The sequence below is a fragment of the Metabacillus rhizolycopersici genome (assembly GCF_020075705.1).
Window position 1 is genome coordinate 57,025 of sequence record NZ_JAIQUM010000004.1, and the last position, 57,671, is coordinate 114,695.

The 57,671-nt window shown below is 35.9% G+C and carries 53 protein-coding genes, 1 pseudogene and 3 riboswitches (2 of these 57 only partly in view); of the genes and pseudogenes, 42 read left to right on the forward strand and 12 right to left on the reverse strand.

The annotated features are described in order from the left end of the window. From K9V48_RS02980 to K9V48_RS03000, 5 genes and pseudogenes are all read left to right on the forward strand, one after another. Positions 1-113: the 3' portion of a DUF2975 domain-containing protein gene (locus K9V48_RS02980; RefSeq protein WP_224136789.1), read on the forward strand. Its footprint begins 379 nt before the window's first position; the window shows 113 of its 492 coding nt (coding positions 380-492); its start codon lies off the left edge, out of view; the stop codon is at positions 111-113. A 10-nt stretch (positions 114-123) separates the two neighbouring features. Beyond that, a pseudogene (locus K9V48_RS02985) lies at positions 124-264 on the forward strand (helix-turn-helix domain-containing protein); the annotation flags it as partial. A 282-nt stretch (positions 265-546) separates the two neighbouring features. After that, a complete protein-coding gene (gene deoD, locus K9V48_RS02990; RefSeq protein ID WP_224136790.1) occupies positions 547-1,254 on the forward strand; it encodes a purine-nucleoside phosphorylase in 708 nt (235 codons plus the stop codon). Positions 1,255-1,771: 517 nt separating this feature from the next. Further along, positions 1,772-2,608, forward strand: a complete 837-nt coding sequence (locus K9V48_RS02995; RefSeq protein ID WP_285871653.1) for a M15 family metallopeptidase — start codon at positions 1,772-1,774, stop codon at positions 2,606-2,608. Positions 2,609-2,622: 14 nt separating this feature from the next. After that, complete coding sequence (locus K9V48_RS03000; RefSeq protein WP_224136792.1) at positions 2,623-3,123, forward strand: mismatch-specific DNA-glycosylase; 501 nt, start codon at positions 2,623-2,625, stop codon at positions 3,121-3,123. A gap of 80 nt (positions 3,124-3,203) precedes the next feature. Here K9V48_RS03000 and K9V48_RS03005 read toward each other — a convergent pair whose 3' ends face one another. The 3 genes from K9V48_RS03005 to K9V48_RS03015 form a co-directional block, all read right to left on the reverse strand. Continuing rightward, positions 3,204-3,455, reverse strand: coding sequence for a hypothetical protein (locus K9V48_RS03005; protein WP_224136794.1), 252 nt, complete (start codon positions 3,453-3,455; stop codon positions 3,204-3,206). 88 nt (positions 3,456-3,543) lie between these two features. Next, entirely contained in the window at positions 3,544-4,260 is a 717-nt protein-coding gene (locus K9V48_RS03010) for a class I SAM-dependent methyltransferase (protein WP_224136796.1), read from the reverse strand. A 60-nt stretch (positions 4,261-4,320) separates the two neighbouring features. Beyond that, positions 4,321-4,593 (reverse strand): hypothetical protein, encoded by a 273-nt coding sequence (locus K9V48_RS03015; protein WP_224136798.1) that lies wholly within the window; start codon positions 4,591-4,593, stop codon positions 4,321-4,323. Between the two features lie 364 nt (positions 4,594-4,957). Between K9V48_RS03015 and K9V48_RS03020 the strand changes: the two genes are divergently transcribed. Together K9V48_RS03020 and K9V48_RS03025 are read left to right on the forward strand one after the other, a co-directional pair. Continuing rightward, positions 4,958-6,346: a S41 family peptidase gene (locus K9V48_RS03020; protein WP_224136800.1), complete on the forward strand. Its 1,389-nt coding sequence runs from the start codon at positions 4,958-4,960 to the stop codon at positions 6,344-6,346. 329 nt (positions 6,347-6,675) lie between these two features. Next, positions 6,676-6,915: a hypothetical protein gene (locus tag K9V48_RS03025; protein WP_224136801.1), complete on the forward strand. Its 240-nt coding sequence runs from the start codon at positions 6,676-6,678 to the stop codon at positions 6,913-6,915. Between the two features lie 240 nt (positions 6,916-7,155). Here K9V48_RS03025 and K9V48_RS03030 read toward each other — a convergent pair whose 3' ends face one another. Then, complete coding sequence (locus K9V48_RS03030) at positions 7,156-7,617, reverse strand: Hsp20/alpha crystallin family protein (protein ID WP_224136802.1); 462 nt, start codon at positions 7,615-7,617, stop codon at positions 7,156-7,158. A gap of 317 nt (positions 7,618-7,934) precedes the next feature. On the opposite strand from K9V48_RS03030, the gene yoyC reads away from it, so the two are divergent. From yoyC to bshB2, 3 genes are all read left to right on the forward strand, one after another. After that, positions 7,935-8,204, forward strand: a complete 270-nt coding sequence (gene yoyC / locus K9V48_RS03035) for a protein YoyC (RefSeq protein ID WP_224136803.1) — start codon at positions 7,935-7,937, stop codon at positions 8,202-8,204. A 129-nt stretch (positions 8,205-8,333) separates the two neighbouring features. Continuing rightward, positions 8,334-8,684 (forward strand): YojF family protein, encoded by a 351-nt coding sequence (locus K9V48_RS03040; protein WP_224136804.1) that lies wholly within the window; start codon positions 8,334-8,336, stop codon positions 8,682-8,684. A 46-nt stretch (positions 8,685-8,730) separates the two neighbouring features. Beyond that, positions 8,731-9,396 carry a bacillithiol biosynthesis deacetylase BshB2 gene (bshB2, locus tag K9V48_RS03045; RefSeq protein WP_224136806.1) on the forward strand — a complete coding sequence of 222 codons (666 nt, stop codon included), beginning with the start codon at positions 8,731-8,733 and terminating at the stop codon, positions 9,394-9,396. 160 nt (positions 9,397-9,556) lie between these two features. Here bshB2 and K9V48_RS03050 read toward each other — a convergent pair whose 3' ends face one another. Beyond that, on the reverse strand, positions 9,557-10,918 hold the full coding sequence (locus K9V48_RS03050) for an MATE family efflux transporter (protein ID WP_224136808.1): 1,362 nt from the start codon (positions 10,916-10,918) through the stop codon (positions 9,557-9,559). Between the two features lie 354 nt (positions 10,919-11,272). Here K9V48_RS03050 and cdaS point away from each other — a divergent pair, with 354 nt between their 5' ends. The 7 genes from cdaS (at position 11,273) to K9V48_RS03085 (ending at position 22,795) form a co-directional block, all read left to right on the forward strand. Then, the gene (cdaS, locus tag K9V48_RS03055; RefSeq protein WP_224136810.1) at positions 11,273-11,881 is read left to right on the forward strand and encodes a sporulation-specific diadenylate cyclase CdaS; all 609 of its coding nucleotides are present in this window, start codon (positions 11,273-11,275) and stop codon (positions 11,879-11,881) included. 369 nt (positions 11,882-12,250) lie between these two features. Beyond that, entirely contained in the window at positions 12,251-13,312 is a 1,062-nt protein-coding gene (locus K9V48_RS03060) for a C40 family peptidase (RefSeq protein ID WP_224136812.1), read from the forward strand. 206 nt (positions 13,313-13,518) lie between these two features. Continuing rightward, positions 13,519-14,406 carry an AAA family ATPase gene (locus tag K9V48_RS03065; protein ID WP_224136814.1) on the forward strand — a complete coding sequence of 296 codons (888 nt, stop codon included), beginning with the start codon at positions 13,519-13,521 and terminating at the stop codon, positions 14,404-14,406. A 10-nt stretch (positions 14,407-14,416) separates the two neighbouring features. Next, complete coding sequence (locus K9V48_RS03070) at positions 14,417-16,336, forward strand: vWA domain-containing protein (protein ID WP_224136816.1); 1,920 nt, start codon at positions 14,417-14,419, stop codon at positions 16,334-16,336. A gap of 378 nt (positions 16,337-16,714) precedes the next feature. After that, a complete protein-coding gene (gene sucA, locus K9V48_RS03075; protein WP_224136818.1) occupies positions 16,715-19,576 on the forward strand; it encodes a 2-oxoglutarate dehydrogenase E1 component in 2,862 nt (953 codons plus the stop codon). Between the two features lie 108 nt (positions 19,577-19,684). After that, on the forward strand, positions 19,685-20,956 hold the full coding sequence (odhB, locus tag K9V48_RS03080) for a 2-oxoglutarate dehydrogenase complex dihydrolipoyllysine-residue succinyltransferase (protein ID WP_224136820.1): 1,272 nt from the start codon (positions 19,685-19,687) through the stop codon (positions 20,954-20,956). A gap of 492 nt (positions 20,957-21,448) precedes the next feature. Further along, a complete protein-coding gene (locus tag K9V48_RS03085; RefSeq protein ID WP_224136822.1) occupies positions 21,449-22,795 on the forward strand; it encodes a sodium-dependent transporter in 1,347 nt (448 codons plus the stop codon). A gap of 132 nt (positions 22,796-22,927) precedes the next feature. Here the strand turns inward: K9V48_RS03085 and K9V48_RS03090 are convergent, their stop codons facing one another. Beyond that, positions 22,928-23,830, reverse strand: coding sequence for a superoxide dismutase (locus K9V48_RS03090; protein ID WP_224136824.1), 903 nt, complete (start codon positions 23,828-23,830; stop codon positions 22,928-22,930). Positions 23,831-24,197: 367 nt separating this feature from the next. Further along, positions 24,198-24,530 carry a winged helix-turn-helix transcriptional regulator gene (locus K9V48_RS03095; RefSeq protein ID WP_224136826.1) on the reverse strand — a complete coding sequence of 111 codons (333 nt, stop codon included), beginning with the start codon at positions 24,528-24,530 and terminating at the stop codon, positions 24,198-24,200. A 235-nt stretch (positions 24,531-24,765) separates the two neighbouring features. Here K9V48_RS03095 and K9V48_RS03100 point away from each other — a divergent pair, with 235 nt between their 5' ends. From K9V48_RS03100 to K9V48_RS03120, 5 genes are all read left to right on the forward strand, one after another. Continuing rightward, complete coding sequence (locus tag K9V48_RS03100) at positions 24,766-25,614, forward strand: VOC family protein (RefSeq protein ID WP_224136828.1); 849 nt, start codon at positions 24,766-24,768, stop codon at positions 25,612-25,614. 121 nt (positions 25,615-25,735) lie between these two features. Beyond that, on the forward strand, positions 25,736-26,812 hold the full coding sequence (locus K9V48_RS03105) for an LLM class flavin-dependent oxidoreductase (protein ID WP_438803860.1): 1,077 nt from the start codon (positions 25,736-25,738) through the stop codon (positions 26,810-26,812). 295 nt (positions 26,813-27,107) lie between these two features. Continuing rightward, positions 27,108-27,314 carry a DUF6501 family protein gene (locus K9V48_RS03110; RefSeq protein ID WP_111614393.1) on the forward strand — a complete coding sequence of 69 codons (207 nt, stop codon included), beginning with the start codon at positions 27,108-27,110 and terminating at the stop codon, positions 27,312-27,314. Between the two features lie 201 nt (positions 27,315-27,515). Beyond that, a complete protein-coding gene (locus tag K9V48_RS03115) occupies positions 27,516-28,025 on the forward strand; it encodes a GNAT family N-acetyltransferase (protein WP_224136832.1) in 510 nt (169 codons plus the stop codon). A gap of 184 nt (positions 28,026-28,209) precedes the next feature. Next, positions 28,210-29,394, forward strand: coding sequence for a DHH family phosphoesterase (locus K9V48_RS03120; RefSeq protein WP_224136834.1), 1,185 nt, complete (start codon positions 28,210-28,212; stop codon positions 29,392-29,394). Between the two features lie 157 nt (positions 29,395-29,551). Here K9V48_RS03120 and K9V48_RS03125 read toward each other — a convergent pair whose 3' ends face one another. The 3 genes from K9V48_RS03125 to K9V48_RS03135 all read right to left on the reverse strand — a co-directional run bounded on the left by K9V48_RS03125 (position 29,552) and on the right by K9V48_RS03135 (position 31,303). Beyond that, the gene (locus tag K9V48_RS03125; RefSeq protein ID WP_224136836.1) at positions 29,552-29,998 is read right to left on the reverse strand and encodes a cupredoxin domain-containing protein; all 447 of its coding nucleotides are present in this window, start codon (positions 29,996-29,998) and stop codon (positions 29,552-29,554) included. A 609-nt stretch (positions 29,999-30,607) separates the two neighbouring features. Further along, the gene (locus K9V48_RS03130; RefSeq protein ID WP_224136838.1) at positions 30,608-30,814 is read right to left on the reverse strand and encodes a cold-shock protein; all 207 of its coding nucleotides are present in this window, start codon (positions 30,812-30,814) and stop codon (positions 30,608-30,610) included. A 306-nt stretch (positions 30,815-31,120) separates the two neighbouring features. After that, positions 31,121-31,303: an H-type small acid-soluble spore protein gene (locus tag K9V48_RS03135; protein WP_224136839.1), complete on the reverse strand. Its 183-nt coding sequence runs from the start codon at positions 31,301-31,303 to the stop codon at positions 31,121-31,123. A gap of 423 nt (positions 31,304-31,726) precedes the next feature. On the opposite strand from K9V48_RS03135, the gene K9V48_RS03140 reads away from it, so the two are divergent. The 8 genes from K9V48_RS03140 (at position 31,727) to K9V48_RS03175 (ending at position 40,579) form a co-directional block, all read left to right on the forward strand. Beyond that, positions 31,727-32,293, forward strand: coding sequence for a tetratricopeptide repeat protein (locus tag K9V48_RS03140; protein ID WP_224136840.1), 567 nt, complete (start codon positions 31,727-31,729; stop codon positions 32,291-32,293). Positions 32,294-32,295: 2 nt separating this feature from the next. Continuing rightward, positions 32,296-34,467, forward strand: coding sequence for a tetratricopeptide repeat protein (locus tag K9V48_RS29370; RefSeq protein ID WP_224136841.1), 2,172 nt, complete (start codon positions 32,296-32,298; stop codon positions 34,465-34,467). Further along, entirely contained in the window at positions 34,464-35,798 is a 1,335-nt protein-coding gene (locus K9V48_RS03150) for a phenylacetate--CoA ligase family protein (protein ID WP_224136842.1), read from the forward strand. The genes K9V48_RS29370 and K9V48_RS03150 overlap by 4 nt, the downstream gene beginning before the upstream one ends. A gap of 11 nt (positions 35,799-35,809) precedes the next feature. Beyond that, on the forward strand, positions 35,810-36,565 hold the full coding sequence (locus K9V48_RS03155; RefSeq protein ID WP_224136843.1) for an amidohydrolase family protein: 756 nt from the start codon (positions 35,810-35,812) through the stop codon (positions 36,563-36,565). Between the two features lie 13 nt (positions 36,566-36,578). Next, positions 36,579-37,832 (forward strand): phenylacetate--CoA ligase family protein, encoded by a 1,254-nt coding sequence (locus K9V48_RS03160; RefSeq protein ID WP_224136844.1) that lies wholly within the window; start codon positions 36,579-36,581, stop codon positions 37,830-37,832. Positions 37,833-37,852: 20 nt separating this feature from the next. After that, on the forward strand, positions 37,853-38,959 hold the full coding sequence (locus K9V48_RS03165) for a 3-dehydroquinate synthase II domain-containing protein (protein WP_224136845.1): 1,107 nt from the start codon (positions 37,853-37,855) through the stop codon (positions 38,957-38,959). Between the two features lie 18 nt (positions 38,960-38,977). Beyond that, positions 38,978-39,739 (forward strand): 2-amino-3,7-dideoxy-D-threo-hept-6-ulosonate synthase, encoded by a 762-nt coding sequence (locus tag K9V48_RS03170; RefSeq protein ID WP_224136846.1) that lies wholly within the window; start codon positions 38,978-38,980, stop codon positions 39,737-39,739. Positions 39,740-39,955: 216 nt separating this feature from the next. Further along, the gene (locus K9V48_RS03175; RefSeq protein WP_224136847.1) at positions 39,956-40,579 is read left to right on the forward strand and encodes a CAP domain-containing protein; all 624 of its coding nucleotides are present in this window, start codon (positions 39,956-39,958) and stop codon (positions 40,577-40,579) included. A 419-nt stretch (positions 40,580-40,998) separates the two neighbouring features. Here the strand turns inward: K9V48_RS03175 and K9V48_RS03180 are convergent, their stop codons facing one another. Together K9V48_RS03180 and K9V48_RS03185 are read right to left on the reverse strand one after the other, a co-directional pair. Next, the gene (locus K9V48_RS03180; RefSeq protein ID WP_224136849.1) at positions 40,999-42,246 is read right to left on the reverse strand and encodes an MFS transporter; all 1,248 of its coding nucleotides are present in this window, start codon (positions 42,244-42,246) and stop codon (positions 40,999-41,001) included. Between the two features lie 67 nt (positions 42,247-42,313). Then, positions 42,314-43,495, reverse strand: a complete 1,182-nt coding sequence (locus K9V48_RS03185; RefSeq protein ID WP_224136851.1) for a M20 metallopeptidase family protein — start codon at positions 43,493-43,495, stop codon at positions 42,314-42,316. Between the two features lie 163 nt (positions 43,496-43,658). Here K9V48_RS03185 and K9V48_RS03190 point away from each other — a divergent pair, with 163 nt between their 5' ends. From K9V48_RS03190 to lpdA, 12 genes are all read left to right on the forward strand, one after another. Then, positions 43,659-45,482, forward strand: a complete 1,824-nt coding sequence (locus tag K9V48_RS03190) for a helix-turn-helix domain-containing protein (RefSeq protein ID WP_224136853.1) — start codon at positions 43,659-43,661, stop codon at positions 45,480-45,482. A 257-nt stretch (positions 45,483-45,739) separates the two neighbouring features. Beyond that, a riboswitch (glycine riboswitch) is annotated at positions 45,740-45,840 on the forward strand. Positions 45,841-45,843: 3 nt separating this feature from the next. Continuing rightward, a riboswitch (glycine riboswitch) is annotated at positions 45,844-45,900 on the forward strand. Between the two features lie 340 nt (positions 45,901-46,240). Beyond that, positions 46,241-47,626, forward strand: a complete 1,386-nt coding sequence (locus K9V48_RS03195) for an amino acid permease (RefSeq protein ID WP_224136854.1) — start codon at positions 46,241-46,243, stop codon at positions 47,624-47,626. Between the two features lie 238 nt (positions 47,627-47,864). Then, positions 47,865-47,971, forward strand: a riboswitch (glycine riboswitch). Between the two features lie 299 nt (positions 47,972-48,270). Further along, on the forward strand, positions 48,271-49,521 hold the full coding sequence (gene glyA / locus K9V48_RS03200; RefSeq protein ID WP_224136856.1) for a serine hydroxymethyltransferase: 1,251 nt from the start codon (positions 48,271-48,273) through the stop codon (positions 49,519-49,521). Positions 49,522-49,536: 15 nt separating this feature from the next. Further along, positions 49,537-50,055, forward strand: a complete 519-nt coding sequence (locus K9V48_RS03205; RefSeq protein ID WP_224136858.1) for a serine dehydratase beta chain — start codon at positions 49,537-49,539, stop codon at positions 50,053-50,055. Next, positions 50,055-50,936, forward strand: a complete 882-nt coding sequence (sdaAA, locus tag K9V48_RS03210; RefSeq protein WP_224136861.1) for an L-serine ammonia-lyase, iron-sulfur-dependent, subunit alpha — start codon at positions 50,055-50,057, stop codon at positions 50,934-50,936. Before K9V48_RS03205 ends, sdaAA begins: the two co-directional genes overlap by 1 nt. Positions 50,937-50,950: 14 nt before the next feature. Then, positions 50,951-52,069, forward strand: coding sequence for a glycine cleavage system aminomethyltransferase GcvT (gene gcvT, locus K9V48_RS03215; protein WP_224136863.1), 1,119 nt, complete (start codon positions 50,951-50,953; stop codon positions 52,067-52,069). A gap of 62 nt (positions 52,070-52,131) precedes the next feature. Next, a complete protein-coding gene (gene gcvH, locus K9V48_RS03220; protein ID WP_224136865.1) occupies positions 52,132-52,527 on the forward strand; it encodes a glycine cleavage system protein GcvH in 396 nt (131 codons plus the stop codon). Position 52,528: 1 nt separating this feature from the next. Continuing rightward, positions 52,529-53,881, forward strand: a complete 1,353-nt coding sequence (gcvPA, locus tag K9V48_RS03225) for an aminomethyl-transferring glycine dehydrogenase subunit GcvPA (RefSeq protein WP_224136867.1) — start codon at positions 52,529-52,531, stop codon at positions 53,879-53,881. Beyond that, a complete protein-coding gene (gene gcvPB / locus K9V48_RS03230) occupies positions 53,874-55,358 on the forward strand; it encodes an aminomethyl-transferring glycine dehydrogenase subunit GcvPB (protein ID WP_224136868.1) in 1,485 nt (494 codons plus the stop codon). The genes gcvPA and gcvPB overlap by 8 nt, the downstream gene beginning before the upstream one ends. Positions 55,359-55,530: 172 nt before the next feature. Further along, positions 55,531-56,409, forward strand: coding sequence for a lipoyl synthase (lipA, locus tag K9V48_RS03235; protein WP_224136870.1), 879 nt, complete (start codon positions 55,531-55,533; stop codon positions 56,407-56,409). 38 nt (positions 56,410-56,447) lie between these two features. Then, positions 56,448-56,753: an iron-sulfur cluster biosynthesis family protein gene (locus K9V48_RS03240; RefSeq protein WP_224136878.1), complete on the forward strand. Its 306-nt coding sequence runs from the start codon at positions 56,448-56,450 to the stop codon at positions 56,751-56,753. 248 nt (positions 56,754-57,001) lie between these two features. Continuing rightward, a protein-coding gene (gene lpdA / locus K9V48_RS03245) for a dihydrolipoyl dehydrogenase (protein WP_224136880.1) crosses the window boundary here: on the forward strand, positions 57,002-57,671 show its start. It continues 731 nt past the right edge of the window; 670 of the gene's 1,401 nt are visible here — the first part of the coding sequence; it begins with the start codon at positions 57,002-57,004; the stop codon falls past the right edge of the window.

Sequence of the window (57,671 nt, forward strand, 5' to 3'; positions counted from 1 at the left end):
TGGCACTAATAAGCACTTTTGCTTCAAGTGTAATTGCAACCTTTGCGGCTGTTCTTCAAAGGCTTTTACAAGAAGCTATTGATATAAAGTCAGAAAATGATTTAACGGTCTGAGGTGAAAAATATGGCAATTATAATCAATGTTGATGTAATACTGGCTAAAAGGAAAATGAGCGTTGCAGAACTTTAAGAGAGGGTTGGAATAAAGATGGCTAATCCTTCTATATTGAAAAATGGAAAGGCAAAAGAGATTCGATTATCAACTTTTTTATCAAGGTTATTAGTATCAATTCGATTAAACTTTATTTCAAAGCAACAATAGCCACTTCTTGAGAATTCTGAATAATTCGTACAATAACGACGACCTTTTAATTGATTAATATAGTATGGTATAGTAAATTGATTTACCGCAAATTAACGTGTTGTTATAAACTACCTTTTTAAGTTTTATGAAATATCGTAGTGAAGGTGGAGAATAACTTCTCGTAATTGCAAAAGGTAGGATAAGACTTACTTTATTAAATCTATTTGGGTAGGAGGAAAAATAATGAGTGTACATATTGGTGCAAAAGAACATGAAATAGCTGAAACGGTCCTATTGCCAGGAGATCCATTACGTGCGAAATATATTGCCGAAACGTTTTTGGAGGATGTATTTTGTTATAATGAGGTAAGAGGTATGCTCGGGTTTACTGGAACCTATAAAGGTGAACGTATATCAGTTCAAGGTACAGGAATGGGGGTTCCTTCCATTTCAATTTACATAAATGAGCTAATGAATAGCTACGGTGTTCAACAACTTATCCGTGTTGGAACATGCGGTGCAATCCAAAAGGATGTAAAGGTTCGTGATGTTATTTTGGCAATGAGTGCATCGACTGATTCCCAAATGAACCGTTTAACATTTGGTGGTGTTGATTATGCACCAACAGCTAATTTTGAGCTTCTTAAAAAGGCTTATGATACAGGTGTTGAAAAAGGCTTAAACCTAAGAGTAGGTAGTGTCTTTACCGCAGACATGTTTTATAACGATAATTCTGAATTAGAAAAATGGGCGAAATATGGTATTCTTGGAATCGAAATGGAATCAGCAGCCCTTTATACATTAGCAGCAAAATATGGTCGCAAAGCACTTTCTGTCTTAACTGTGAGTGATCATATTATTACAGGAGAAGAGACAACATCAGAAGAACGACAAACTACATTCAATGATATGATCGTTGTTGCACTTGATGCGGCTATTAAGAAAGACTAACGTGTGTGTATTACACACGTTTTTTTGTTGCCAGGAATTTATAAAGTTCTTGTACTGTGGATAAGCGCACGACATCCAGCGCAAGCGTCCGGTCTACAACCACTTTTGAATTGAAGGCAAAGTACGCCTTCTATTCAAAAGCCTCTTATTTGCCCGAGTCTAATCAAGGAGCTTGGGCTTTTGTTCTGCATTAATTAAGAAATAAAACAGGGGTACATACGTAAAAATTACGGGCAATTATTCCACAATCTTTACTTTTTATCGATTTTCTCAAGTTTAGAAGTTGGGACTATTATTGCTAGTAAATGCCGGGTTTATAAGAATTTAATAATTGTCATCAAAATATAACTTGTTATTGTGCAGATTTTGTCGATATAATTTGATTGAACAGTGTTTAAATTAAGTTTTAGTCAATAGGAAAAAAGGTAAAGATGAGGGTAGGAGCTTTTAATCATTTAAATTCATTGGCTTTTAATGATAGAATAGCTATTGTATTGATTTTAGATAGGGTGGTAAAATGTCTATTTTTGTAAAAAAATGTCTAATTTTGTGTTTAGTATTAACTTTATCAGCTTGTAGTTTTTCACTTTCTAAAGGAATACCCTTTTTAAGTCAACAAGAGGGACAGGATATAAAACTAGCAGAACAAAAAAACATCATCGGAAATCACACAATTGTCCCGAAAGAAAATCAACAGATTGATGAAGACTTTTTATTAGAATCTCAGTACTTTAATGTTGTAAAACAAGTTGATGGAAACCAGGTCATCGAAAATCCGACGAATATACTCGCAATGGTTAATAAAGATTTTGCATTGCCAGGTAACTATGAACCTTCTGACTTAGTTAAACCAAAGGTAGAGTTTTCCTTCGGTGATGATGATGTCCCCAAACGGTATTTAAGGAAGGAAGCAGCTCTAGCATTAGAGGAATTATTTGCTCTAGCTGAAGCTGATGGAATCGAACTACTCGCTGTATCTGGTTATCGCTCGTATACTAGGCAACAAGGAATATACGATGTTGAAAAGAAACAAAAGGGCGAGGAACTGGCACGTCAAGCGGTTGCTTTACCAGGGCAAAGTGAACATCAAACAGGTTTAGCAATGGATATAACGAGCAGAAGTGCAAACCTTGAAATAACTGAAGCGTTTGGTGAAACTGTAGAAGGAAACTGGGTTAGAGAGAATGCACATAAAGCAGGCTTTATCATTCGATATCCAAAAGGTAAGGAATCGATTACGGGATATCAATATGAACCATGGCATTTGCGCTATGTTGGGAAAGTACAAGCCACTATTATCTTTAAAAACAAACTAACCTTAGAAGAATATTTTAATAAAGTGGAAAAAATCTAGCTGGTGATTAATGAATGGTAGAAAACATGGACATTATTAGTAAGGATTTGAACATCTTATTTATCGGCTTCAATCCTAGCTTAGTTTCTGGTGAAGTAGGTCATCATTACGCAAATAAGAATAACCGATTTTGGAAAATTCTCCATGAGGCAGGTATTACAGATAGACTGTATAAACCAGAAGAGGATGTTTTCTTATTAAACAGAGGGTTCGGTTTTACAAATATCGTTTCAAGAGCTACGAGGGCTGCCGCTGAAATAACTTCTGAGGAATATAAAATAGGTAGAGAACAGTTATGGCATAAGATCTCAACCTACCAACCAAAGATTGCATTTTTTGTTGGTAAAGGTGTATATCTTCAATACAGCCAAAGGAAAAAGGCTTTTTGGGGAGTACAAGAACAATCAATAGTCAATGGAGTTGTTGACTTCGTTGCTCCATCTTCGAGTGGCCTAGTTAGAATGAAAATGGATGAAATCATTTCTATCTATAAAAAGGTGACTAAAATTCTTTAATAGGTTCATTATTATAGTTGTCATAGATAAAGGGAAGGCTAAGTGGCCTTCCCTTTATCTATAAATAAAAGCATATCCTGTTACCAGAACAATAGACCGCCTAGTGCAACACCGGTAATAAATCCTAAAGCGATCCCATATGGTGCTCCAAAACCGTATCCGTATCCGTAATAACCAAATCCATAGCCACCTCTGCCAATCGTTGGTTCGATATAAACTTTGTGAGGTGTGACTCTGTGAATTCTACCAACATGTACTCGACCATTTCTATCATTAATTCTGACAACTTTTCCATTATAGCGGCAACATAAATGATAATAATGTTGTGACATCATTTCCCCTCCCTATCGTTCATTCACCATAGTTTATGTTGAGCGAAAGGAGGGGGATTGTACGCATAACTATAGCCTTACTCATTATTTACTGTTTAAGAGTTTTACGAGCGAAGAAAACACGATAGGATAGTTTGTTATGATACTTCATCGTTATTCCTTCATGATTGGAAAGAAGGATAAAGGCACTTTCGGGTATCGATTCAATTGGGGAAAATTCAGTTGTAGGTTCATTTATATTTTCGATTAATAAGTCTTCTTGTGCTAAGGTTTTATAAATTGTCAATCCTCTTTGAGCAAATTGTTCCTGCCATTCATTTATGGAAAAGATGTGATCACATCCATAAAATGTTGTAAGTTCTGTTAATTCTTCTTGGGAAAGCTGTTCATTTCGGACCATTTCAATTGCAATTATCCTGCCATTAGACTTTAACATTCGAGATATTTCTGGTAAAGTTTGTTGCAACGATGTGAAATTTAAAACAGATTCGCATAAAATAACGTCAAATGTCTCGTTTGGAACCGTGGTATTTGAAAGATTCTCATTCATGTAAGGTATATCAATATTCAAATCAAGATTTCTCTTTTTTGCATGTTTAATCATAAGCGGATCACTATCTAATCCTGTCACGTTGTATCCTAATTGATATAAAAAACTCGTTGTTTGCCCGGTACCACAGCCTGCATCAAGAATATTTAATTCTAATGGGAATTTTTCATTTTCAAAAACTGCTTTTGTTAATAAAATACCTCCAGGATGTGCACCACCAATTCCTAATAAAGCTAACATGTTTAAATAGTCCATTTGTAAACCTCCCGTTGAGCTCCCTACCTTTAAACTATGTGAGAGTAAAAGGGCTGGTGATTAAACACAACTAAAGAGATGATGTTTTTCATATAATTTTTTCAATTTCGGGTTAATCATTTGTCGAATTTCAGCCTTGTAAATCGTTTGTAGGGAACATTTTACATGTAAAGTTTTGATAAAATAATCTAGCCGGTCATTTATATAGTCTACTACTTGATTCTTATAAAAAAACGCATTGCTATTAATTTTATAATCTACATCTTTCATTAATGTTAATGAAAAATGTATCATTTCAAAATCAGTTTTTCCGATGTATTCCACTAGTTGCATTGTAAAAACCTCCTTAATTTACATTGTTGTAATAAACTTTACAATTAATTAATAAAAAAGTCTCGTGATTTTTGTCGAAATAGTTAAAAAATTTATTTATTGAATTTTATCGTAAAAAAGTAGCCATTTTAATATGAAGAACTGTTGAGTTATAAGGAATATAGGAGGGATATATGCCTTGAAATGGTAGGTACATTGGATTGATTGGTATTAATTAAAAAATATTCTGTAAACTTTTTTCTTATTTCAGGCAGATTCATTTCTTTTTTTATAGATGAATGAGAGAAACTTTTCTCATAAATGTTGACGTAATTATTTGCCTTCGACATAATGAAAACATACATAAAGGTGGTGCAATGAAAAAGTGAAAAATAATAGATTTATCGTTTGGATTATTGTGACAGCAATTGTTAGTGCAGGGGTTACATACAGTGTTGTACAACCATTAAAAGAAAGTAGTGTCGGTAATGGAGATCCTTTTCAAAAGCTAAGATCTACATATGATATCATACAAGAGGGTTATTATAAGGAGATTGAAACGGACAAGTTGGTAGAAGGTGCAATTAAAGGCATGGTCGAATCTCTTGAAGATCCATATTCGGTTTATATGGATGTTGAACAAGCGAAAAGTTTTAATGAAAATATTTCATCTTCGTTTGAAGGAATTGGTGCGGAAGTTCAAGAAAGTAATGGTAGCATTATGATTGTTTCTCCAATAAAAGGATCACCTGCTGAAGAAGTCGGATTAAAACCGAAAGACATCATCTTAAAAGTTAATAATGAATCAGTTGAAGGACTTTCAGTCAACGAAGCGGTCTTGAAAATTAGAGGAGAAAAAGGGACGAAAGTGAATCTTGTTGTTCAACGTGCAGGTGCTGGGGAGCTTTCATTTACGATAACGCGAGACACAATCCCTTTAGAAACCGTATATTATGAGGTAATTGATGATAATATTGGTAAAATTCAAATAACTAAATTCTCCGAGTCTACAAGTGAAGAATTAGCGAATGCTCTAACTGATTTGCAGAATAAAAATGTTAAAGGAATAATTCTAGATTTGCGCCAAAATCCAGGGGGATTAATGGATCAAGCAATAGCGATGTCTGAATTATTTGTACCTAACGGAAAGAATATTATGCAAGTAGAGTATAAAGATGGATCGAAAGAGGTTTTTAAATCAAAAAATAAAGCAGCAATAAATTTACCATTAACTGTTATTGTTGATGGTGGAACGGCTAGTGCAGGAGAAATAATGGCAGCAGCTTTACAGCAATCAACAGGAATTTCTTTAGTTGGTGAAAAAACGTTTGGAAAAGGAACCGTTCAAACAGCAAATTTATTTAAAGATTCATCATCTGTAAAATATACGACAGCAAAATGGCTAACTCCTGATGGAAGTTGGATCCATGAAAAGGGAATTGAACCAGATATAAAAGCTAAACTACCTGACTATGCAAGCTTACCTTTTATTAATCCTGAAAATGTGCTGCAAAAAGGAGCTTCAACATCGGAAGTAGATGCTGCTCAAAAAATGTTAAAAGCGTTAGATTATGAAGAAATAATCGTAAATGGTTATTTTGATGAGACTACTGAAAATGTTGTTGAAGAATTTCAAAAAGAGCATAACCTCGATGTAAATGGTAAAATAACTGGTGAAACAACGATGAAACTCATGGAACTTATTTCAAATAAAATAAAAGAAAATGACACCCAACTCGAAAAAGCAATTTCTGTGTTAAAAGAAAAATTCTAATCAATGTGTAAAAGCAGTATCTTTTATTCCTTGCAAGGGGTGAAAGATACTGCTTTTTTGAATATTCTTATACTTCCCCTTATAGGATCTTTGCAGGAAGTTATCCTCATCTTTCAACTTTGTAGCTTATGAATCTTGAGGTAAGGTGTTACTGCCCGAAAAGTATGGGATAAAAATGATATGAAGAATAATTTTCGTTTTGTTGGATGCGAAAGCTCGAATTCATGTAAGAAATAAACTAATTACCTAAAACTTAGTCACTAGCCCACTCCAAAACATACTTATATGAATACTTTTTAGTGTAGGTAAGTATGAGAGGAGGAAAAATAATGAGACCTTATATGATGAGAAATAATATCCCTGGACCATACCCCGGTCAAAGATTCCTTTTTGGTGCACCATTTTTGGGAGGATTAGTTGGTGGTTTAGTTGGCACTGCAATATTTAGACCAAGACCACCGTTTTATCCATATGGTGGATATCCGCCTTATGGAGTTGGTGGTGGCTATGGTGGTGGATATGGCTTCCCTAATGGAGGTTATGGTTGCGGTGGTGGCTTTCCTTATTAACAGCAAAAACTACCTTATTTAGGTAGTTTTTTTACGTAACGTAATTTATAAAATTCTTGTACTATGGATATGCGCACGACATCCAGCTCAAGCGCCTAGCCCCTCTTGGGTCTAAGCCACTTTTGAATTGAAGGTAAAAAACACCTTCTATTCAAAAGCGTCTTATTTGCCCGAGGCTGATCAAGGCGCTTGCGCTTTTGTTCATTACGTTGCGCAATGGGCATATGGTTTCCATGTGTGTTAAAATGAAATGTCGACTTCTGATATATTATGCTCCTGCAATCTAATAAATTGAATTTCTAGAAATCCTTCATCATACCTAGCCTTCGTACCCTTTCTTTTGACAGGAGAGGGGAGCATATATTTATTTTGTTCTGATGCATTAGGATAGTTGTTTACAATTAATTGATTATTCGTGTGTTGTATACTTATGTTCCCAACTATATCATTTGAAATAGGTAATTTTACATAAATAAAGTCGTTCGTTTCAAATATTTCGGGTTTAGGGGGATGTGTTGATTTTTCATTATTAGCTTGTTGTGATAGTTCACCTTGAAACGGAAAGCTCTGTGAAAAATCACCACCAAATACATTTTTCATGACTGTTTGAATATAGTTTTCAACTTCTTTTGGATTCATTTTATTGAAATGCTGAGTAAAGCCGGATTGATCAAATGGAAATTGTTTATTCCAAGGAAACATCATTTCACATCCTTAACTGTGCGTATTTTGTTAATAATATAATATGCGAGGCATACGTAATCGGTTAGCGATGCTTTAATCTTGTAGGACATGGACCTACAAGTTTATAATGGTCTTTATACACGAAGTAGAGAGGTAAATGTAAATAGATGAATTCAGCAAACAAAAGCGCAAGCGCCTTGATCAGCCCCGACAGGCATAAGACGCTGGAGCTGGATGTTGTGCGCTTATCCAAAGTATAAGAATTTTATAATTTTCTAAAAACGAACAAAAAAGAATTCAATCGGACTATAAACAAAAGTTGAGGGATATTAGAAATGGACGCAAAAGAATTATTAGATGCATATCGGCAATTATGGTCTAATCGTGCATTATTAGTTGAAAAGGATGAGTATGAGACGGTAAGGGCTTCCGTTGAAAAAGAACTAAAAGACGAAATGACACACCCACGGCTTAGAAAAAGTAGCTACGAAAAATTTCACATGGCAGTAAAAAGAATTATTTCTTCAGCTTTAAATGATGACCAGAAGGTGAAATTAATCGATTTACATAGTAATGTACTTGAATCGCTTGAGAAACAAAGTTAACAAATCCATCAATGATAGATTTGTTCATATGCTCTGATCCTAGTTTAATTAACAGGCATAACTGGTCGTTTACCGAGCAATTTGCTAGTTAATTATTATTGGACGATAACGGATTAAGGAGGAATAAGGATGAAGCCAATAACAAAACAAGACATACAAGTTCATTTAAACCAGTTTTTAAACAAAACAGTTTATATCCATCTAGAAACGACAACAGGTGCTTATTCTGCTCATAATAATGAATCAAATATGACAGTAGTTGCGTTTATCCGAAATACGAAGGTCGTTTATAATCAAGCAAAAATTACTGGAATCGGCCCATATCGCGTTGGATTAAAACTAGATGAAGGTTGGATTTATGCAGAAGGTCTGACAGATTGGGATTTTAATGAAGAAAATCAGCTATTAATGGCGGGCCATAATTCAGAGGGGAAATTAGCGATAGCATTACAAATTAGTGAACAACCTTTTCATTATTGATCAGCATTTATTCTGAAAAGCAAATTTGGTAAGGAGGAGAAAGAAAATGAGAGAACACGTGCTAATAATCTTACCACACCCAGATGATGAAGCGTTTGGAGCTGCAGGATTCATTGCCAAAAACAGAAAAGCTGGTGTCCCAGTAACGTATGCATGTGGTACGTTAGGTGAAATGGGAAGAAATATGGGGAATCCCCTTTTTGCTAATCGTGAAACTTTGCCACTTATCCGAAAAAGGGAGCTAGAAGCTGCTTGCAAGGCGATGGATATCCAAGATTTAAGGATGCTGGGCCTTCGAGATAAAACTCTTGAATTTGAGGATGACGAACAATTAGCCAATCTTATGGAGAAGTTGATTGATGAAGTGAACCCGACACTAATTTTGACCTTTTATCCTGGACATGCTGTACACCCTGATCATGACGCATGTGGTGAAGCCGTTATTCGTGCCTTGAAACGACGTCCTATCGAAAAACGCCCAGTTACCTATTGTATGGCGTTTACAAATAACCGCTTCGATATAATCGGAAAACCTGATGTATGTATAAACATTACAGATGTCGCTGATATCAAATTACAAGCCCTTAAAGCTCACCGTTCACAAACTGAGGGGATGCTAAAGGATATGGAACAAAAGTTATTAAATAAAGATCCAAAAGCTTTGTTTTGGTTTGAGAAAGAAGAGTTCTACACTTATAAGTGGGATGATTAATAAGAAGAAATGAGTTGTTTCGAGTTAAGATGCTTTCTAAAAGTCGCACAAGGTTTTACCCATTTTATTTAGAAACTAAAACTAAGTTACATGTAAGGCATCTAATACTAATGTGAATATCAAAAAAGCTAATTCCAATGTGAATTAGCTTTTTTGATATTTATGTTACTTTTAACGCAAATGTATTTCGTTGCTGTATAATACGAAGTCTTACTAAAAGCCCAATCGCTCCAGCTGCTAGTCCTGAAATTAACCCAATCCAATAACCAAAAGCTCCTAAAGAAGTATAGGTCGCTAAAAGGTATCCAAAAGGGAGTCCAACGATCCAATACGAAACAAGTGCCATCAAAAATGTAACATTTACATCCTTATAACCTCGTAAAGCCCCTTGTATCGGAGCGGCAATTGCATCAGAAAGCTGAAAGAAAATAGCATAGATTAAAAAGTCTTGTGTAAGTTTTAATACTGCAGCATCAGTCGTATATAGGTTAGCTATTTCTGGACGGAAGAAATAGATCATTGTAGCGGATAGAAAAGAAAGAAAAAGTGCCATTCCAATCCCTAAATAACTATATTGCTTTGCATCTTTTAATCGATTAGCTCCAACTTCATGACCTATAATAATTGTAAGTGCCATTGAAATACTTAGCGGAAGCATGTAAAGAAAGGAGGCAAAGTTCATTGCTGCTTGGTGAGAAGCAATCGTAATTGTATTGTATTGGCTCATGAATAAGGTAACTGCTGCGAATATACTCGTTTCAAAAAATATAGCAAAACCTATCGGAACACCTATTTTTAAAATTTCCTTCCATGCCGAAAAAGAAATACGATAAAATACATTGAAAATTTGATACTCCAGAAAAGGTGTTTTCTTCATAATGATCACAACGGCTATCGCTGTTATACACCAATACGTAATAGCAGTGGCAACACCTGAACCAATACCTCCAAGCTTAGGAAAACCAAAATTCCCGAAAATGAAAAGATAATTTAGTAAAAAATTAATTGGTAAGGAAGTTAGTGTAATAAACATAGTTACTCTAGTAAAACCTAAAGCGTCAATAAAGCACCTTAAAACGGAATAAATAAATAACGGCAAAATGCCAAAAGATAAGGCTACTAAATAACCTTTCGCAATATGTAGGACTTCACGCTCTAAGTTCATCGTGGATAAAATCGGATCTAAAACAAAAAAACCGATAATGAAGATCAAAATTGAAAGAATCACACTTAAATAAAGAGCTTGAACAACCATTTTTGGTACATCTTTAATCTTCTTTGCTCCTGCTAAATGAGCAATAATCGGTGTCACACCTAGTAGGATTCCACTTAATCCAGTATTAATAGGAACCCAAATGCTAGATCCAATTGCAACACCTGCTAAATCATTTGGATGGACTCTACCAGACATGGTTGTATCAAAAAAAGTCATCGAATACAATCCAAGTTGTGTAATTAAGATAGGGATTAGGATACTAGATAATTTGAGCATCTTTTCCCGTATCGTAATGGTTTCTTTCATCTATATAACCTCGTTTCTCATGTTGACTAGAGAATTATATCATGAAAAAAATGAAATTATACTTCTTTCGGTTACTTACCTGATTTACGTGACTCACCTTTAAATAACTGATAATAAATAAAACTTAAAGAAAGGACCCCAAGGATACTAAATGTATATTGAAGTAATTTTAATGTAAACATTGTAAAACCTCCCTTAGTAGTATGATGGATAAATTGAGATTGATACGTAAAAACAGAAAAAATGACTAGTCATAGACTAGTATGAGGACCGTTAAGTTGTAAAAAAACTTAAAATTTTAAACATATTATTTTGAAAAATATTAAAACTAATGGAAAGGGTGGTGCAAATCCAGTGGAAAATTCCAATGAATTTACGAATGTAAAGAATCATATCTCGTTTCATCTTGAGCGGATCATCACAGAAACTGAGAGGGTGAGGTCATCTATTGGAGAAAAGGATTATTGTCTATTGTGTGAACTTGCACAAATAAAAGAACGATTTAGTGAAATTCAATCTTCGGCCTCTTTATTTTACTTAAAGGCATATATTGAGGATTTTACAAAGAACTACACAGAAATCTCTAAGGCTATTCAAAATATGTCAGATCGTCGCCACGGCTCACTAATCGTTGTAGAGCGAAGTCAGCCTGTTGATCAATTTATTCAGGCTGGAGTTCAAATAAATGCAGATTTATCAAGCAGATTAATTGAGAGTGTTTTTTACCCGGGAAACCCTCTTCATGATGGTGCGCTTTTAATAAAAAGTGATTTTATCCTATCGGCTGCAAATATTTTGCCATTAACAGCTAGAATGTTTGGTAAGGAAAAGGTTGGTACAAGACATCGTGCAGCAATCGGTCTTTCTGATGTATCAGATGCTCTTATTTTAGTGGTTTCTGAGGAAACTGGAAAAATGTCTTTTGCTTTAAATGGAACACTTTACCCAATTAGTTCGACTTGAACAAGACTTCATTTTACACTAAAAATGCAACCAACGCGATTTTGTAAGACAGAGACCATGTCATAGCGAAAGTAAGTACAAGCTAAATCATCATCAGTTGGGATAGATATTGTATGTATGAAAAGAGGCAGAATCCTTTATTCTGCCTCTTTTTATGTCGAGTTTCCATAATTTAATAGGACAAATGTACTTTGTTTGAAAGAAAGGATTGTCTACTGGTGTAGGTTTATGTATGATAATAATGAGAAAGTTTTGCCTTTTTAAATCAATTTTTATCTCTTTATGCTGTTTTACGAGGGATTTTGTAGTTTTTAAACTATTAAACTATTAAACTAATTATTTATAGAAATCTAGGAGGTATTTTTAGTAATGAGAAAAAAACTGTTTGGATTAACCGCAACAGCTGTTGTAGGGTCATCTTTGTTTGCATCAATGGCTGCTGCCGAGAGCGTTAAGGTAAAAAGTGGAGATACCCTATGGGAATTGTCTCAACAATATAACATATCAGTGAATGCGATTAAGGGTACGAATGGATTAACGTCTGACTTCTTAAGGATTGGACAAGTTCTGGAGATACCCGGTGCGCCACAAACGACGACTTCTGTATCATCTTCAAAACCTGTTACATCAACGATAGCATCATCAAAAGAAACAACCTATAAAGTAAAATCAGGGGATTCATTATGGGTCATAGCAAGAAGATATGATACAACTGTAAATGAATTAAAAAAGTTAAATAAATTAACAAGCGACCTTATCCGAGTGGGGCAAAATCTGAATGTAGGAAAGGTAGTTGTTCAACCAACGGGAAACAGTAATTCGAATGAATCGAATAAGCAACCTGCGAATACTGATACTGCTAATACTACATACAAAGTAAAATCTGGTGATTCATTATGGAGAATTGCCAATCAAAATAACATAACAGTTGCAGAAATAAAAGTTGCCAATAACCTTAAATCTGACGTATTAAGAATAGGACAAGTTTTAAAGCTTTCTGGGGAAGCAAGTAAAACACCTTCATCTAATAATAATAATAATAATAATACGATTGCTTCTGGTAATCAAAGTTCCTCTAGCAAAATTGATACGATGATTAGTGAAGCAAAATCTCTTATGGGTACGCCTTATCGTTGGGCTGGAAATACACCGTCTGGGTTCGATTGTAGTGGATTCATTTATTATGTATTAAATAAAGTTACATCTGTTTCTCGTTTAAGTACTGCTGGATATTGGGATATGATGACATCTGTAAGCAATCCTTCAGTAGGTGACTTTGTCTACTTTACAACCTATAAAGCAGGTCCATCACATATGGGAATTTATTTAGGAAATAACGAATTTATTCATGCAAGTAGTTCAGGGGTTACAATCTCAAGTCTTGACAATTCGTATTGGAAGGCACGTTACTTAGGTGCAAAACGATTATAAGCTAAGAATTATAAAAAGGGACCTAATTGCAGGTTCTTTTTATTTTGCCAAAGTAATTTTGCTCGTAGAGATGTGTGCAGTAGATCTGTTAGTGAGGGATGCTCCACGTAATCGTTACTTTTGAATCTAAAGAATAATTCAAGTATACTCAACTTGTTAAGAGTAATTTTCAACAATAGAAATGCGAGATGAAGGAAGGACTATTTATGAATCAATTACAAAATGCTAATTTGCCTGATGAGATAAAAATACTAATCCAAAAACGATCGTCTGAATCACTTAATGAAGAAGAAGCATTACTAATAGGGAAGGGTGGATTCACACCATCTGAAGAATCAATATTACTTGATGCAATCATCGCATTAACATTAGGGAAAAATGTACTACTAAAAGGTCCAACTGGTTCGGGGAAGACAAAACTAGCTGAAACATTATCAAATTTGTTTCACCAACCTATGCACAGTATTAACTGTTCAATAGATATGGATGCAGAAGCATTATTAGGCTTTAAAACAATTGAAAACCAAAACGGATTAACTTCAATCGAATTTGTTTCCGGACCTGTGGTAAAAGCAATGAAAAGAGGCCATTTACTATATATAGATGAAATTAACATGGCAAAGCCTGAAACATTACCAATTTTAAATGGAGTTTTAGATTATCGAAGAATGATCACCAATCCTTTTACAGGAGAAGTCATCAAAGCAAATGAAGGTTTTGGTGTCATTGCAGCTATTAATGAAGGATATGTTGGCACAGTCCCATTAAACGAAGCTTTAAAAAATCGTTTTATTGTTATAGATGTACCATATATACAAGGAGAAGAATTAAAACAAGTATTGCAGGATCAATCCAAATTAACAGATCAGAAATTATTAACTATTTTTACTAAACTATCTGCTGATCTTCTAGCACTAGTACATAACGGTCAAGTATCAGAGGAAGCTGCATCGATTCGTGCGTTAATTGATACTTGTGATTTAGCGAGATTTTTACCACCAAGGCGTGCAATTGAAAGAGGAATTGTTGATAAGCTAGAGGATGAAAGAGAAAAAGCTGCCATTCGAAATCTAGCAGAAACTTTATTCGAGTGAGGTTTTAACAGTGAGATTTATTAAGTTTAACGATCAACAAGTGGATTCCTTTTTATTTATGGAGTTGTCAGATCTCGCAAAAGCACTTACGAAACAAAAGGATATTGAAGTTGACTATAGCGTACAATCTTATTTAGATCCTACTTCTGGAAAAATATATGTTAGTCATTTTTGGGATCATCGGGAAAAAAATGAAACAGTATTGGCATTAAAAAGTGATATTTATTTAAGAAGTATCGGAAACTTTTATTATACGAATTTTCAAGAAGTGGGAGTCTTTATCGCGAAGGCGAGGAATTTAAAACTCCAAAGCTTTGCTAAACAATTATTTATGTTGTTAGAAGATTTACGATTAGAGGAAATTTGCAAAAAAGAACGGTCAGGTACAAAAAAGGCTTTTGAAATGAGAAGGATTTTATATCGAAAGCATTTTCAAAGTCAATTAATAATTCATCAAGAACGAAGTATATTCACAGACGCTTTTTTTAATTCACTTTATTTAAAGTTGACGGCACAAAACCCACTAGAGGAGTATCCAGTAATATCTGAAAGTTTGGAAAGGGCTTACCCCTTTATTGAATCAAAAATCTTTCAAGTATATGAAGTTCATACAACAAAAGAAGTGATTCAAATTGTTTTAGACATTATAGATGTCCTAGAAGAAATGCTCGATAAAGATATGTTAAATACCTATTTCTTTTTAGCTGATTTGCCTTATGAAACCATTCAACATCATTCACTTTTTGATGAGCTAAAACGTAAATCGAAATTGAAAAATAAAGACGCACTAGAAGATGCTAAAAAAGGTGACGAGGATGTCCATGAAAATAAATTACCTACATGGCACAGTGAGACGAGCAAACCGACAAAAAGTTTTTTGCAATTCGAATTAGAGCAAGGAACAAACACGACAATCAACGGAGATGGAATTGTCCGTGAAGGTGACGATACGGATCAAGCACTTGGGATGATTCAAGGAACATCACGGAAAACTAAAAAGAATGATTACTCAAAACTAGAGGCACTTGAAAATAAAAGTGAAGATCGTGCAATGACGGGTGACCTTGCATATGGGAGAGAAAATAAATTTGCGGTTCCAGTATTTGTTACAGCGAAACAACCTATGGCTAATGAAGTGGAACAATATTTTAAAAATCGCAATGATATTCTCCTATTTCAGAAGAAACTTAGGCTTATGATTCAGAAAACATTGGAACACAAAAAAACATTACCTAGAGCAGATCTTCATATAGGAAGGTTAAATAAAAAACTTTTGCGACTTTTAACAGATGACAATCCGAAGCTTTTTTATAAAAAACAGGAAAAATCACCGCAAATAGATGCAGTATTTACATTATTAGTCGATTGTTCTGCATCCATGTTCGATAAAATGGATCAAACGAAGTTAGGAATTACTCTTTTCCATGAAACGTTAAAATCAGTTAGAGTACCACACCAAATCGTAGGATTTTGGGAGGATACGAATGAGGCTTCAAAAACTCGACAACCTAACCATTTTCATACCGTTATCTCTTTTGAAGAATCATTAAAACATCCGTCCGGTCCTGAAATCATGCAGTTATCCCCAGAGGAAGATAATCGTGACGGATATGCGATTAGACATATGACAAAGCAATTAACAACAAGAAATGAAAAGCAAAAATTCCTTTTAGTATTTTCAGATGGAGAGCCTGCAGCTATGGGCTATGAGAGAAATGGAATAATTGATACATATGAAGCAGTTTTAGAAGCGAGAAAATTGGGAATAGATGTACTGAATGTTTTTTTATCAAATGGTGCAATTGAAGAATCGACAAAAAAAACGATTCAAAATATATATGGGAAATACAGTATTTTTGTTGATAAAATTGAAGAGCTTCCAGAACAATTATTCCCACTATTGAAAAGGTTGCTTTTAAAGACGATTTAATAAGGTCTCTAGAATCTTTTGGAGATTCTAGAGGTTTATTCCTTTCAATATAAGCAATTAATTAATAGTAAGTGGTTAAAGTTGGAAAAACTTCAAAATAATAAATATTGTACTAATTTTCTATTATTTCTTGTATGTCTATAAGTTTTAAAGTTCTAAATGTTCAAAAAAAACATCTGGAATATGTTAGAATTTTTTGAGAATTTTAAGTAAACTTGCTTGGAATGTAGAGCCATCAATGTTAAAATAAGAATTGGAAGCGTTTTATATTATAAATATTATTCTTTTAACAACAGAAAGTATTGTAGGATAATATTTTTCTTCCGTTTGTAGTAAAAAAGTGATTGAACATTTACAAATAGTTGGGGGTAATGATAGATGTTAGAAGGTACACAAAAACTCAAATTCCCTTGGGAAGACTTTCATGGTCCAAACCTCGGCTATGTGATGGAGCAATATGATCGATATAAATTAGATCCTAGCTCTATTGACATAGAATTAAAAGAAATTTTTGATACCTGGGGTTCTCCTTCTATAGAGACTAAACAAACGAAATCATCTACTGAAAATGAAACCATTAGTGTCGAAAAAATGACGAAAATTGCAGATGCAGTCAATCTTGTGACGAATATCCGCAGACGTGGACATTTAAATGCTTCGATCTATCCGTTTGAGGATTTTAAGGAAAACAATGAGTTTCTTGTACTTGAAGAATTCGATTTAACCGAGGAAGATTTAAAGGCCATACCTGCTCATCTTCTCTGCAAGGATGCTCCAGCACATGTCACAAACGGGCTAGAAGCATATCAATATCTAAAAGAAGTGTATAAGAAATCAATTGCGTTTGAATTTAGTCATGTTCATAATTATGAAGAAAAAACGTGGCTCTTGAAAATGGTTGAATCAGGTACTATTTTCAAAGACTTGTCTAAAGTAAAACGGACCTCAATATTAAAAAGATTAACAGAGGTGGAAGGCTTTGAACAATTTCTTCATCGGACATTTGTAGGACAAAAGCGTTTTTCAATTGAAGGGTTGGATATGCTTGTTCCTGTTCTTGATGAATTGATTTCTAGTGCTGTTCAAGTTGGGACAGATACAATAAATATTGGTATGGCGCATCGCGGACGCTTAAATGTTTTGGCACATGTGCTTGGAAAACCGTATGAAATTATTTTTTCTGAATTCCAACATGCATCAAATGAAGATTTAATCACATTAGAAGGATCTATTGGCTTTAACTATGGTTGGAGTGGAGATGTTAAATATCATTTAGGTGCCAATAAACAAATTAAAGAAGAGAATTCAATTCGTGCGAAAGTAACTTTAGCTAACAATCCAAGTCACTTGGAATTTATTGATCCAATTGTAGAAGGGTATACACGTGCAGCTCAAGAAGAGAGAAGCAAAAAGGGGTATCCAAAGCAAGATTCTAATGCAGCCATGTCAATCTTAATTCATGGTGATGCCGCATTCCCAGGTGAGGGAATTGTTGCAGAAACACTTAATCTAAATAAATTGACAGGTTTTCAAACAGGTGGAACGATACATATTATTGCAAATAATATGATTGGATTTACAACAGAAAGCCGTGATTCTCGATCGACAAAATATGCAAGTGACATAGCGAAAGGTTATGAAATCCCAATTGTTCATGTAAATGCAGATGATCCTGAAGCATGTATCGCTGCGGTTTATTTGGCAATGGAATACAGAAAAAAATTCAATAGCGATTTCCTAATCGATTTAATTGGATACCGACGTTTTGGGCACAACGAAATGGATGAACCGGCAATGACTCAACCAAAGCTTTATGAAAAGGTTCGGAAACATCCAACTGTTCGTGAATTATATAGTTACAAACTAGAAAATGAAGGCGTTTTAACTTCTGAAGATATTGAAAAAATTAATGAAGAAGTTCAAATCACACTTAAAAATGCATATGCAAAAGTGCCTGATAACAAAGTTGAACAAGTTCATGAAATTCGATTGCCGAAATTTGTTAACAGTGGGTTGCCTGAATTAAAAACGGCTGTTGACAGATCGGAACTGCTAAAACTGAATGAAGAGCTTATTAATTGGCCAGAAAATTTCAATGTATTTTCAAAGCTACAAAGAATATTAGAAAAAAGAGCAAAAGCACTTTCTGAAGATGGAAAAGTAGAATGGGCATTAGGAGAAGCTCTAGCATTTGCGTCAATATTAGAAGATGGAACTCCTATCCGCTTAACTGGACAGGATTCACAACGTGGAACATTCTCACAGCGACATATCGTGTTACATGATGTAGAAACTGGAGATTTTTACTCACCATTACATCGTTTATCCAATGCCAATGCTTCATTTGCAGTTCATAACAGTCCGTTATCTGAAGGTTCTGTTTTAGGATTTGAATATGGTTATAACGTGTTTGCGCCCGAAACATTAGTGTTATGGGAAGCGCAATATGGTGATTTTGCGAACGCAGCCCAAGTATTTTTTGACCAATTCATTGCTGCAGGTAGAGCGAAATGGGGACAAAAATCAGGTTTGATCATGCTGTTACCTCACGGTTTTGAAGGTCAAGGGCCTGAGCATTCCAGTGGACGACTTGAACGCTTCTTACAGTTAGCGGCAGAAGATAGTTGGCAAATTGCAAATTTAACGAGTGCAGCTCAATATTTCCATATTTTGCGTCGTCAAGCAGATTTATTGAAACGTGAAGAGGTTAGACCGCTAGTTATTATGACACCAAAGAGTTTATTACGAAATCCGCATACAGTTTCAACGATTACAGATTTAAGTGAAGGGGAATTTAAGCCTATCATCGAACAACCAGGTCTAGGTAATGTTCCTGAGAAAGTAAAGAGACTTGTACTTTGTAGCGGGAAAGTTTCGATTGATTTAGCTGATAAATTAAAATCACTTGAAGGTAATACAGATTGGGTACACATCTTGAGAGTAGAAGAGCTATATCCTTTCCCGAAAAAAATGATTTTAGCAATTCTTAACCGTTTAACATCACTTGAAGAAATCGTGTGGGTTCAAGAGGAGCCTCAAAACATGGGTGCTTGGTTATTCATCGATCCAAGATTAAGAGAGTTAGCTCCAGAGGGCGTAAATGTCCGTTATATCGGTAGACGAAGAAGACAAAGTCCTGCGGCAGGAGACCCAAATATTCATAAAAAAGACCAAGATAGAATCGTAACTGAAGCATTAACTGAAAATGTACTAGATCAATCATTTGTTAAATTAAAATGATGAAGCATAGCTTACTATTTTCCTAAGAACACAGTCATTTACTAAACTAAATTAAGAAACAGCAATTTTGATGAAAAAATATTTAGCGAGTGCATAGGGGGAACCAACATGGCTGAGATTAAAGTACCAGAACTAGCAGAATCCATTACGGAAGGAACAATTGCACAATGGCTTAAGCAACCTGGTGATGCGGTGAAAAAGGGAGAATATCTTTTAGAAGTAGAAACGGATAAGGTTAATGTAGAATTAACTGCTGAATTTTCTGGGGTTCTAAAAGAACTACTGAAAGGATCCGGTGATACTGTAGAAGTTGGAGAAACAATCGGCCTAATCGATGAGAATGGTGAAGCAACGCTTTCTGAGCCAGAACAAGCAAAAAATGAACAAGTAGAACAAAGAGTGGGAGAGGCAATTATCCAACAAATTGATGTAATTGAAAAAGAGGATGATAAAAAACAACGAACTATCGCCTCGCCAGCAGCGAGAAAGCTTGCTCGTGAACGTGGTATTGATTTACAACAAGTAAAAGTGATTGATCCTTTAGGACGCGTCCGTAAACAAGATGTTGAGGCACATTCAAATCAAGGGCCTGTGGAGAATGCTGTTCAAAACGAACAAGCTAAATCAGTAGCTCAAGCGCCTGCAAAACAAGCGGTAGTACAACAAGAACAACCAGGTAAGCCAGTTGAACGTATAAAAATGTCAAGACGTAGACAGACAATTGCTAATCGTCTTGTAGAGGTTCAACAAACGGCGGCCATGTTAACGACATTTAATGAAGTTGATATGACTGCGATTATGGATGTTCGTAAACGACGTAAAGACAAATTCTTGGAGCAACATGATGTGCGATTAGGATTTATGTCTTTCTTTACAAAAGCAGTTGTTTCTGCCTTGAAACAGTATCCATTATTAAATGCAGAGATTCAAGGTAATGAGATTGTAATGAAAAAATTCTATGATATCGGAATTGCTGTATCGGCACCGGAAGGACTGGTCGTACCAGTTGTTAGGGATGCGGATCGTCTAAATTTTGCCGGGATTGAAAGTGAGATTCTAAATTTAGGTACGAAAGCTCGTGATAATAAATTAGGATTAGCGGATTTACAAGGTGGGACATTTACGATTACAAATGGTGGTGTCTTTGGGTCATTGTTATCTACACCAATCCTAAATGGACCACAAGTCGGTATTCTGGGGATGCATAAAATACAACTAAGACCAGTGGCGATTGATGCAGAGAGAATGGAAAATCGTCCTATGATGTACATTGCATTATCCTATGATCACCGCATTGTAGATGGTAAAGAAGCAGTTAGCTTCTTAGCTACCGTAAAAGAGTTACTAGAAGATCCAGAAGCATTATTATTAGAAGGTTAAAAAAAGGAAGCAGAATGATGATATATCATTCTGCTTCCTTTTTTTGTATTCTTCGTGAATGAATTGTATTAATGGCTTTATCCTTAACCGGATTATCATTCCTATTTTTCATATCGATCAATAATACTATTATGTCAACTAAAATAAAGTGAAAAAATTTTAAATCTTTATATAAAATTATTGTAGTAAAATGTTAAAATGAGAACATTATGCATTGTTAGTCTAGTATTGAAGATAAAATTGATTTAGTACTATCATGATTTATCCCATTCTAATCGGACAGTAAAATCCTTAACTTATGGTTCAAGTGCAAAAAGAGATAATAGGTGGAGGATGACTGTCTGTTAAGATCTGATAAGTCTTGTTTTGTTCGAAGATAGTATTTGAGAAAGCAAATAATACTGTCATTAAGGTAGTAATCAGTTATGTTTTTTTTATTATCAATTATTTTGAATCAATCTAGCATACAGGAAAATTAGTTGAGGTGATTTTGTGGGAAACAAGGTAGAACAATGGTCTTCAAAATTGGCCTTTATTCTTGCTGCAGCAGGTTCTGCAATTGGATTAGGTGCAATTTGGAAGTTTCCTTATGTAGCTGGTACGAGTGGAGGCGGAGTCTTTTTTCTTATTTTTATTTTATTTACGGTACTAGTCGGCTTACCATTATTATTAGGTGAATTTATTATTGGTAGAAGTACGCAAAAGGATGCGATTCAATCCTATAAACAAATTGCACCGAATTCATCATGGCATATCATTGGCCGTCTCGGAATTGTAACATGTTTTATTCTATTATCATTTTACAGTGTCATAGGTGGCTGGATCTTAATTTATATTTTTAAAGGGATCACTGGTGGTTTAAGTGGTTTAACAGAACAGGGATACAGTGATCTATTCGTACAAAGTATTTCAAATCCTGGATTAACAGTATTTGCCCAGTTTTTATTTTTACTTTTTACAATCGTTGTTGTATCTAAAGGCGTTTCAAATGGGATTGAAAAAGCAAATCGTTTTATGATGCCAGCACTTTTTATTATTTTCATTGTCTTAATCATTCGTTCATTATCGTTAGATGGAGCGATGGAGGGAATTTCTTTCTTTCTAAAACCAGACTTTGCAAAGTTAACATCGGAAACGATTCTTTATGCAATGGGGCAGTCGTTTTTTGCGTTAAGTGTTGGAGTTTCAGTGATGGTTACGTATAGCTCTTATTTACCAAAAAATGAAAATCTGCCTCAGTCAGCGATTTCGATTGTCTCTTTATCCTTAATGGTTGCTTTCTTAGCTGGGCTAGCAATCTTTCCAGCTGTTTTCTCATTTGGGTTAGAACCTGATGCTGGTCCAGTTTTATTATTCAATGTATTACCTACAGTTTTTAATCAGATGCCATTTGGAGTTGTTTTTTTAATCGCTTTTTTGCTTCTATTTTTATTCGCAACTTTAACCTCTGCATTTTCATTGCTTGAAATTGTTGTTGCTCCTGTTGCAAAAGGAGATGAATTAAAACGCAAAAAGTTTTCTTGGATTTTCGGGTTGTGTATCTTTATTGTAGGTATTCCTTCCACACTCTCATATGGAGTCTTAAGTCATATTACGTTGTTTGATAAATCAATATTTGATGCAGCAGACTTTTTAGTGAGTAATATATTAATGCCACTCGGTTCGCTGTTAATTGCGATATTCGTTCCTTTAAAATTGTCGAAGGAAACTCTTTTTAACGAACTTTCACAAGGATCGTCAATTAGCAAAAAGCTATTTGTTATTTGGTATATGCTTTTAAAATATGTTGCACCTGTAGTGATCATTTTCGTGTTTTTGGATGTTTTAGGAATTATTTAATAGAAAGGCGGATGACAATGTGACAAGTCTTCCGCCTTTTTCATCGTTTAGGAAATTATAAAATTCTTGTACTGTGGATAAGCGCACGACATCCAGCTCCAGCGCTTTTGTTCTTTCATATAAAAAGAAGTCTTAAAATGGCTGCCACTTTAATTTCTGTGCTTCATGAAATCGGTTTTCTACATCTCGCCAATTAACAATTTTCCACCAATTTTCAACGTATTTTTTTCGATCATTTTTATATTGTAGGTAGTAGGCATGCTCCCACACGTCGAGAACAAGAAGCGGTACAACATCCCATTGGCTTAGGTTTTGATGTTTTTCTGCTTGTAAAATTTCCAAACGTCGAGAACGAGGGGACCAAACTAAAACGGCCCAACCAACTGCTTCTACGTTGTTAGCCGCTGCCGAAAAATGTTGTTTGAATTTTTCAAAACTGCCAAAGCTTTGATTGATTTCGTTCAATAACATTCCTGAAGGCTGACCTCCGCCTTTTGGACTCATGTTATTCCAAAAAATTGTATGAAGATAATGTCCGGCACCATGAAAAGCAGCTTCTCGTTCCCAATGCTTTAACAGATCAAATTGATTCGTCATACGTGCTTTTTGCATTTCCTTTTCTGCTTTATTTAACCCGTCGACATAACCTTTATGATGCTTATCGTGATGTAGGCGCATAATTTCTTGATTAATGAAAGGTTCTAATGCATCATAGGGATATGGTAATGGTGGGAGAGAATGCTCACCAATAGGTACTGAACTTGAATAAGTTTGAGCACGTAACATTTCATTCTCAGTTCCGACAGCGAAATACTGTTCAAACTGTCGATGAATCTCATTTGCACGAACATAGAGGTCCGTGTAATCCAATGAGTCTGCTTCCTTAAGTTCACTTTGAAATTGATCTAACTGATCCTTCCATTCTGCAAGCGAATGTGCATCAGCGTTTTCACGTAACATATCAAGTGAACGATGATAGCTCTCTAAAATTTCATCACTCCACTTTTTCATTGATGAAATGAATTCTTCATCCAAAACAAATCCCTCCCCGTAATCAGTCGTAGTCAATATATGCATGAAGCAAGAAGAGATGCTTTTATTTTGTAAGATAAGAAAGTATAAATTTTTTGACTTAGTTTTCGTGTCCGGCCCCTCTTGGGTCTACAGCCACTCAGGAATTGAAGGCAAAGAACACTTTCTATTCCTGAGCGTCTTATTTGCTCGAGGCTGAACAAGGCGCTTGCGCTTTTCTTATCTCCAGTGTAAGGCATTTTGAGTTATTTGAATAAGAGATTATATCAACTGGTGCATGAAACATGAACGGTTAAGCAAAAAAAATGCTTGGCTAGATATAATTATCTAGCCAAGCATTTTAGGTTTTACTGTATTTACAAAGGTTTGTTTATTCATCTGATAAATTCTTTTCGACGTTAATCCAGTCTTGAGACCATTTTTCTATTTCTCTCAAAAGGGGCTCTAATGAAAAACCCTTATCAGTTAAAGAATATTCGATTCGAACTGGAGTTTCTGCATAAACTTCTCGATTAACAATTCCTTGATTCTCCAAGTCCTTTAACCGATCCGATAGAACTCTCCCAGTGATTCCGATTGAAGTTTCAATAGTAGAGAACCGTTGAGGACCACTTAGGAGTTGGTAAATAATTAGTCCTGTCCACCTCTGACTTAAGATCCCCATCGCCTTCTCAAACCTTGGACAAATTAAAGATTTATTCAAAATTCATCCCCCCTATAATAAATATTATACCAAATTATAATAAATAATATAATGTGAAACAACAAATTAGTTACTTGACATAATCTTGTAATGAAAATATAATTACTTACATAAAGTAACTAACTATTAAAAATGACTTTTAATTAATTATTTAAGCTAATGGTAGGAAATAATAGCTTTAATTAACTTTTTCTCATTATAAATATAATTTCAATCAATAAGGAGTGTCAACAATATGAACTTCCATGATCAACCAAATACATTCGTCGGTCAAGTGAACTTAAAAGTTGAAAATTTAGAACGTGCACTGTCGTTTTATCAATATATCATCGGGTTTAAAATATTGGAACAAACAGAAGGAAATGCTAAATTAACTGCTGATGGGAAAACAATTCTGTTAACAATTGAGCAACCAAATGATGTTACGCCTAGACAACGAAATACTACAGGCTTATATCATTTTGCAATACTTTTACCTAAACGTTCTGATTTGGCTAATATCGTCCAGCATTTATATCGAAGCGGTATTCAGTTTGGCTCATCAGATCATTTAGTAAGCGAAGCAATCTACCTTTCAGATCCTGATGGAAATGGAATCGAAATCTATATTGACCGTCCATCGTCTTCATGGAATTGGATAAATGGTGAAGTCGAAATGACTGTTGATCCATTAGATTTTGAAAACCTACTAACTGAAATAAATCAGGAATCGTGGAATGGACTTCCAAATGAAACTGTAATGGGGCATATTCATTTGCACGTTTCTGAATTGCAAAAGACAGAAGAGTTTTATAGTAAGGGACTTGGTTTTCAAGTTGTATGTCGTTACGGGAGCCAGGCTCTCTTTATTTCTACTGGTGGATATCATCATCATATAGGGTTAAATACATGGGCTGGAGTTGGGGCTCCTAGACCTTCTATTCATAGTATTGGATTAAAATCATTCTCACTTGTCCTAGCAAATGAGGAAGCAAGAAATAATATAATCAAGCAGTTACAAGCTTTAGACTATAAAGTAATTGAAGAGAATGGTATTTTTGTTACGGAAGACCCTTCAGGGAATCGAATACAATTAACGGTTTAATTAAAATCGTGATAACCTTTATAGCTATGAACATTATGGTAAATTTGGTTATAAATAAAATGTAGATTTCGTATCTCTAATTGCAAACATTTTAATAAAGGTTTTGGAGGAAGGTACTTTGCTGAAAAATACAGTGGAAAAATCACGGTTTGAAATAGGTATATACACGCTTGGAGATTTAGTTGCTAATCCACATACTGGAAATATCATTAGCGCACAACAACGTATACGTGAAATTGTTGAAGCGGCAAAGCTGGCAGATGAAGCTGGACTAGATGTATTTGGTGTGGGAGAACATCATCGTTTAGATTATGCTGTTTCTGCAACCCCAGTTGTGTTGGCGGCAATTGCACAAACAACAAAGCAAATAAAACTGACAAGTGCAACAACAGTTTTAAGCACGGTCGATCCTGTTCGTTTGTTCGAAGACTATGCGACATTGGATTTGATCTCAAATGGTCGTGCTGAAATAATCGCAGGGCGAGGTGCATTTGTGGAGTCATTTCCGCTTTTTGGATATGACATGGATGATTACGCAGAACTATTTGCTGAAAATATTGACTTATTTTTAAAGCTCAACAAAAGCGAATCGATTACTTGGAACGGCAAATTTCGCTCGGCAATTCATGATGCGGAAATTGCTCCGCGTCCAGCTCAAAAGCAACTTCCAATCTGGGTTGGAGTTGGCGGTACACCGGAAAGTGCTGCATTAGCTGGTAGACTCGGGACTGGGATGGCTATCGCGATTCTTGGAGGAGATCCACAACGATTTAAGCCATTAGTAGATGTTTATCGAAAATCAGGTATAGAAGAAGGACATGATTTATCCAATCTCAATGTAGGTGTTACAGGACACGGATATATTGCGAAGACTACACAACAGGCTAAGGAAGAGTTTTATCCTTATTATTCAAATTATTGGAAATATGTGAACGGTCAACGTGGCATTTCGACAAAAATGTCTCGTGCAGACTTCGAGCAAATGTCGAGTCCTGAAACTGCATTATTTGTAGGTAACCCACAGCAAATTATTGAAAAGATCCTCCAACAATACGAGATGTTCGGACATCATCGTTTCATGGCACAAATTGATATAGGTGGCGTACCATTTAATAAAATTGCAGAAGGAATAGAATTATTAGCAACAGAGGTAGCGCCGGTTGTAAAAAGAGAAATCAACAAATATAACGAAATTTAATTGTTTTTCACTAATTTACGTGTGTAACGGGCAGAATCATCCAATTGATTCTGCCCTTGTTGTATACCTAGAATGAAAAATGACTAATCCATTTCATCTGAATTTCTTAAAAAATCGGAGTGAATTATGATAAGTAATTGGCATTTTCGATAATGTTAGGTATAGCGAGAAATATTGGATCCTTTTGGGGTGTGATCTCCCAATTATTTTTTTGCTTTTCTTTAATCTTGAGATTGGGGATTTACTGTCCGTTAAGAATGAGATAAAATGTGTACAAAGAAGGGATTGAGAAGATATGATACATAAAACATGGCAAACATCATCGCCGCTTAAAAAAGTAACATGTATACATACAGATGCTAAAAAGTATATGGTTAATCGCGCATTAACTGCAGGTAAACAGTATGATGTCCAAAACGAAACAGAAGAATTTTATTTTGTTATTGATAATACTGGAAAAGTTGGCGGTTATTATAAAGAGTATTTCGAAGCTCAAGTATAAACTTAATAGATAGTGAAAAAAAGGATGCCCGTGTGTCATCCTTTTTTTCACTATTAACAAATAGAAAGATGATGATTGTGGGAGAATAAACACCATAGCTACCACTGAGTGAGTATTCAACTTTAGTATAAGCTCACTAAACACCTCTCACATTTTTGTTATTTATTTTTAAAGAGTTTGAATTAAGAGAGGAAGACTTTTATGAAAGAGAACAAACTAACCATTAGAAACGCAAAACTTGAAAACCTTGCAACAATTGTTAGAATATATAATTCTTCTATTCCAGGAAGACTTGCGACCGCCGATTTGGAAGAAATCACCGTCGAAAGTAGAATTGCTTGGTTTCATGAGCATAACGCACATCATAGACCATTATGGATTTTGGAGGAAGATGGTAATATTGTTGGGTGGTTAAGCTTTCAATCATTTTATGGAAGACCTGCCTATCATGCAACTGCAGAAGTTAGTATTTATTTAGATCCTTCTGTACAGGGAAAAGGCTACGCTCAACTCTTAATTGAGAGAGCAATCTCACAATGTCCTAAATTAGAAGTTAAAACATTGCTTGCGTTTGTATTCGGTCATAATAAACCAAGTGTGAATTTATTTCAAAAATATCAATTTGAAAAGTGGGCTCATTTACCTAAAATAGCCGATATGGATGGTGTAGAAAGAGATTTACTTATACTAGGTAAAAGAATAACAAGTTAAAAAATAGGGAACAAGTCAGTTATTACTTTTTTTACCTTTGTATCCTGTAAAGCATATATTGAACAGGTTCAACTTTAAAGCTATACTAAAAAATTGTCATACCTATCACATCGTTTCGTTTGTAAAAAACACGTAATAAAGATCAGGATTTAAATTTGAAAATGTTGAATTAGAGGGTGAGTCCATGCAGAATCAATTATTTACTCATAATGATTTAGATGGTGTCAGTTGTGGAATTCTTGCAAAGTATGCATTTCCGACCAATATCGAAGTACATTATCATTCAGTTAACAGTCTAGACTATCAAGTAGAGAAATTTTTAAATGAATTCGGGAAGAAAACGAATTTTCAACTTTACATAACAGATTTATCAGTAAACAAAGAGAATGAGTTAAAGTTAAATGAGTATACATCGAAGGGAGGGAACATTCAATTAATTGATCACCATAAAACCGCACTTCATTTTAATGAATATGAGTGGGGTATAGTGAAAGTTGAAGAAGCTGAAGGGAAGCTAGCGTCAGCAACCTCCTTATTTTACACGTATTTAGTTGAGCGCAACTTTATCCAACCAACAGCTATTTTAGATGAATACGTAGAGTTGGTCCGTCAATATGATACATGGGAATGGGAAAAAAATGATAACTTCCTTGCGAAAAGACTAAATGATCTATTATATATGCAGTCAATAGAAGAATTTGAAGAGTCAATGCTTGAAAGAATCAATCAGCAAGCTCATTTTTCTTTTGATGAATTTGAAGAAAAAATATTGGCTATTGAAGAGAAAAAAACAGACCGATATATTCGTCGAAAAAGAAGAGAATTAGTTCAAACTACAATTAATGATCTCTGTGTCGGAATTGTTCATGCAGAGTCTTATCATTCGGAATTAGGTAATGCACTAGGGAAAGAGTATCCTCATCTAGATTGCATTTCCATGTTGAATATGGGAAGTAAAAAAATTAGTTTTCGGACGATACATGATCATGTTGATGTGTCCGACTTGGCTTCTAAGTATGGTGGTGGAGGACATGCAAAAGCCTCGGGCTGCCAAATAACAAAAGAAGCTTATAAAGAATTTGTTGAAAAACCATTCTCCATTAAGTCATTAAAAGAAGATTCACGCAATAATCAATATAATAATAAGGTTCGATGTTCACATTATGAAAACAAAGAAGATGATCAATTTTTACTATACCAAGATGGAAAAGAACAATGGATTATCGAAAAAAACCATGTTTTACTTCCGGAAGCACATCCATCATTCGAGACTGCAGAACGATTTTTGAAAAGATCTTTTTCAGCAGGGCTTTCAAAAGATGAGAAACTAATTGATTATTTAGTTCAATCTTACGACGGGATGAAATAAGAGGGAATTTTCATATTCATAAAAGAACAGCAAGGCCTTTGTGGTTTTGCTGTTCTTCAATAATATAGAAATTTTTATTTAGAGCGAATTAGTATACTAAAAATGTGAGCTTTCCATCCTCCACTATCATCAACCATAAAGATTGTTGTGATGTTTGTTAATCGACAATGATATAAGCAATCATCGATATACTACCATGCCCATCATGTGTATGTGTATCACAAATTAAGCGATACGTCCCTTCTTCTTTAAAGTGCAAAGGTACAATCGTTTCTTCGCCTTTTTTAACCGTCCCCTTGATATCAGTACCTTCAATAAAAAATGGATGTTCCGCACCGTTTACTCCGAAAATACTTAAAGTTACATCTTGATCCTTTGGAATAACAATTGTACCAGGGTCAAAACGATAGGACTCAATTTTCTTTCCATCCGTTGTAGTTGTCGAAAATTCTCCTGTGACCATGTTGATAATAAGGTCATTTCCATGGTTGTTACTAGTTTTAAAAGTTGGGATGGCTTCTCTCGAGATAAAATACAAACTAAAAGCTAAAAGTGCTCCGATTACTATAAACAACCATTTCCTATTAATAACGATAAATTTCAATATGATTCCTCCCTCTTGAAAGCATGTCTCCATCATCTATATGTCAATAGGGAGGTGAACTTGTCTAAAAGTTAAAAAGAAAAAGAAATTGAATAAGGTATTTATAAGGATTGCCAACAAATTTTACATTAAGACTTCTTTTTTTATTGAAGTTATGTTATATTAAACAAGCGATGAGCTGAATTGTGTAAGTCGACAGACATGCCTTCTGGCTAAATGCACGATGTGGCGTGCAGTCTTTCGCCTCAATACGCAAAAACGACGTCTATAGACGTCGTTTTTTATTTCTATATTACAATAGTACTTGGTAAGAAATACTGCTGTGTGAAACAAATAGGTTTTGTATTAATAGGAGGAAATATGATTGATTTTATTGTCCTCAAAATTCCACCTAACGAGCATGCGGCCATCCTCATAAAGCTAAAAAGATTCACATCTAAGCAATTTCATTGTAACAAACGCAGAAGTAATAGTAGGTCAAGATTTTCTCTCATTATTAACTGGCAGTAAAAACCCCTCACTTCTAAATTTGAGTGATTCAAGGAGGAGAAGGTGAGGGGATAATGAACTGTCCGTAAAAGTTAAGATACAACTCGCATTATCTTATCATTACTTTTTTAAGTTAACTGCTGAAAAGTTTTCTAACACTGGTAAAGTACGTTCTTCTTCAATCATTGCGTGTCCACATAGAGGGCAATTTGGATTTTCGTCAGATTTAAAATTATCCCTCATCCAACCATTGCAATCATCGGAAGCACAAGTCCATATTTTTAAATTTACTTCGGGCGGTTTTTCGACTTGCTGTTGAAATCTCATTTACTCACATCCTTTAGTAAGGAGATTTAGTACTACATATATTATACACTTTTTTCCTAACAATATGTTGATTAGTTAACAAATTCCTTCCAGAATTAGAATGTTGTTTCTAAAAACTAGAAGTGGTTTACTTTATTTTTGCTTAGGAATTTATAAAATTCTTGTACTGTGGATAAGCGCACGACATCCAGTGCCTAGCCCCTCTTGGGTCTACAGCCACTTTTGAATTGAAGATAAAAAACACCTTCTATTCAAAATCGTCTTATTTGCCCGAGGCTGATCAAGGCGCTTGCTCTTTTGTTCTTGTCATTTAACTTCAATCAAGTCAGATACAGCAACTTGTGTTCGTTCCTCAAGTGGTCCTCTTAAATGACAAGTAACTAATTCTTGATCTTCATGTAATTCATCAATCCAAATTGAGCTTCCGTTATACATGACTTTGACATCCGCAGAAGATGAGAGAATTTGTTTTACTCGAATAATATCCATATAAAAAACCTCCTAATAAAATCATCATTCTATTATTTACATAGACCATGTAATTTATGTACGAGAATTATTTTAAAATGTTATTTTGGATGCTTATTATGGGAGCAAGTTTTCTATAAGATATTTAACGCCAATCCGGTACGTTTCAAAAAATCTACTTAGAAGAGCAAACAAGCTTATTAATAACGATCACATATTTTTCTAATCCCAGTAAAAAATGATGTAACAGACTATACATAAGTCAATGGAATCATGAAAGTTTAAAATGGAAACGTTATCAAATTAGTCACTGTCACTAAATATAATCTTTTCTAGTACAGTCTATCACCATACCATCTTTAGAACATAAATTGTAATTGTGTTAATTAAACTATGAATTTTTCAAAACTCATAGCGCAAGTTTGTAAGAAGGAGGTGCAAGAAATGGGAACAGGGAATACTAACTGGAAAAAAGACTTTGATAAGGCTGTAGCTCTTCACAAAAAGGCGATAAATGGTGATAAGCAAGCAGCCCAGAAGGCGTATGAAACGTTGAAGAACATTAAATTCCAAGTAAATAATCATTCACTAGTTGAGGCGTACTTTGGAAGCTCATCAGCATTAATCGCAAGAGATAGTACTGATTTAACAGATAAAACGAACTATGCAAAAAGAGGTATGAAAGCTCTAGATCAGGCAATTAAGTTAGATGGAAATAATGTTGAGATTCGTATGTTAAGAGGAAATGTTGCCTATCGCTTACCTGAAGTCTACTTTAAACGTACGAAAACGGCTATAGAAGATTTTCAATATCTAATCAAAGCATTCGAGGGAAACAATCGAGATATTTCCAAAGAACAATATTATGAGATCTTATTAAAGTTAGGTGCATCATATAAAACTGTAGGTAACTCTCAACGTGCAGAGGAAACATGGAATAAGCTATTGAGTTTAAATAATAGCAAATATAAAACGCTTGTAGAAAAAGCTAAATCAACTGGAGGTGAGTAATTGTGGGATCTTACAAAAAATCACAATTACGACAACAGATACTAACAACATTAAGCAAATCTAATCCCTATAGTATGAAAGAAAATGCTGCTGTTAGTAAATCAGATAAAAAACAAACACAAGTAAAAAATCAAGACGCTGCATTTATTCCAGCGACAGTGCAGAAGCACGCTCAAGAACGGGTAATTGAACTAATAGAAAAAGTCGTTAAAGAACCTATTGATGTTTCAGTTCCAGTACATTTACAAGAAGATATTCAAACATTAGTACTAGAACTATTAGAATTAATCGTTCCGGGTTCAGCACAAGAACAAAATGATTCAGAAAAAACACAATCAAAGAGTAGCAATTCGACGAAATCGAAAAAAAATAAAAATTATACAAATAGCTTTTCTACCTCAAATCAGGTCAAGGAAAAGCAAACTGAAAATCTACATTTTCAACCAAAATCAACTCCTAGCAAAGCTACTTCATCACAAAATGGAGCTTTAAGAGATGCAATTAAACTTCACGAAGAAGGCATAAAAGGGAACAAACAATCAGTAAAAAATGCAATATCCGCATTTAAAGACCTTGCAAAACAGCAAAAAAACAATTTGGAAATTAAAGCTTATTTAGGAAGTGCTACCACTTTACTAGGCAGGGATGCAAGTAGCGTTACAGATAAGATGAAATACGCATTAGAAGGATTGAAGATTTTAGACGGGGTTGTTCAGGAAGCTCCTAATTTAGTCATCGCTAGAGTGTTAAGAGGGAATGTTTCTTATCGACTTCCTGAAATGTACTTTCAAAGAACGAGCACTGCGATAGAAGACTTTTCTTTCCTTGTTTCTGCATATGAAAAGGACTCATCTATTTTAAATGAAGATGAATATGTAGACATATTAAAAAATGTTATTGATGCTTGCAAGCGAACAAATCAATCAGAAAAAGCATCTATGTTTCAATCAAAATTAAAGAATATCAATAATGTCGGAAGCAATGTCCCGGTTAACGCAAATAACAGTAACGAAGCTTCAAGCAAAACGTCAAAAACAGAAGGAAAAGCTAATGGACTAACAGATGAGGCAATTCTTATGCATCAAAAAGCACTAAATGGCGGTCCTACAGAAGTACAAAGAGCAATTGACTTCTTTGAAAGCTTTGTCTTAACGAATACAGCACCTGAAGTAGAAATGGCTTATTTGGATGTCCAATCAATGTTAGGAAGAGACTCAAATAGCACATTTGAAATGTTTGGCTCAGCAATTAAATCGATGAAAGCAATGGATCGTCTAATAAATGAAAATCCAGCAAATCCTCAACTTCGACTAGTCAGAGCAAAACACAGTTTACGTTTACCAGAAAATTTTTTTAGACGCTCTGCGATAGCAGTAAGTGATATTGAATTTCTGTTAACAGAATATGACAAGGAACCAGATTCATTAAATGAAGAAACGTATCAACAGCTATTATTTGATTTAGGATGTGCCTATGAAAAGCTTGAGATGATAGAGGAAGCAAAAGAAGCATGGAATAAACTATCGCAAACTAGCCCTAGTAATGGGATTCAGCAATTAGTGAACGAGAAACAAGAGCAATATAGTTATAAACAGAAGAAACTGCGCGTACTTTCACAAGCAACGAAAGATAAATTTTATGCGGAGGCTAAAGAATTGCATGCTTTAGGTGCAAAAGGAAATAAACTGGCTGCTAAACAAAGTTTAGAGGCTTGGGGAAAAGCACAGCAAGCGTACCCTGATTGTGAAGTTGCGAACACATATTTTGCGGCATCAATAGCACTGGTAGGTAAGTATGCAAGTGATCCACAGGAAATGTTTGGCGAAACAATGAAAGCATTAAAGTTGTTAAAAACATCCATTAAGACCGATAATCCAGAATTGAAATTTTTACGAGGGTCTATATACAGTGTTTTACCAGAAGGTTTCTTCCATTCTAGTAATCTTGCAATTAGAGACTTTTCTGGTGTTAGAACAGCCTTTGAACGACATCATGAAAATCCTCCGATCTCAAAAGACCAATATGTCAAATTATTGTTTGATTTAGGTCATTTATATAAACGAACCCATCTCTTGGATAAAGCTGAGAAAACATTTAAAAAGCTAGTAAAAGTTGCACCTAGCTCCAAATATGCTCAACTCATCGAAAGACAGGAGGGAAACCCAGAAACATGAGCTCGTTATTTGAAGACAAACTGAAAAAAGTAAATTTGCCTGCTACCATTGACCGTTTTTTAAACGGGAACCCACATCCAGATAAGATGTCAGAGCAACAAATTAATGAATATCATCTTGCATCTTTACAAGAAATTGTAAATAAGGCATATGAAAAAAATGAATTTTACCGTCAAAAGCTCGATGAAGTAAATATGAAACCGAACGATATCATGCAATTAAGTGACTTAAGTAAATTACCATTTTTGACAAAGGATGAGCTAAGAGGAAACCCATATATCCTCTTAACATGTGATAAAAAAGAAATTGCACTTGTTCAAGTATCAACTGGTACGACAGGTGGAGAAGAGATTTATATGATGTATACATGGAATGATTACTACTTGCACGATTTAGCACCGAGGTATCCAGATTTATTTTCAGTAGATCCTGGTGATGTTTGTTTAAATGCTCTTCCATATGAAATGAGTGCTGCTGGTTTGGCTTTTCATAAAACGTTTATGGAAGGTTGTGAAGCAACAGTCATTCCGGCTGGGAAGGGTGGAGCATATTCAACTCCTAAGAAAACATTAAAATTGATAAGAGATCTCTTACCAAATGTTGTGATAACAACACCTTCATGGGCGATGTTATTAGCTGAAGAGGCTAATGAGCAAGAGTTTGATTTAACATCGTTACAGTTAAAAAAGTTATGGATTACTGGAGAGGGTTGTTCTCCGGCATTTCGCAGCCGCCTAGAAAAACTATGGGGTGCGACTGCTAACTTCTTTTACGGAAGTCTTGAATGTGGAGTTTTAGGAATTGAATGTGATGATCACGATGGGTATCATGTCACTCAAGGGCACGCCATTCTTGAAATTGTTGATCATAAAACAGGAGAGCCACTTGATGAAGGGGAAATTGGTGAAATCGTTGTAACAAGTGCACTTCGCTACGACACACCAATTTTACGTTTTCAAACAGGTGACTTAGGCTATATAGAATCAGAAACATGTTCGTGTGGGGTAACAATGCCGAAATTTTATCTTCGAGGCAGAGTAGTGGATCAAATTCTCTACAACGGCACAACACTATCTCCATTTTACCTTGAGGAATTTTTAATGCGTGAGCCTGAAATAGGTAACTGGTTTGAATTTGTTTTAAATAAAGAAGGCGACAATGAAGTTATAAACGTTCGATGTGAGCTTGCAGCTGACATTGAGCCTTCAGAGCATCTGGCAGATTCATTAGCAAGTAAGCTTGAATTTGCTTCTGGAATCCCATTTTCATTTGAATTTGTTGAAAAACTACCACGTCCAACAGGAAAAACAATTCGTGTTGTTTACAAATAGAGGTGAAAAAATTGATCATTGATGCACATGCGCATTTATCAAATACAGATTACGGAAATACAGAATCATATATAAAGATGATGAAAGATGCAGGTATTGATCAAGGGGTTGCGGTTCCTGGAGCAATGTTGGATGTTCGAAAAATGACAGATTATATTACTGGTAAAGCAAAACCAGACAATCCTATCCCGGATAATCAATACGTTGAAAAAGCAATCAAGGGTAATAAAAATATAAAGGGATTTATCTGTATAAACCCTCATGACCAAGATGTAGATCAACAACTTGAAAAAGGTCGAGAGCTTGGCTTTTTAGGCTTAAAACTATCTCCTTTATCACATCAGTTTTCATTTGCATCGAAAGGAATTCAAAGCTTAGCGTCTCTCTGTGGGGATTATGGTTTTCCAGTATATTCGCATGTTGTCTACAGTCCTGGTGCATCAACTACTAAGTTCATACAATTAGCTAAGCGATTTCCTCAGACAAATTTTATAGTTGGTCATATGGGATTTGGTCCGGCTGACCAAGAAGCTGTTGAGGCGGTAAAAACCCTTCCTAATTTTTATTTAGAAACATCAACAGGTAATTATCTTCACATTCAAGAAACGATTAAGAAAATTGGCGCGTCAAAAGTGATTTTCGGTTCAGAATATCCATTATCACATCCAGCGATTGAATTGGAAAAAATTTTAAAACTTCCGTTAACAGATCGTGAACGTGAGCAAGTATTAAGTGAAAATATTAAACATCTTCTACAGATGACATAAAGGGTGTGTTTAGTTGGACGCACAAGAGAAGTTATCCTCGTTAAATGATGTGCTTAAATATGCAAAAACCTCAACCTTTTATGCTAAACGTTTACCACATCTCCCATTACGCACACTAGCGGATATTAAGCAGATTCCGATCACAACTAAAAATGATTTAAGACAGCATTCACCTTTTGGGCTATTGCCAAACGCTGCAGAGTCATTGGCGCAGTATCATGAATCATCGGGTACGACAGGTCGACCCGTAGCAATCTGGTATAGCGAAACAGACCTTGATGAAATATCGAATCAAATTGCAACAAATGGATTTAAATTCAAGGAAAAAGATATTGTTCTCATCCGCTTTCCGTATGCACTATCAACGATTTCCCATTTCATTCATCAAACGGTACAAAAACAAAATGGTTGCGTCGTACCAGCTGATAGTCGCACAACGGTTACACCAATGCCAAAGGTGATCGATTTATTACAAACGTTACATGTAACCGTGCTTGCATGTAATTCACTTCAATCAATCATGCTCGCTGAGGTAGCGGAAATGAATAACTTGAATCCTAAAACTGATTTTCCAGCATTAAGAGCGATATATACAGCGGGTGAGCCATTAACACCATTTCGTCGAGCATTAATCGAAGATATTTGGGGCGTCCCTGTATTTGATAACTATGGAATGACAGAAGCTGGGACGATCATGGTAGATTGCTCGTTTCAGCAATTGCATTTGTTTGAGGAGTGTTTTCATGTAGAAGTTTTAGAGGATGATTTACAAACAGCGGTAAAGGATGGAGATTGCGGCAATTTAGTGGTGACCACGTTACGAAAACGAGCAACGCCTATGATTCGTTATTTAACTGGTGATATTGTGCAAGTAAATCATCATCCTTGTAGTTGTGGTTCTGGCTGTTCATACCAAATTAGGGGAAGAAAAGATGAAATGTTAACAATCAATACTGTTAGATTTGATTTATATGCAATTGAGAAAATGATATCTCGATTACCTGCAAGACGATTTTGGACAGTTGGTAAATGGAACAATCACCTCTATCTATTTATCGAAAAAGAATCTGATCATGATATGGTGTCAAACGAGTATGTTGAAACTCTTAAAGCAACATTTGAAATTGGCCTCTCAATCCTCTTGTTAGAAAAAGGAACATTGTATGATCGACATGAATCTTTATCATTCGGAATGAAAGCGAAGCCTCGTTATTATTTAACAGATCAAGAGACAGAAAGCTTATTAAAACAAATTATAAACCCCTAGTTGGAAGGAGCAAGTAAAAAATGCAACAAAAAGAAAGGCAAGTATGGTATGACGGTAGAGAAGTTTCAGTTGAAAATATGGATATTTGGGAGTTAATTAACCATTCACCAATTGACAAGGTTGTTGTTTCCCTGCAACAGCGACAAGGTGGATATTTTCCGCAAAAAATGTCATTTATTACAGAAGTAGCGAACACGGATGAGCTTGAACAAGTACCTTTAGGAGACGTCGTATTTTCTAACAATCAAGAAATTTTAGCAAATGCGAAAAAACTAGGCTACCAAACGTGTATTTTTTATTCAGTAGATGATCGAGTCATGTTAGAACGTGTTTCAAGAGAAGCAAGTGAGTATGATTTCGCTGCCGTAGATTTTGACTTACCAACAAACATTCCACTTGAATTAATTATTGCTAGATTAGAAGAAAGCAACACAGTATTACTACGAGCTGTAAATACAGCTATTGATACAGAAATTGCGTATGGAACCCTTGAGAAAGGTAGTGACGGTGTTCTATTTGCTACAACAGATGTTGATGAGGTGAAGCGACTAACTGCCTATATGTCGAAGCTTTCCTCAGAAAATTTGAAGCTACATCCGATGGTTGTGACTGAAGTTAAGCATGCTGGAATGGGTGTACGTGCATGTATTGATACGACAGGGATTATGACGCAAGATGAAGGGATGATAATTGGCTCGACATCTGGTGGCGGTCTATTTGTCTGCTCTGAAACACATTATCTTCCATATATGAATTTAAGACCTTTCCGTGTAAATGCTGGTGCAATTCACTCCTATGTATGGCAGCCAGACGATGCAGCTGAATATTTAAGCGATTTAAAGGTTGGCGATAAAGTACTATGTGTGAATACGAAGGGTGAAACGCGTATTCTTACTGTTGGTCGAATGAAAACAGAAGTACGTCCAATGTTATTAATAAAAGGAACGGTTGGAAATCGAGAGCTGAATGTCATTGTTCAAGATGATTGGCATATTCGAATTATGAGTGCAGATGGAAAGCCTCGCAATGCTTCAACAATTAAACCTGGTGATGAATTACTTTCCTATGTATGTGAACCAGGTAGACATGTTGGGGTTAAAGTAAACGAAACGATCATTGAAAAATAAAATGGGAGGCAAAAATTTATGTCGGGGAAAGAAATACGATTTAAAAAACTATATCATCATTCTGATAAATTATTAATTGTCCCGATGGATCATGGAATTACGATTGGTCCTGTAGTGGGTTTAACTGAGATTAATGAAACAGTAAAGGCAGTGTTTGAGGGCGGAGCAGATGCGGTCGTTGTTCATAAAGGACTTGTCCGTTATTTAAAAGATACACTCGGATCCAATAAAGGAGAATTAATTATTCATTTGTCTGCTTCAACTTCGTTAGCACCTGAAGCACAAGCAAACCGGAAAGAAGTTGTTTCATCTGTGGAGCATTCAATTCGTTTAGGTGCAACAGCTATTTCGACACATGTAAATTTAGGATCACCCTTTGAAGCAGATCAGTTAAGAGATGTTGGAATGATTGCTGAAGAATGTGATAAATGGGGCTTACCGTTGCTTGCGATGATGTATGTACGTGATGGCTCAAAAGATCATGAATTTGATTCAGTACGAATTCGGCATGCAGCCCGAGTTGCCGAAGAACTAGGTGCTGATATCGTAAAAGTAAATTACAGTGGATCAGCAGAATCATTTAAAGACGTAATAACTGGTGTGAAAATTCCTGTGTTAATTGCTGGTGGCGAAAGATTATCATCAAGTGGTGATTTGTTATCGATGGTTGACGATGCAATCAGTGCTGGTGCTAACGGTATCTCGATTGGCAGAAATATTTTTCAAGATGAAAACCCAGCAAAGCTTTGTGCGGGTATTCGTTCTATTCTCGATCAATAATTATCTTGAAAGGATGAACAGATTAATGTTCATCCTTATTTCTGTTTCGAGGGTAAAGTTCAGCTAACACCTAACCATCATTAATGGATGGACGAAACTTCAACTAATAAGAATTTCGAGTAAAAGGAAATAAGTTTCAATCATGTATTCATTTTGAAGATTAAGCCATACTAGGATGGTGGAAAAAACTACTAGTGAAACTGGAGGGAAAAAACAATGCTAAAAAAAATAGTATTGGCAACAGCGATTTTTTTATTAGCCATTCCGTCTATATCTTATGGACAAATCAAGACGTTTAAAGAACCACCTTTTGAATTTTATAAAGTTTCAAAAGGGGATACTTTTTGGTACATAGCGCAACGATATGGCTTGGATTATAAAAAGCTAATGCAGCTAAACCCTACAATCGAACCGACAAATATGCATGTCGGAGAGGTTATTCGTTTAAAGGCATCTGCCTCAAGTCCTAGCAGCTTTGAAGAACAGGTTGTCCAGCTAGTCAATCAACAAAGAGCTAAAGCAGGATTAAAATCACTTACTCACAGAGCAGATGTGAAAAATGTCGCACAGAAAAAAGCTCAGGACATGATTAATTCTAATTATTTTTCTCACACAAGCCCAAACTATGGTTCGCCATTTGATATGTTAAAAACTTTTGGAATTAGCTACTCATATGCAGGAGAAAATATCGCAAAGGGACAAAAAACACCACAAGAGGTAATGAACGCATGGATGAACTCTTCTGGCCATCGCGCAAATATTTTAAAACCGGAATTTGATGCAATTGGTGTAGGCTACTATCATGGGGCATGGGTTCAAATGTTTATTAAAGGGAGATAGGATAACGATAACCAAATGTGGCTGACACATAGGGTAATTAATTCACTTTTGAGGTACCGGAAAAAACATAAAGAGTAAAGAAGTTAAAAGCAGTAGATTTCGAATAGAAAATCTTACTGCTTTTAGCATGTATTAGTGATGTGAAATTCTTTCAATTATAAAATTAGTATAAAAATAAAAGAGATGAAAATAGTCTCTCATTTCGCTAGGTCAGTTCACTTCACTTCTTAGCTTTTTATAGTTCAAACAATAAAGTTTTGCTTGTAATTGACTAATGTCTATTTTGTATTTTTTTAGAAGCTGAAAAAATACGTAACGGTTTCTGTTTGAGTCAATATTAATCTCCTATACAGTATGAGTTTTTAGACTTGTTTTCCAATGGACAAGCATCTTGCTCCTGCACAAACTTGGCCTTGATATTATATAGCTTTATCGTTGCTAGTCACCACATTAACTTCGCTTGAAAGATTATTTTTCGAATTAAGCCCTACTGATGCAAAGATACCTAAAACAGCACAGACAATTATATACATGAATGCGGATACATATAACCCATTAAAAACTTCAATTAAATATCCCATAATCATTGGTGCAAGAAATGCTCCAATCATTCCGCCAAGATTAATCATCCCAAATGTAGACCCAATAACGTTCTTTGAGAATATTTTATGCGGGAGACCAAAAATGGTAGCCACAATTGGGCCATGAAAAAACATACATATAGCTTGATACGTAATGACTAGCGAAACAGACGGTGCGTTAAATAACAAATACAGAGATACAATCATGATGATAAAGCTTACAATTGAAAGATATTTTTCTTTTCCGCTTAATAAAGACTTGATAAGTTGTCCACCAATAATAACACCTACAGCGCCAGCAAGTGCCGGAATTGACGTAAGCATACCCATAGACATCAAATCAAGACCTCTAACATCTACAAGATAAGGAGGCATCCATGAAATGAGTCCCCATACGACAGTACTTACTCCAAACCACATAATGGCTAACTGCCAGCTTGTCCTAAGTTTTAAAACATCTTTAAAAGAAGCTTTTTGAGCCGTTTCTTCATCAGCTTTTTCGACCTGCATATTTTTCGGATTTAAATAATACCAAAGTAAAGCTGCAACGAAAATACCCAATATACCTATGGCAATAAAGAGGTTCTGCCAACCTATCCACACAAGTAACGGCGTAGCAATTAAAGGAGCAATCACTCCACCAAGTGAATTGGAAGACATCATGATCGTCTGGGCACTAGTTCGCTCTGCTTTAGGAAAGACATCAGCTATTGCTTTGGAGCTTGCTGCAGGATATCCTCCTTCTCCGAGACCAAACATAAAACGAATGATAATCATAGACATAAGGGACCAGGCCATTCCTGTTAAAACTGTAAATAATGACCAAAACAAAATAGCAATAGCAATTACTTTTCTGGATCCGAATTTATCAGCAAGCCAGCCGCCAGGCAATTGCATTAAAGCATAGCCAGCAAAAAAACTGCTCAACACAATACCCATAACAGACGGGCTAAGATTAAAATCTTTTGCAATTTCCACAATCCCAACATTCATTGCCATCCTGTCAAGATAAGATAAACACCATCCTAAAAACAGTAGTGCAAGAATCATATGCCTCTTTTTATTATTAATTTGGTTGTTTTGCAAAGTGATGCCCTCCTCCTAAATTTACATATTAACGGAAAGTCAAACAGAATACTTTTTCTTACGTATATTAATGTGAGTTGTTTAAGTAATCGAAAACGAGTGAAATAAACATTTTTCCAGCTAGAATAATAGACTGCTCATCAACATCAAATTTCGGGTGGTGATGAGGGTAGACAGCTTGAATAGCAGGATTCATTCCTCCTACATTAAAAAATGCACCCGGCTTCTCTTTTACATAGTAGGAAAAATCCTCCATCGCCATCTGTAAAGAGGACTCTGAAATATTTTCTTTTCCTACAATCTTTTCACCAATGCATTTAACGCGAAGTGCTTCTTCCGAATTGTTGCATACAGAAGGATAGCCGTATTCATACGTTACTAGACACTCGGCACCTGCTCCGCTGCAAGCTGCCTCTGCTATTCTTCTAATATTCTTTTCACAAAGTTCCCTTGCTTCCTCTGAAAAAGTGCGAACGGTTCCAGATAAGGTTACTTGATCGGGTATAATATTAAAGCTACTTGCACCATCAAACGAACAGACCGTTACAACAGCAGGATCAGTCGTATTTATCCGGCTTGCGGTTATTTGCTGGATATTTGTTACAATTTGGCTCCCGATGAGAACTGGGTCAACCGCGAGATGTGGGGAAGATCCATGTCCACCTTCTCCTTTTATAACAATTTCAAACTTATCGCCAGCTGCCATCATATGTTCTTCTTTAAAAAGAATTTGACCTACAGGCAGGTTCGACAAAACATGCGCTCCGTAGACCACATCGACATGATTAAGGCACCCATCCTCAATCATTGCTTTTGCACCCCCTGGAATAACTTCTTCTGCGAACTGGTGAATAAACATTACATTGCCTTGAAGATGTTCCTTGACTTTGCTGAGGGCATAAGCTGCTCCAAGTAGTGAAGCAGTATGAATATCATGTCCACATGCATGCATGATACCTGGTATTTTTGATTTATAGGGAACTGTCTTTTCATCCTGAATGGGTAGTGCATCAAAATCAGCACGAAGCGCAACCGTTTTTCCGGGTTTTGCGCCTTTTAATAAGGCAGTGACGCCTCGTCCTCCCACTCCAGTTTTTACTTCAAGGCCACACTCTCTTAAATAGTTTGCAATGATTGTCGGAGTTCTTTCTTCTTCAAATGACAATTCTGGGTACATGTGTAAGTCTCGTCTAATATTAACGAGATCTTCGAATTTATTTTCTAATTCCTTATAGGCTATCTTTTCCACTCCGGTTTCTCCTCCTTTTCTAGAAAACGCTTTCAATCAGATTGATATTTCCGCTTCCTTTTATTTATCTAAATATTATATAATTTCAGATAGATTGGTCAATGTGGAATTAAACAATGTTTGTATATATTCAATGTGGAATTAAACAATGGGGGTAGGAAATATGGAAAGAAAAGAAGGACTTCTTCAACAAATAGGTTTCGATAATCAAAAGGCACAGTATCATGTAATAAATTTAATAGAAAGCTTTCGGGCAATGAACTCGACTCTTGAATTGGATGAAGTTTTGAAAAAAATTATGCATTTCGCATTAAATATAGTAGAAACAGCAGAGGCAGGATATATACAAATGTATGATGAGCCTTCGGATAAACTGATTATAAAGGCATATGTTGGCTTTAATAAAAACATTAGCCTCTTTAAAGTGAATATAGGTGAGTCTATAACAGGGAAAGTTTTTAGAGATGGCTGTGTAAGGCTTATTACCACAAGGAAAGAGATTTATGAAAGTATGGGTGATTTAAGTAAAGAAAATTTTGACTGTATTGATAAGGCACACTATAAAAACGAACATATTAAGTCTATTTTATCTGTTCCTGTTTCATTTGGAACAAAACGGATTGGTGTTATGACACTTCATTGTTTTGATGTAGAAGATGGTCTCAGCGAAACAGATATTCTCCTTTTACAAAGTTTCGCTTCTCAGGCAGCTATTGCACTTCATAATGCTAATCTCCATACAGAAGTACAGAAAACCTTAGATGAAGTCACCCATTTATCACAAAGGCTAAAAGAAACAAATGCAATGTTAGAAAAGAGAACAGACATTCACAATCTCCTTACTGGATTGTCGGTTCAGAAAAAGGGCCTGAGTGTTATTATTTTAGAAATGAATAAACTGATGGATATTGATTTTGTCTATGCAGATTATCTTGAGGGAACGATTGTTCCTAAGCGCGATAAGAATTTAGCCAAAAGTCTAGATGATCTATTTTTTCTCTTTACTAATAAAACGAAAGCAGCTTATGTATCAATCTGTGACAAGGCTCAAAATGATTACTACATTTATCCGATTAGGTCGGGTTCCATTTTTTTAGGTTGTCTGATTGCAGAAGGAAGCTCTCCTCTATCACAAATCGATAGCCTAATCATCGAACAGGGAGCTCCTATTCTGTCTCTTGAAATTATGAAACTTCGATCACAGACTGAAATCATGTATAAGAAAACCTATGAAACATATCAACAGTTTCTAAAGATAAAAAATCCACAGCAGGCTGAGATTGCTGCAAAGGAATTAGGGATTCATCATCATTATTTTCTCCAAACAGCTTTAATTGAATTAGATGGTAACGTCGATTTACATTCTCTTGAAAATGATGCACTACTTCTGTTAACGCATCTGAAAGAGAAAATAACAGTAGAAAATAGCCTTCTATTTAGCTACAATAACAAAATTACTTTTTTTTCTTCTACCCGCAATGTTGTCCACGAAGACTATTTTACAGAGGTAATTGAAAGCAGTATTAAATGGTGGAACGAACAATTTACGGTAATAGCTCGGGGGGGAATCAGCACAGGCTATTACCATTTTGGTCAAGCGGAAGAAAATCATTTAAAAGCAGAGAAAGCCCTTCTTCACTTGAAAAAACAAAAGAAAAAAGGCATTGTACATTACAGGAATATTGGAATCAGTAGCCTTTTTTTACATCATCCACCAGAAGAAATCGATTCATTTCTGCGTGAGACGTTTTCAAGATTATGGACAGGTCAGGAGAAAAACGATGAACTCTTGCATACACTTTTCACGTATATACAGAATAATCGTTCGATGAATTCTACTGCCAAGGAACTTCATATCCATGCCAATACGCTCTATCATCGCATAAAAAAAATTGAGGATATTCTAGGTATGGACTTTAACAATTATGAGGATTATCTAAAAATACAGTTGGCAGTCTATCTTTATAACACTTTTTTGGTTCATTAACAAAGTAGGGAAACATAGTTCTTATAATTGGTATTTTCTATTCATTTGAAGTCGATAGATTTATCAAAAAACGTCATCCTTTCTGATCATTTCACAAAAAGAATAGCGTTTTGAGAACATCGATTTAGTTTAGCTTGATGGGCATATGGTATTTATTCCTATGTTTATAAGTGTTCTGAATAATAACAAAATTCAGAATTTTAAATTGACATCATTCTTACGATAGACTAATATGTAAATTAGAATAATACTAGCGGATGAATATTGTGGGAGAGACTAAACGCATTGTTTAGCACCGAAGGAGCAAATCCGAAAAATTTGGGATCAATCTCTCAGGTAAAAGGACCACAATAGGACGCATCTCTGGAGAGAGCCATAGGCCACCAAAGGAGTTACACTCTCAGGTAAAAGGACAGAGGAAAATAGGACAACACCTATTTTTCTCTGTCCTTTTTTATTAGAGAAAGATAGGGATAAGCAAAAAGGAGGAGGATAAGCACAAGACTATCTTTGCAGCTGTCGATTCCCTGTCAATTTTCATTTAGATTTGATTAAAGTTGAACCAAAGGAGGATTATGCTGACCCTATTGAGTATTTACTTCATTCAAAATTGTAAGCGCTTTTTTTAATTAACTGATTATATATTAAACTTTTATTGGGATATTAATTTGCAATTATATGATTTGAATTTATTATTAAAATATTTCAAATCTCCAAAAAATTACAAGCATCCTAAAAAATAAGAGAGGGGAAATTGTATGCAGGAAGAAAAATTGGAAAGAGGTCTCAAAAACAGGCACGTACAACTAATCGCTATTGGTGGAGCAATCGGAACGGGATTATTTCTAGGAGCAGGAAAATCTATTCATTTAGCAGGACCATCGATTTTATTTGCTTACTTGATTACAGGCGTCATTTGCTTTTTAATCATGCGTGCACTTGGAGAACTACTCTTATCCAATTTGAACTATCATTCTTTTGTTGACTTTGTAAGAGATTATTTAGGTGATATGGCAGCATTTGTAACCGGCTGGACTTACTGGTTTTGTTGGGTTTCAATCGCAATGGCCGACTTAACAGCAGTTGGTCTCTATACCCAGTATTGGTTTCCATCTGTACCACAGTGGATGCCAGGATTAATTGCGCTTGTCATTTTATTATTTATGAACCTTGCAACCGTAAAACTTTTTGGTGAAATGGAATTCTGGTTCGCATTAATTAAAGTCATCGCGATTCTAGGACTAATTGTTATCGGTATTTTCATGATTATTAAAGGCTTTTCCACTAATTCAGGCGAAGCCAGTTTCACGAATATATGGGGCCACGGGGGCATGTTCCCAAATGGTATAAATGGTTTTATCCTCTCATTCCAGATGGTAGTGTTTGCGTTTGTTGGCATTGAACTTGTAGGACTTACAGCAGGTGAAACAAAAGACCCAGAAAAAGTTATCCCAAAAGCAATCAATAGTATTCCTATTCGGATCATAATTTTCTACATTGGCGCACTTATTGTCATTATGAGTGTTTATCCGTGGAACGCAATCATCCCAACGGAAAGCCCATTCGTCCAAGTCTTCGTAGCAGTTGGTATCGCTGCAGCTGCTGGTATCGTCAATTTTGTTGTCCTAACATCCGCAGCTTCAGCATGTAACAGCGCCATTTTTAGTACAAGCCGGATGGTATACTCACTTGCCAAAGATAAAAATGCACCTGTACCATTTGCAAAACTTAATGCCCGTAAAGTACCTTCTAATGCATTGTTCTTTTCAACTATCGTCATTCTAGTTTCCGTCGTTTTGAACTATGTAATGCCAGAAGGAGTATTTACGCTGATTACAAGTATTTCTACAGTATGTTTCATCTTTATTTGGGGAATTACTGTCATCAGTCATTTGAAATACCGCAAAACAAGACCAGATCTAGCGAAAGTGAACAAATTTAAATTGCCACTTTATCCATTTTCTAATTATTTGATCCTTGCTTTCTTATCGTTTGTTCTTGTTGTGCTTGGACTTGCGGAAGATACCCGTGTTTCTTTGTTCGTAACTCCTGTTTGGTTTATTTTACTGCTTGTGATTTATAAGATGAAACCGAAGGCGAATCATGTAGATCAGGTGAATCAGGAAAAGGTAGCGGGAAATTAAAAGACAACGGACAAAAATCCACGTCCCTTGAGTTATTTACTTCACTTACGGTAAAAATAGTCAACTATCAAAAAACGATAAAACTGATGAAACAAGGAGCCTTGAGTGATATGGATGAACACAATGTGCCATTTGTAAAATAATAATTTCGAAAAATAAAATGTTAACGGTTACAAAAGGGTTGACATTCTCGTTTCTAAAGATTATTCTGAATATAACGAAAATTAAATATTAGCGGATGACGGTTGTGGGAGAGAGCAATAAGATAGACAAGCCACCGAAGGAGCAAGTTCCAAAAAGACCCTTGGAACAAATCTCTCAGGTAGATGGAACCACAACCGGACGCACCTCTGGAGAGAGCGTATAAAGTAGTACGCCACCAAAGGGGAAGGCTCCATTAAATAATGGAGTTAAACTCTCAGGTAAAAGGACAGAGAAGGGTAGAGAAAGCTACGCTACCCTTTTCTGTCCTTTTTTTGCATGCAAAAAAAGGACAGAAAAGCATATAGCAACGCTACATTATTCTTGAAATAAGGAAGTCTGTAGTGAGCAAACAATTGAAATGTTTTTTGCGACACTGTAACTTTCAGAATTAGTTAGTTTTGTAGCCGAAGTAAATCTATTAAAGCCAAGGAGGAGTAGAAATGAGTTTGCGAGATAATGATTCTACAATTTTTGAAGCCATTAAGAATGAGGAAAATCGTCAACTTCAAACACTTGAGTTGATTGCTTCTGAAAACTTTGTAAGTCCTGATGTATTAGAAGCAATGGGAAGTGTGATGACTAATAAATATGCAGAAGGTTATCCAGGGAAACGTTACTATGGTGGATGTGAGTTTGTCGACGTGGCAGAGAAAGCAGCTATTGATCGATTAACTGAGCTGTTTGGAGCCAAATATGCAAATGTTCAACCACATTCAGGTGCACAAGCAAATCTAGCGGTTTTTTACACATTACTACAACCTGGTGATAAAGTGATGGGGATGAATCTATCACATGGTGGACACTTAACTCATGGTAGTCCTGTTAGTATTTCAGGAAAATGGTTTGAGATTGTGTCTTATGGGGTGCGAGAAGATACTCAATTAATTGACTACGATGAACTTGAAGCTATTGCAAAAAAGGAAAAACCGAAATTAATCATTGCAGGTGCAAGTGCATATACAAGAACGATTGATTTTGCTCGTTTTAGAGAAATTGCCGATAGTATTGGCGCTAAATTCATGGTTGATATGGCACATATTGCGGGGCTTGTAGCAGCAGGTTTACATCCATCACCAATCCCTTATGCAGATGTAGTGACAAGTACAACGCATAAAACATTAAGAGGACCTCGTGGCGGAATTATTTTAACAAACGATGAGGAGCTTATTAAAGCCATTAATAAATCTGTTTTCCCAGGAATTCAAGGTGGTCCGCTCATGCACATCATTGCAGCTAAAGCGGTTGCATTTCAAGAAGCATTACAACCGAGCTTTAAACAATATGCACAACAAGTTATTGAAAATGCAAAAACACTTGGTGAAGCATTAAAGAAAGAAGGAGCAGCCCTTGTTTCTGACGGAACAGATAATCATATCGTCTTACTGGACGTGCGTCCATGGGATTTAACAGGAAAAGAAGCAGAGAAACTACTTGAAGAGGCAGGAATTACTGTAAACAAAAACACAATTCCATATGACCCTCAAAGTCCGTTTGTAACAAGTGGAATCCGTATGGGAACTGCAGCATTAACAACACGTGGAATGAAAGAACAAGAAATGGTGCAAATTGGTAAAGTTATTGCTGCTGTTTTAAAGAGTAAAGGTGACCCAGACGTTCTTGAACAAGCAAAAGAAACAACTAAAGGAATTTGTGATAAATATCCAATTTTTCAGCAACCAATCACTGTTTGAGAAAGGAGCATGATCATGGAATTTCAAAGTTGTTTTGATATTATCGGTCCAATTATGGTAGGACCTTCAAGTTCTCATACAGCAGGTGTCGTATCAATAGGCAAGTTTGTTTATGAACTATTGGAGGGTTGTCCTGAAGAAGCGGAAATTGTTTTTTATGATTCCTTTGCAGAAACATATCAAGGTCATGGAACAGATAAAGCACTTCTTGGTGGATTGATTGGACTGGATACAGATGATTCCCAAATTAAACATGCAATCGAGCTGACTAGAGAGTATGGACTGTCCTATAAATTTCAGTTTGAAGATAACTGTCCGTATTATGAACACCCCAATACAACGGTTGTGACGGCGAAACGTGGAGATCTCGTAGTAAAGGTAGGCGGTGTATCACTTGGGGGTGGTTTATCTAAAATCTTTATGATTAATGACGAAAGCTTTGATATTCGTTTAAGCACAAGTGATGATTTTTCGACACTTGCAGCACGCTACCGTCCGTATGTGGTGAAAGAAGCGATAGTGGGGGCGGTATAATGGAAATTCGATCAATGAATGAGCTGATTGAAGTTTGCGCGCGCGAACAAAAAAGCATCGGTGAAATCATGCTGATGATGGAAGTCGCGAAGTCGGGGAAAGATAAAGAAACAATCATGAGCATGATGGAAGCACGATTAATTAAAATGAAGGAAGCTGTTGAGAGCGGGACAACAGATGCCTCAGCTGCACCAAGTGGCATCTCTGGTGGCGATGCTGTTAAAATGCACGATTATGTGAATCAAGGCAAAGCTCTATCAGGAAATTATATTAGCGATGCGATGACCTACTCACTGGCTACATCTGAAAGTAATGCACGAATGGGGGTCATTGTGGCTACTCCAACAGCTGGAGCGGCCGGTATTTTACCTGGCGTATTGTTTTCTCTACACAAAAATGATAACGCTTCTTATATAGATTTAGTAATGGGATTATTTACAGCCAGTGCACTTGGGTATGTGATTGCAAACCGTTCCTTTATTTCAGGAGCAGCAGGAGGATGCCAAGCAGAGGTTGGTTCTGCAACGGCCATGGCAGCAGGGACGATTGTTGAATTAAAAGGGGGCACACCAGAACAAGCAGTGAATGCAACAGCGATTGCTATGAAGTCACTCTTAGGCTTAGTTTGTGATCCGGTTGCAGGGCTTGTTGAAGTGCCTTGCATTAAGCGAAATGTGATTGGAACATCTATTGCATTTTCAGCGGCCGATTTATCCCTTGCTGGTATTGAAAGTCGCATTCCGTGTGATGAAGTAATTGAAGCAATGTATAAGGTTGGCAAAGAGATGCCGCGGACACTTCGGGAAACAGCGCTTGGAGGTCTAGCGATGACAGAAACAGGTAAAAGGGTAAAAGAACAGCTATTTTGTAAGCAATCTTAATCGGGGGTGTATCAATGAGTACAGAAGTAGCATTAAAGCGAACACCACTTTTTGAAACATATGAGAAGTTCGGTGCAAAAGTGATTGATTTTGGAGGATGGGCACTACCAGTACATTTTTCAAGTATTTTAGAAGAACATGAGGCTGTCCGAAATGAAGCAGGGCTTTTTGATGTCTCTCATATGGGAGAAGTGATTGTTGAAGGGAAAGACGCAGAAAGCTATATCAACTATCTTGTAACAAATGATGTGTCAAAGCTTCAGATCAATCAAGCACAATATACAGCAATGTGTTACCCAGATGGAGGCACAATCGATGACTTACTAGTTTACAAGTTAGAGAGTGAAAAGTATTTACTCGTGATTAATGCGGCAAATAATGAGAAAGATTACGAGTGGATGCAGCAGCATGTAAAAGGAGACGTGACGCTTGAAAACATCTCAAATGATATTGCGTTGCTCGCTCTTCAAGGTCCAAATGCAGAAGTTATTTTACAAAAATTAACCGAAACAGACTTAAGCGAAATCGGCTTCTTCAAATTTGCTCAACGTGTCAATCTTGGTGGAATTACAGATATTCTTGTATCCCGTACAGGTTACACAGGAGAGGATGGCTTTGAACTTTATTTTGCAGCGGATAAGGCCGTAGCACTTTGGGAGAAGCTTCTCGAAGTAGGAAAGGAAAACGGCTTAAAACCATGCGGACTTGGTGCACGTGATACTCTTCGCTTTGAAGCGAGTCTAGCGCTATATGGCCAAGAGCTTTCAAAAGAGATTAGCCCACTTGAAGCAGGAATCGGTTTTGCAGTAAAAACGAACAAAGAAAGTGATTTTATCGGCAAAGAGGCACTTGTAAAAGAGAAAACAGTCGGATTAAACCGAAAATTAGTTGGGATTGAAGTGACTGGAAGAGGGATTCCTCGTCATGGTTACAAAGTGTTTACATCGTGGGAAGAGGAAATTGGCTTTATTACATCTGGGACACATTCTCCCTCTTTAAAGAAAAGCCTAGGGCTTGCTCTAGTATCCGCAGAACATGCTAAAGAGGGGACGCAACTAAAGGTGGAAGTGCGCAATAAGAAAATTGACGCAGTTGTTGTAAAAACACCGTTCTATAAAAAGGTTAATTCATAGAGTTATCGTCTGATTAAAAAAATATTAAAATACTAAAGCTTAAGTGGAAGGAAGGAATTATAATGACAAACGCAACTGCAAACTTACTATATAGCAAGGAACATGAGTGGGTACTACAATTAGAAGGAAATAAAGTTCGAGTCGGAATTACTGATTATGCACAAAAAGCATTAGGAGATATCGTATTTGTTGAAATTCCGGAAATCGATGATGAAGTAACAGCAGATGAAACGATGGGAACGATCGAATCTGTTAAAGCGGTTTCTGAATTGTTCTCTCCTGTATCTGGAACAGTTGTTAGTGTAAATGAGGTATTAGAAGATGCTCCTGAGACAATTAACGAACATCCATATGATGCAGGTTGGTTAGTAGAAGTAGAAGTTTCCAATCTTGAAGAATTAGAATCTCTTTTAAAAGAAGAAGAGTACCAAGCATTCATTAATGAGGGAGAGGAATAATATGACAGCAACATATAGATACCTTCCAGATACGGAACAAGATCAAAAGGAAATGCTTGACGTTTTAAATGTTTCTTCAATAGATGAGTTGTTTGAAGACATTCCAGCTGAAATTCGTTTAGATGGAGAATTAGATATTCCTGATGCGGAGTCTGAACTACTTCTTATGAAAAGAATGATTCAGCTTTCATCACAAAATAAAAATGCAAATAACTACCCGATTTTTCTAGGTGCGGGCACATATGATCATTACATTCCAAGTGTAGTAGATCATATGATTTCAAGGTCTGAATTTTACACAGCTTATACACCATATCAACCAGAAATCAGCCAAGGTGAGTTACAAGCTATTTTTGAATTTCAAACGATGGTAAGTGAATTGACAGGAATGGATGTTGCCAATTCTTCAATGTACGATGGGTTTACATCACTTGCAGAAGCTGCGTCACTTGCAGTTGCTTCAACAAAACGTTCAAAAGTGCTTGTATCAAAAGCAGTTCATCCTGAATCACGCGCGATTATAAATCCGGTTTCAACAGGTCAAGGATACACTGTTGAAGAAGTAGATCTTGCTACTGATGCTACAGATTTAGTGAAATTGCAGGAACAAATTGGTAAAGATGTTGCTGCGGTAATCGTTCAATACCCGAACTTCTTCGGATCAATTGAAGATTTAGCAGAAATTAAGAAAATTGCAGAAGCAAACGGAGCACTGTTAATTGTAAGTGCAAATCCACTTGCACTAGCGCTGTTACAAGCACCAGGTAAACTTGGAGCAGATATTGTGATCGGTGATATGCAACCATTAGGAATACCAATGTCCTTTGGTGGTCCACATTGCGGATATTTTGCAGTTAGTAAAAAATTCATGCGTAAAATACCAGGACGTATTGTAGGACAAACAACTGATGAACAAGGAAAACGTGGATTTGTATTAACACTACAAGCACGTGAACAACATATTCGTCGTGATAAAGCGACATCTAATATTTGTTCTAATCAGGCATTAAATGCACTTGCTTCTTCTATTTGCATGACAGCCCTTGGAAAGCAAGGAATCCGTCATATGGCACAGCTGAATTTTGAGAAGGCTGATTACATGGCAAAACGTTTACAAGAAAAAGGATTTAATATTAAGAATCAATCACCATTCTTTAATGAATTTGTGGTGGAGCTTCCTCGTCCGGTTAAGGAAATTAATGAAAAAGCTCTTGAAGCTGGAATCATCGGTGGATATGACTTAGGTATTGATTACGGCTTTGACAACCAAATGCTTATTGCCGTAACAGAACAACGATCAAAAGAAGAGATTGACCAATTTGTAAAAGTATTGGAGGACGTTGTAAATGGTTGAGTATAATGATGTAATTTTTGAAATCAGTCGTCCAGGCCGTGTCGGTTCAAGCCTTCCGGAAAGTGATGTTAGCACAGTCAATTTAGAAGATAAACTTCCAAAGCATTTGATCCGTGATGAAGCAGCAGAGCTTCCAGAAGTATCGGAACTTCAACTTGTGCGCCACTATACAGCGCTTTCTAATAAAAACCATGGGATTGATAATGGATTCTATCCACTTGGTTCTTGTACGATGAAATATAATCCGAAAATTAACGAAGATGTGGCACGTTTAGATGGATTTAGTCGTATTCATCCATATCAACCAGAAGAAACAGTACAAGGAGCTCTAGAGCTTTTATATAATTTACAAGAAGAGTTAGCGGTTATCACAGGTATGGATGCTGTAACGCTACAACCTTCTGCAGGGGCTCAAGGAGAATGGACCGGCTTAATGATGGTGAGAGCATATCTTGAGCAAAAGGGAGAAAAGAGAACAAAAGTACTTGTTCCTGACTCTGCGCATGGTACAAACCCTGCAAGTGCATCAGTTGCTGGATTTAAAACAGTTACGATTCCTTCTGATGAAAATGGTTTAGTAGACTTAGAGGAATTAAAGAAACATGTTGACAGTGATACAGCAGCATTAATGCTAACAAACCCTAATACACTAGGATTGTTTGAAAAAGAAATTTTGGAAATTGCTAATGTTATCCATGAAGCAGGCGGATTACTGTACTATGATGGTGCAAATTCAAATGCGATTTTAGGGAAAACAACACCAGGAATCATGGGCTTTGACATCGTGCATTTAAATCTTCATAAGACGTTTACTGGTCCCCATGGCGGTGGCGGTCCAGGCGCTGGTCCAGTAGGTGTGAACAAGAAACTTATTCCATACCTACCAGTGCCTCGCGTTGAAAAAGACGGTGATAAATATGTACTGAACTCTGATCATCCGTTATCAATTGGACGTGTAAAAGGCTATTATGGAAACTTTGGTATTCTTGTTCGTGCGTATACTTATATTCGTACAATGGGTCCAGTTGGTTTACGACAAGTATCAGAGAGTGCAGTGCTTCATGCGAATTACCTTCGTAAATTACTTGAGCCATATTTTGATGCACCGTATTCACAAGTTTGTAAGCATGAATTTGTTTTATCTGGTTCAAGACAGAAAAAACTAGGTGTTAGAACACTTGATATGGCAAAACGCCTGCTTGATTTCGGGTACCATCCACCGACAATCTACTTCCCGCTTAATGTTGAGGAATGTCTGATGATCGAACCGACTGAAACCGAGTCAAAAGAAACGATGGATGCTTTTGCAGATGTCATGATACAAATTGCGAAGGAAGTGGAAGAAAATCCTGGTATCGTATTAGATGCACCACATACAACGATAATTGGTCGATTAGATGAAGTACAAGCAGCTAGACAACCAATCTTACGTTATACAAAAGAAGAAGTAGCAGAAAAAGAAGTCGTAAAATCTTAAGATGAATTTTTAAAATGAACCACCAAGGATGAAGGTAAATGAGAAATAGAAATCTTCTCGCCGCTACATTCTTGGTGGTTTCAAATAAAATAAAAACGATTCAGAACTGAGTGTATTAAATGTAACTCTTTTCAGTTAATTTTATGTTCGGTTTTTATAGGAGTGAATAGATATGACCACCGATTATGTTCGTAAACCAGAGTGGCTTAAAATAAAATTAAATACCAATGAAGAGTACACAGGCTTAAAAAAAATGATGCGTGAAAAAAAGCTTCATACAGTCTGTGAAGAAGCAAAGTGCCCTAATATTCATGAATGTTGGGCTGTACGAAAAACGGCAACCTTTATGATTTTGGGAAGTGTATGTACACGTGCATGCCGATTCTGTGCTGTTAAAACTGGGCTTCCGACAGAGCTCGATTGGGAAGAGCCAGAACGAGTTGCAGAATCAGTGGAGCTAATGGGCTTAAAGCATGTCGTGATTACAATGGTTGCTCGTGACGATTTAAAAGATGGCGGAGCTCAAATTTTTGCGGAAACGGTACGGGCAGTTAGACGCCGCAATCCATTTTGTAGCATTGAAGTTCTTCCTTCTGATATGAATGGGGAATATAACAACTTAAAAACATTAATGGATGCAAAACCTGATATCTTAAATCACAATATTGAAACTGTGAGCCGTTTAACGCCAAGAATTCGTGCACGTGCAACCTATGAACGTTCACTTGAGTTTTTGAGACGCGCAAAACAAATGAATACTAGTATTCCAACGAAATCAAGCATTATGATTGGCCTAGGAGAAACAAAGGCAGAAATCATAGAAACGATGGATGACCTTCGTGCTAACGAAGTTGACATTATGACAATTGGTCAATATTTACAGCCTACAAAACGTCATGTAAAAGTCAAAAAATATTGGAGTCCAGAGGAGTTTAATGAACTAAAGGGAATCGCATTATCCAAAGGGTTTAGTCACTGTGAAGCCGGTCCTCTTGTACGTTCTTCCTATCATGCTGATGAGCAGGTCAAAGCAGCTAAAGAAAATGTGTAATCATTAAAATTAACTTATAAAAGGGCGTGAGAGTTTAAATGATCATTACGCTTACAGATGCAGCATTGAAGAAGCTAAAAGAAAAGATGTTAGTGGAACAACATTCTCCACGGATTGACGCTGATATAGCTGGTGGATGTGGGATTTCTGTCAAGTTTAGTCTTGTTTTCGATGAATCAAGAAGAAACGATACAGTGATTGAGTACGATGAGATTCAGATTAGAATTGATAAATTTACTAAACGTTATTTAGATGAAGAAACGCAAATTGATTATTCAGATGAACAAGGCTTTCTAGTAGGAGAAAGCTTTGAATCGAGTGCATGTTCAATTGAAATTATTTAGTTCAAGGAAGTACTGTTGAAAGTACAGATACAAAGGGGATTGGATCGAAATAAAGGGGTAATAAAATATAGACATGAAATAGATTCTAGAGAATGTTGATACTTGCGTTAATAGTTTACTATTAGACCAAAAAGAGTTAAGAAGATTTTTCAGGATCTTATTTCCTTATATCCAAGTTCTCTCATAGTGATAATATGATTATCATCACTATACTATCAAAATCAACTTTAGAAGGAGAGAATTAAGACATGTCAAAAGATTACGATGTTGTCATCATCGGTGGCGGAACAGGTGGATATGTTGCTGCAATTCGCGCATCTCAATTAGGGTTTAAAACTGCAGTAGTGGAAAAAGGAAAGCTTGGTGGAACATGCTTGCATGCTGGATGTATCCCGAGTAAGGCATTATTAAGAAGTGCTGAAGTCTATTCAAATACAAAAAATGCGGAAGAATTTGGTGTTATTGCTCCTGAAGTTGGCCTTGATTTCTCAAAAGTACAGGCTCGTAAAGAAGCAATTACTGATCGTTTATTTAAAGGTGTACAACATTTAATGAATAAAGGGAAAATCGATGTTTACGAGGGAAAAGGGACTATTTTAGAGTCAAAAAATGTTTTTGTGGAAATGAATAATGAAGAAGAGAATATCACATTAAACTCTCGAAATATCTTAATTGCAACAGGATCTCGTCCAAGAACACTTCCTGGTTTAGAAGCAGATGGAAAGTATGTAATGACTTCAGATGAAGCACTTCAAATGGAGGAGCTACCAAAATCTATAATTATTGTTGGCGGTGGTGTCATTGGAATTGAATGGGCTTCGATGCTAATTGACTTCGGATTACAAGTAACAGTAATTGAATATGCGGATCGTATTTTACCGCCAGAGGATAAAGAGATTTCTAAGGAAGTACAGCGCC

What these genes read in the sequence shown, in the direction of transcription:
- K9V48_RS02995 (WP_285871653.1), top strand. Translation starts at nt 1,772, where the DNA reads ATGTCTATTTTTGTAAAAAAATGTCTAATTTTGTGTTTAGTATTAACT.
- sucA (WP_224136818.1), top strand. Translation starts at nt 16,715, where the DNA reads ATGTTAGAAGGTACACAAAAACTCAAATTCCCTTGGGAAGACTTTCAT.
- K9V48_RS03115 (WP_224136832.1), top strand. Translation starts at nt 27,516, where the DNA reads ATGAAAGAGAACAAACTAACCATTAGAAACGCAAAACTTGAAAACCTT.
- lipA (WP_224136870.1), top strand. Translation starts at nt 55,531, where the DNA reads ATGACCACCGATTATGTTCGTAAACCAGAGTGGCTTAAAATAAAATTA.
- K9V48_RS03040 (WP_224136804.1), top strand. Translation starts at nt 8,334, where the DNA reads ATGAAGCCAATAACAAAACAAGACATACAAGTTCATTTAAACCAGTTT.
- K9V48_RS03100 (WP_224136828.1), top strand. Translation starts at nt 24,766, where the DNA reads ATGAACTTCCATGATCAACCAAATACATTCGTCGGTCAAGTGAACTTA.
- K9V48_RS03005 (WP_224136794.1), bottom strand. Translation starts at nt 3,455, where the DNA reads ATGTCACAACATTATTATCATTTATGTTGCCGCTATAATGGAAAAGTT.
- K9V48_RS03000 (WP_224136792.1), top strand. Translation starts at nt 2,623, where the DNA reads ATGGTAGAAAACATGGACATTATTAGTAAGGATTTGAACATCTTATTT.
- K9V48_RS03240 (WP_224136878.1), top strand. Translation starts at nt 56,448, where the DNA reads ATGATCATTACGCTTACAGATGCAGCATTGAAGAAGCTAAAAGAAAAG.
- K9V48_RS03025 (WP_224136801.1), top strand. Translation starts at nt 6,676, where the DNA reads ATGAGACCTTATATGATGAGAAATAATATCCCTGGACCATACCCCGGT.
- K9V48_RS03195 (WP_224136854.1), top strand. Translation starts at nt 46,241, where the DNA reads ATGCAGGAAGAAAAATTGGAAAGAGGTCTCAAAAACAGGCACGTACAA.
- K9V48_RS03050 (WP_224136808.1), bottom strand. Translation starts at nt 10,918, where the DNA reads ATGAAAGAAACCATTACGATACGGGAAAAGATGCTCAAATTATCTAGT.
- K9V48_RS03190 (WP_224136853.1), top strand. Translation starts at nt 43,659, where the DNA reads ATGGAAAGAAAAGAAGGACTTCTTCAACAAATAGGTTTCGATAATCAA.
- K9V48_RS03165 (WP_224136845.1), top strand. Translation starts at nt 37,853, where the DNA reads ATGCAACAAAAAGAAAGGCAAGTATGGTATGACGGTAGAGAAGTTTCA.
- gcvPA (WP_224136867.1), top strand. Translation starts at nt 52,529, where the DNA reads ATGACAGCAACATATAGATACCTTCCAGATACGGAACAAGATCAAAAG.
- K9V48_RS03130 (WP_224136838.1), bottom strand. Translation starts at nt 30,814, where the DNA reads ATGAGATTTCAACAGCAAGTCGAAAAACCGCCCGAAGTAAATTTAAAA.
- K9V48_RS03060 (WP_224136812.1), top strand. Translation starts at nt 12,251, where the DNA reads ATGAGAAAAAAACTGTTTGGATTAACCGCAACAGCTGTTGTAGGGTCA.
- sdaAA (WP_224136861.1), top strand. Translation starts at nt 50,055, where the DNA reads ATGGAAATTCGATCAATGAATGAGCTGATTGAAGTTTGCGCGCGCGAA.
- odhB (WP_224136820.1), top strand. Translation starts at nt 19,685, where the DNA reads ATGGCTGAGATTAAAGTACCAGAACTAGCAGAATCCATTACGGAAGGA.
- K9V48_RS03170 (WP_224136846.1), top strand. Translation starts at nt 38,978, where the DNA reads ATGTCGGGGAAAGAAATACGATTTAAAAAACTATATCATCATTCTGAT.
- yoyC (WP_224136803.1), top strand. Translation starts at nt 7,935, where the DNA reads ATGGACGCAAAAGAATTATTAGATGCATATCGGCAATTATGGTCTAAT.
- K9V48_RS03110 (WP_111614393.1), top strand. Translation starts at nt 27,108, where the DNA reads ATGATACATAAAACATGGCAAACATCATCGCCGCTTAAAAAAGTAACA.
- gcvT (WP_224136863.1), top strand. Translation starts at nt 50,951, where the DNA reads ATGAGTACAGAAGTAGCATTAAAGCGAACACCACTTTTTGAAACATAT.
- K9V48_RS03120 (WP_224136834.1), top strand. Translation starts at nt 28,210, where the DNA reads ATGCAGAATCAATTATTTACTCATAATGATTTAGATGGTGTCAGTTGT.
- glyA (WP_224136856.1), top strand. Translation starts at nt 48,271, where the DNA reads ATGAGTTTGCGAGATAATGATTCTACAATTTTTGAAGCCATTAAGAAT.
- K9V48_RS03150 (WP_224136842.1), top strand. Translation starts at nt 34,464, where the DNA reads ATGAGCTCGTTATTTGAAGACAAACTGAAAAAAGTAAATTTGCCTGCT.
- gcvH (WP_224136865.1), top strand. Translation starts at nt 52,132, where the DNA reads ATGACAAACGCAACTGCAAACTTACTATATAGCAAGGAACATGAGTGG.
- K9V48_RS03140 (WP_224136840.1), top strand. Translation starts at nt 31,727, where the DNA reads ATGGGAACAGGGAATACTAACTGGAAAAAAGACTTTGATAAGGCTGTA.
- K9V48_RS03065 (WP_224136814.1), top strand. Translation starts at nt 13,519, where the DNA reads ATGAATCAATTACAAAATGCTAATTTGCCTGATGAGATAAAAATACTA.
- K9V48_RS03175 (WP_224136847.1), top strand. Translation starts at nt 39,956, where the DNA reads ATGCTAAAAAAAATAGTATTGGCAACAGCGATTTTTTTATTAGCCATT.
- bshB2 (WP_224136806.1), top strand. Translation starts at nt 8,731, where the DNA reads ATGAGAGAACACGTGCTAATAATCTTACCACACCCAGATGATGAAGCG.
- gcvPB (WP_224136868.1), top strand. Translation starts at nt 53,874, where the DNA reads ATGGTTGAGTATAATGATGTAATTTTTGAAATCAGTCGTCCAGGCCGT.
- K9V48_RS03205 (WP_224136858.1), top strand. Translation starts at nt 49,537, where the DNA reads ATGGAATTTCAAAGTTGTTTTGATATTATCGGTCCAATTATGGTAGGA.
- K9V48_RS03015 (WP_224136798.1), bottom strand. Translation starts at nt 4,593, where the DNA reads ATGCAACTAGTGGAATACATCGGAAAAACTGATTTTGAAATGATACAT.
- K9V48_RS03010 (WP_224136796.1), bottom strand. Translation starts at nt 4,260, where the DNA reads ATGGACTATTTAAACATGTTAGCTTTATTAGGAATTGGTGGTGCACAT.
- K9V48_RS03030 (WP_224136802.1), bottom strand. Translation starts at nt 7,617, where the DNA reads ATGTTTCCTTGGAATAAACAATTTCCATTTGATCAATCCGGCTTTACT.
- deoD (WP_224136790.1), top strand. Translation starts at nt 547, where the DNA reads ATGAGTGTACATATTGGTGCAAAAGAACATGAAATAGCTGAAACGGTC.
- K9V48_RS03135 (WP_224136839.1), bottom strand. Translation starts at nt 31,303, where the DNA reads ATGGATATTATTCGAGTAAAACAAATTCTCTCATCTTCTGCGGATGTC.